Raw genomic sequence first — 47,527 nt, forward strand, 5'->3', positions numbered from 1 at the left:
GAACTGGACCCGGTAGCGCAAAAGAATATCCTTCTTTCCACTGAAGACTTTGAAAAGAATAAAAAATACCCCGCCTCGTTTGTGGCCGACCTATCGAAAGCTACCAACGAGAGCTATCACGCCTGGATCAAGGCGCGCAAAGCGAACGACTATTCCCTCTTCGCCCCTGCGCTTGCCCGTATGGTTGAACTGAAAAAACAGGAAACAGGTATTCTCGGTTATGAAGGACATCCCTACAACGCCCTGCTCAATGAGTATGAAAAAGGCGCACATACCGGTATGCTGGATACCATTTTCAACGAGGTAAAAACAGCGCTTTCGCCGCTGCTCAGCCAGATAGAACAGCAACCCGCTATTAACAAGGACTTCCTTCACCTGCATTATAACCGCGATGCGCAATGGAAATTCGGCATCTCTCTTCTTGAAAATATGGGATATGACCTGAAAGCAGGCAGGCAGGATGTTTCAGAACACCCCTTCACCACCAGCTTCAACCCGCTTGATGTAAGGGTAACTACCCGCATCGATGAAAACGATTTTGGTAATATGACATGGAGCTGTATCCATGAAGGCGGCCATGCCCTTTATGAACAGGGCCTACCCACAGAACAATATGGTCTTCCCTGCGGTGAAGCCACCAGCCTGGGTATACATGAGTCGCAGTCGAGGCTGTGGGAAAACAATGTAGGCCGCAGCCTGCTCTTCTGGCAATACCATTACCCCCGCCTTCAGCAACTCTTCCCTGAAAATCTCGGGAATGTGCCCCTGGACGCATTTTATAAAGCCATTAATAAAGTACAGCCCTCTCTTATCCGCACAGAAGCCGATGAGCTCACCTATCATTTCCATATCATGATCCGGTATGAAATTGAAAAAGGGCTGATCGATGGCAGCATTGATGTAAAAGACCTGAAACATACCTGGAATGAATACTACCGTCAATACCTGCACGTAACCGTACCGGATGATGTACACGGCGTATTGCAGGACATCCACTGGTCGCACGGCAGCTTTGGCTATTTCCCTACTTATTCACTGGGTAGTTTTTACGCTGCACAGTTCTTTGCCGCGGCGCAAAAACAGGTACCCGGCCTGGATGCAGGCATTGCCGCTGGTAATTATGAGCCTTTGCTGACCTGGTTGCGTACCAATGTTCATCCATTCGGACGATTGTATACATCAAACGAGTTATGTGAGAAAGTAACGGGAAAACAACTGGCATTCGGGGAATTCCTGGAATACGCGAAAACGAAGTATAGTGGGATATATGGATTGGGATAATAGACTAGTAAACTATACATCAGTTATAATTCGCTCTGCAAAGAGGGATTATAGCTGATGTAGAATATCAATCTCCATTTTATCCTGATTAAAATTTTACATTTTTTCATCACTGCAAAATAACCGCAGTTCTTCTTCTTATTTTGAAGCCACGGGCATGCTAATATTATGTGTATGTTAATCTAGAGAAATCCCTATTAATAATCTCTTAAAAATTGTCAACCTATTAATAGTAGCATTTATTTTTCACCAATAATTAATTTATATGAACATCCCTTTTACTTGCCGTGTACACACTGCAACCGGCTTCATCTGCCTATTCACTTTTTCCGTGTTTACAAGTTGCTCCAAATCTGATAACTTCAAGGAACAAAATGGTATTGAAGAATTATCTGGGAAGCAATCCAGTATGATTGGTACCACCCCTTCTTTCCCAGGCATTGAAAACCTGACGGGGCAAGAATTATTTAGTGCGATCTATTTCATGGATGGAGCACTTGCCGACAATATTCCCTCCTTGAGTACCTATAAAGCGGACCTAAATGATATGGCTGCCACAACACCACAAATAAACACATTAAGGCATGAAATAAGCATAGAAGTATGTAATACAATTCAGACACAACAACCTACTTTCTTTAGTACCTTTAAAACAAAGATTTCATCTCCCAATCTTTATACGGTAAAAGAAGCTCTGATAGAAGGAGCCAACCTAGTACAAAACGCCGGATTAGCATCTGTTAAATACAGGAATCTGTTTAAGTTAGGTGCTACTGTTCTAAATAACCCTACTGCTACCGCGGAAATAGCAAATATTATTGCAAATGATTCCTTGTTAAATCAAACTGGAGCGGTAGCAACATTCAATGCAGCTACTCCACTAGTTAATGGAAGTATCGATGATCCCTCGCTTCCACCTATGCTCGGTACTAGTTTTTCTATTAATCTTCCCAAAATACAGTTATCGACCACCAGCAAAATTCAGTTGGATAACGTGGTCACACAATACCAACCTCAGTCTGCAGAACTATTTGTGTGTACTCCTATGGCGGCTGTATGCGTATACTATGCCTTGGCTGTAGCCCATTCCATGGCAGCCGTATCTTATAATGCAATCGGTGCAGTAAATCTAGTCGGGTATTTCACCGTGTTACTGAAAACCAAAGCCTGGTTTCTCAAAGATGCAAGTATTCCACAAATTGATCTACGACTTGAAATTCTTGCACTTGATTTAAAACGCCTTCATGATAACCAGACTATATAATAATGAGCAAAGTACTTATCAGAATGATCATCAATTCTTTCTGGGTGGTTTGCGGTACGATAGTAGTGTTAAGTTCTTTTAACACTACTATATACCTCAATGACACCTTAGTAAGAAATACCAGATATCTCTTCCCTGAAGGATGGGGATTCTTTACAAAAGATCCCAAGGAATCATTAGTGGATATTTATTGTATTAATGAGCAAGACAGCACCTTAAATGAACTTGATCTCTCAAACACGAGTCGAAGGAACTGTCTTGGATTATCCAGAGAGGCCAGAATGAGAGGATATGAAATGTCGATGTTAGTCAGCCAACTTTCACAACAATGCTGGACAAAGGATACCACATTAGATATTAGGACTCACCTAATGGACTCGGGATATGTATTGAAAACACCTAACAGGTTTCAATATATGACAAGCGGGCTGTTTCTTCTAAAAATGCGTCCCCCTGTTCCCTGGGCCTGGTCCTCAATGGACCAAGAAAAATATACCCCTTTTAAAACATTAAAAATTGTAGTGCATGAATAAATACAACATTCATACTAATACATTGGGGCTTGGAAGATCTGTTTTGGCGATGGGAAATCTTCTTACATTAGTATTCAGCTCATATTATGTATTATTCCCAGAATACCATTTTGATAAAATTAAATCAGGTATTCGAGGGATTGAAAAAATAAATCTTTTCCTCCTGTTCGACTATGCTTATATTAGTATACCGTATTATATTTCAGTGGCTACTCTTTTACTAGTCATTATTGGATTATATCCACGAATCACCTGCATATTACATGCCTGGGTGGCATATAGCATCTATAATACGCTACTGATCATTGAGGGTGGTGACCAAATTACTGCTATATTGACATTACTACTAATTCCCATTTGCCTGATTGATAGCAGGGTCAATCACTGGAAAAATAACGCGACTCATAATGCACCTTACTTTTTCAAGTACTTTGCATATGTTGCTTTGATCTTTATTCATTTTCAAATGGCCCTTTTATATCTTGATGCCGGAATAGAAAAATTGAAAGTACCGGAATGGACGGAGGGTACTGCCGTATACTACTGGTTCAACCATAATATATTTGGCGCTCCCCATTGGATAAGAAGTATGGTAAAAAATCTATTTGCCCAACCATTACCAATGATCATCATCAACTGGGGAGTTATCGTGTTGGAAATACTACTGTTTATTGCGAATTTTGTAAAGATGCGGTATAAATATCTACTGTTTATCGCTGGCTTTTTGTTTCACTTCCTGATTTGTGTTGTACACGGCTTACCCACATTCTGGCTTGCTATGACAGGAGGACTAATATTATACTTGTGGAGAGTAGATTTTACTATCCGGGAGAATATTCGGTCTATGAGACGATTACTAATGCCCAGAGGATCGAATTTAAAAACACTCTACTTGTTATTTTACAGCAACTATAAAAAAGATAATCAATCGACTGAAGGTAAAATAGCTTGATCAGTAATAACAATAATATTCCATGACTCAAACCAGCAATAATATGCCAGATATCTTTAAAGAGCAATCCTCTGTATTCAGACCCATTTTTCTTCTTACTTTTATACCAGTGCTGGCTATTTTGATTGCCCTGCTAATAAAAGGTATTAAACATAACGACCTTTCAGATATTATTCCCGCCTCTCTATTTATTCTGATCAATCTGCTTGTTATACTGATATTAGGCATGAGCAAACTAACATTGCTCATAACAGAAACAGGCATCAGCTTCAGTTACCGACCTTATGTCGTAAAAAACACGACTTACAACTGGGAACAGATTGCGTCTGTACAACTATTGCAGATTGATCTTCTCAAAGAATTTAAAGGATGGGGGAAAAAATACAGTAAACAATATGGTTGGGGTTACCTAACCAAGGGAGACTATATCATCCACCTGATTTTAAAAAATGGTAATAAAGTAACGCTCAGCATCTTAAATCCACAAAAGGCGGCATTACTTATTCCATCGTACTTACATTTACCGGTTTCCCGGATACTATAAATATCTGGCGGGGGACTAAAAAATGCCTTACCATTACTTTTTAGTCCCCCACTTCACTGGAGATTTTATAGCGACATCAGCTTCTCCAATTCCGCCAATTCCATTACCCCCTCCTTTCTCGCTATTTCCTTTCCATCTTTATAAAAAATAAATGTGGGCAGTTTAGCTGCATTTACAGACTTCATCACATCCTGGTCATTTCCACCATCCACAAAAACTTTTTTTACCTGCGGATGTTTCCGGAAGAATTTTTCCAGCACCGGCTCCATTTGTTTACAGGGAGGGCACCATGCAGCGCCTACATCCGTCAGCACATATCCCTTTGCCTGCACCGCCTTATTATAATCAGCTATACTGAGCTGCGGTTTTTTCTCTGCCACACCATCCAAGGGTTTTCCAGCCTGCTTCCAGGCGTTGATACCGCCTTCCAGTTCTACAACATCCGTAAAACCGTTCTCCCTCATCCATTTAGCAGCAGCGCTGCTGCGGCCACCGCTCAGGCAATAAATATATACCGGCTTCTTCTTGTCGAGATACTGTACCCGTTCTTTGAACTCTGCTTTCTTCGTATAATCGGCCTGTAATGCATGTGGCAGATGACCGGTACTGAATTCTCCTGCAGTACGCACATCAAATACCTGTACATCCGGCTGACGGATATCCTTATCAAATTCAACGGCGTCTACCACCTTTTCCTGTTGTGCCATCGCAGTAATGCCGGTAAGCATCATCATAACGGCTAATAGAACTCGTCCCATATCGTTTTTATTTTCGGCATAAAATTAATAAACAACTCTGCTCCCTGCCTGGCCGGATGAGAATTATAACAGGGCTGCAATGTTTTAATATCAAATAAGTGCGAAAACAGTTTCCTGTACTCTTCCTCCGTGCCTCCGAAAGGCGGGCCTTCCTGCGGAAAGCTTCGGTTAAACAAAACTCCTGCCAGATGACCACCGGGTTTGATCAGCGAATACATATGTTCCACGTAATCCGCTCTGAGAAAAGGAGGCAGCGCGCAGAAAAAAGTTTGTTCCAATACCAGGTCATAACTGCCCTTATGATCAAAAAAATCTTCCTGCAGCACCTTCACACGGGTACGGGCAAACGTTTTTTGCAACTTCTCTACCAATACCGGTGCAATATCCAGCACAGTTACATCGCCAAAAGCCAGCCCGGCCAGGTAAGCTGCTTCGTAGCTGTTGCCCCCACCGGGAATGAGTATACGAATATCCCTGTCCACCAGCTGATCAATATACTCCTTTAATGGTGGCGATACCATTCCCATATCCCAGCCGGTATCTCCTTTAAGATAGCGGTCATTCCAATACTGACTATCCATATCCCGAACTCTTTTTATGCTAAGTTACGGCCATTCAGCCACATACATAAATGCATCGCTTTTCCAAACATTATTGTTATTTTTATGCCTTGAATGTACCTGTGAAACGGCCTTAACGCCAACCTATGCCATGAAAAGCCTACACAATTATTTGCGGATTGTCATAAGACACATTTTGCTTTGGCTGTTGCCGACAATGACTGTTGGCGCACAATCGGTTACCATCAATGCGGATAAAAAAGCAGGCTGTCCTCCTTTCCTCGTAAACTTCACCGCTACAGCAGATGCAGGCTACCAGCAGATAGAATGGGACTTTGGACTTGGCGCCAATGTTACCAACGACCTCACCCCTTCCAAAACGTTCCAGGATCCGGGGATCTACCATGTTAAGTTAACAGCCACCTACGGCGGCACTGTCATCGTAAAACAACTTGATATCCAGGTGTACAATAAGCCAGTGGTCAATTTCACCATACCCAATACTACCGGGTGCGCGCCCTTTATGGCCACATTCAGGGACCTTTCAACGCCCGGGGATGGCAGCATTGCGGACATTACCTGGGATTTCGGCGATGGAGGCGGCGCCGTTGGCGCCAATGTAACGCACACCTACACACAGGCAGGTACCTATAATGTGCTCAGCGCAGTTACTAACAGTTACGGATGTACGGCATTTAAAGGCCCTGAACCGGTGAAAATACAAAGCGCGCCTACGCCTGCTTTTTCGGCAGATAAAACCCAAAGCTGCACTACGCCATTTGCTGTTACCTTCTTTAATAATACCATCAACAACTCCCCCGATCCGGTAACATATACCTGGGACTATGGCGATGGTACCACCGGAACCACTAACCAGCATACCTATACAAGGGAAGGACGGTTTACCGTAAAGCTAACCGCCACCACTTCAGGCGGATGCGCGACCCCGCTCACCAAAACAGATTATATCGTTATAGAAAAAGTAAAACCGGCGTTTACGTTTTCTGCGCCCTGTGCAGACCAACCGGTTAACTTCACTAATACTACACAACCGGTTCCCGACCAGGTTACCTGGGCATTCCCGGACGGCACCACGCAAACGGCTGTCGATGCGATAAAACAATTTACCACGCCGGGCGACTATACCGTGAAAATGCAGGCTACCCTGGGCAGCTGCATGGAAGAAGTACAGCAAACCATTCACATCAATCCCTCTCCGCAGATCAACCCGGTGGCTATGCCTCTCAGCGCCTGCAATACGCCTTTTACCACGCAATTCAGCGCACAGTCGGTTAATGCTACTTCCTGGAACTGGAACTTCGGAGACGGCACTACTTCTACCCTCGAAAATCCCGTTCATACTTATACCCGCGAAGGGAGTTTTACAGTTAATCTTACTGCATCCAACGCTGCCGGCTGTAGTAAAACCATCACCCTGCCGGGATATATCAACATAGCAAAACCTAACCTCAGTATCTACCGCAGTATTACCGAAGGCTGCATTCCTTTACCTGTGGATTTCTACGCAGAACTGGATGTTACAGATCCCATTGTGGGCTACCAGTGGAATTTTGGAGATGGCGCCACTTCCACCGCGGCAAGGCCGAATCATATTTTCACTACCCAGGGAACTTTTTCTGTTACCGTTACGGTAACAACAGCCAGCGGATGCACTGCCAGCGGCGCCACCATCATTATGGCAGGTACCAGGCCGGTAGTGGATTTTTCTGCCACCCCTTTGAAATCATGCGCGAAAGATCCCGTGCAGTTCACTAACCTCTCTGTTCCCCGCGGTACTTCCTGGATATGGACATTTGTACAGGATAACAGCAACAGCACGGAAGAAAATCCTAATCATACATTCAATGAAATCGGTAACCACGATGTTATCCTCGTGGTAAACAACAACGGATGTATTGAACAGTTAATAAAAAGAAACTACATACAGATCATTCCACCTATCGCGAGGTTTGAAACAGCGCCGGATTGCGTGGATCCCTATCACCGGAAATTTACGGATAACTCTACCTTCGGCCCGATTCCCACACCGGTAAAAACATGGTTGTGGGAGTTCGGGGAGAACGGCGCCACTTCTACGGATCAGCACCCGGATTTCAGGTACCAGACAACAGGTATGAAGCAGGTACGCCTTACCATCGATAATGGGATCTGTACTTCCACTACTACCCAATCGGTTAACATTATCGATGAAAAACCACTCATCACTCCTGATAAACCAAGAATATGCAGGGGTGAAAGCATTCACATATCATTAGGAATCCTTAACAACGCAAATATCAATGAATACAGTTGGGATTGGGGAGATGGCAGCCCTATCCAAAATATACCAGCCTACAATTTTGATCCCGCCAACGGTATCACCCATACTTATAACCAAACAGGTACCTTCACCATTAAGCTCACCATTACCGATAAAAACAGCTGTACCCGAAATGCACCACCGGTTAGCATCGATGTAAACGGCGCCACACCTGATTTTGATTATACAGGTAAAAGATGTAAGGATGAGATCTTCAGCTTTACTGATAAATCCACTGTAAACAGCGGCAACAGCATCCTTAACTGGGAATGGGACTTTGGGGATCAGAGTAGTAAAGAAAATTATACCACGCAGCCAATTGATATAAAGCATACCTATACTAACGCGAACGATTATACGGTTTCGTTAACGGTAACTGATCAGTTCAGCTGTGTAGTGAAAGCGCAGAAGGTGATCCGTTTCGACAGGGTGAAGGCCGGTTTCATGGTGCCCTCCAATATTGCGTGCCTTGATAAATCTTTCACGTTTGTGGATCAGTCGCAAGGCGCTGTTCAAAGCTATGCATGGGATTTCGGCGACAATACCACCGGCTCCGGCAGCAGGCCGGTAAAAGTATACAGCGTACCGGGCAAATACAATGTAACCCTGAAGGTGACCACTCCTGCCGGCTGTACCGATGAAATCACCAAAACAAATGTGATCACCGTTCCGGATCCAAAAGCTTCTTTTACTATACCGGACGACCTGGACCTGTGCCCACCGGTGAAAGTATTGTTCACCAATACCTCAAATGATTTTGTGAGCTCCAGCTGGAATTTCGGGGACAATGGCACTTCTTCCAAAAACGATCCGGACGTACATATTTATGCACGTGCCCGTACCTATGATGTTGTACTGACGGTATACTCAGAAGGAGGTTGCTCAGGCACCGCCACCCTTCCCATCACCATCAAAGGACCTGACGGCACTATGAAAACCACGCCAACACAGGGTTGTGTGCCTTTAGGTGTAAGCATCAGCGCCACTTCTGTTAAAACGGATAGCTATATGTGGGACTTTGACGATGGTACCGTGCTTACTTCCACTACGCCGGTATCTCCCGCCCACACCTATACGAAAGCAGGTATCTATTATCCACGCGTGTCATTACTCGACAACCAGGGCTGTGTAGTAAAAGCACAAGGAAATGATAAGATCATCGTGGATCAGGCAATCGCAGATTTTGTTACCAACGACTTCCAGGTATGTGGCGGTGGTGAAGTAACATTTACCAATAAAAGTAAAACGTTAACGAAAGATTCGCTGGGACTGGATTTCACCAATAGCTGGGATTTTGGCGTACCAGGCAATCCTGGTAATAATGCTACCGGTGTAAATGGGTTGTTTAATTATCCCCAACCCGGCACCACGAATGTGAAGCTGATAGTAACCAGCGCATATGGTTGTATAAACGAGAAGATATTACCGGTAGTGATTCCCCCTCAGCCAGTGGCAGTCATTGCGCCTATTGCACCACTTTGCGTATCAGGTAAGGTACAGTTATCCGGCAGCGACAGCAAAAACATTGCCGGCACCAAATGGCTGTGGAGCCTGGGTACCGGGCAAACATACGACGTGCCTGCTCCGCCGGAAATATTATTAAACAGCGCCGGCACCATACCGGTGGCATTGAGGATTACCAATGGGGATGGCTCCTGTCCGTCAGAAGCTACAGCGGAGATGATCGTGCATCCATCGCCCATATTGAACCCTTCTCCCGTTACCGCTACTATCTGCCGTGGTGCAGCATTACAGTTACAGGCAAATACCACCGGTAATGTAACGGTAAACTGGACGGATTATAATATCTCCGATGTAGGCAGCGTATCGCCGCAGGTTAAACCGGATATCGATACAGTATACCATGTTACAGCTACTAACGAATACGGATGTACGAATACAGGCGAAGTAGCTGTTACTGTTACACAGCCTTTCAGGATATATGCCCAGGATGCGGAAATATGCGCCGGCGAAAGTGTAAAAATGAATGCAGGCGGGGCCCTGCGCTACCAGTGGATTCCCGACAGGGGGCTGAACCGGGCCGATGTTGCCGACCCGGTGGCCAGTCCTGATGGCACTATCACCTACCAGGTAGTGGGTTATAATAACAGTAGTTGTTTTACAGATACAGCCCTCGCAAGAGTTTACGTACGTGCGTTGCCGGTAGTGAATGCCGGCCCTGACATGGTAATTGCCACAGGTTCTGTTATTCCGTTGCCTGTAACCGGAAGCGAAGACATTATCAGCACCGAATGGACGCCGGTAACAGGCCTGAGCTGTTACAACTGCCTCACGCCAACGGCTACCCCAACAGATGATATCACTTATCATGTAAAGGTTACCAACCGCTTTGGCTGCGAAAGCACCGATGATATAACCATCAAACTGGTGTGCAATGAAGGCAATATATTCATCCCCAACACTTTTTCACCCAATGGTGATGGTCAGAATGATATATTCTATGTGCGGGGCCAGGGTATGCAGTCCATCCGCGTTTTCAGGATCTTCAACCGCTGGGGACAGCTGGTATTTGAACGCAGCGGGGTGAACACCAATGACCCCTCTGCCGGATGGGACGGGCGTTATAAAGGCTCTCTCCTGAACCCGGATGTATTTGTATACTATGTGGAAGTGGTATGTGATAAAGGCGCGGTAAACCTGCTGAAAGGAAATATCACCCTGATCAGGTAAAAACACTGCCCAACGGATTTTTTGACGCCGATGTTGTTGATTTGCAGGCTTTCCACCGCATTTTCATCTCCCGGTACTGAAAATTCCGAAAATCAAAAAATTTATATATGTATTTTTTATTAATTTGTGTAGTTATTTAGTCTATGGAAAACCTGTGCACCCTATGAAATACCTACAGGCAAAGTGTTTTTGGACCTTACTGCTCATATCCCTTTTGCAGGCCAACTCCTTACTGGCACAGAAGGCGGACTTTACCTATACCGCTTCCCCGGGTAGCCTGTGTACACCCGTTACACTTACGCTGAGAAATACAAGTACCGGCACTCCCCTTACCTATAACTGGGATTTTGGTGATGGCAGAACATCACATGAAGAGCATCCGCAGGTAACCTATACCAGTGGCGGCCCGGTAAAAATTACCCTGGAAGCAGTGTATAAAGTAAGCGGAGGAACAACCACCAGCACTTATTGGAGAGAGCTTGTAGTGGGCGCTACTCCCCAGGTAGTTTTTTCGGCAGATGTAACAAAAAGCTGCAAAGTATTCACCGCCAATTTCACGGATGCTACAACAGGCGCGGCCAGCCGGACCTGGGATTTTGGCGACGGCACTGCTCCGGTTACCACCAGTAATGCCTATATACCTCATCAATACACCCGGGCCGGCAAATATGATGTAACCCTCACCGTTACTAACAGTAACGGCTGTACGGCCACATTGAAGAAAGCCGCCTACATCGATATTTCATTACCGCAAATCACTATGGCAACACCGCTCTCCGGGTGTGTGCCTTTTACGGCTGCATTTGCAGCCACTTCTACCAATGATATCAATGATCCGGTAGTATCATGGACCTGGAACTTCGGGGACGGCAATACGCAATCCACTACCAGCGGCAACGTAAATCATACCTACCCGCAAACCGGTACTTATAATATAGGCGTTACCGTTACTACGCAGGGACAATGTGTGGTAACCACCTCCTTCGATAAATTTGTACATACCGGCAATCCACCTTCCAATGTGAGCTTTACCGTATCGCCGGAAAGCACCTGCGTGGGCGACCCGGTAAGATTGCTGGCCAACGCCGGCTTCGCCGATACCTACAGCTGGGATTTCGGGGACGGACAAACAGCCTCCGGCAGCAGCAATGATATCCGGCATTCCTTTAATGCCAACGGTACACTTACCGTGCAAATGAAAGCCGGCAGCAATGGCTGTTTCACTAATGCAACGCCTGCCACTGTAAATGTAACCGGACCGGTGTCACAATTTTCCGTAGTGCGTGATTGTGCCGATAAAAGTAAATTCATCTTTACCAATAACTCCACCGGCACCAGCGCCAGCACTACCTACCAATGGGATTTCGGCGATAACTCTCCGCTGGTAAACACCCGAGATGCGGTGCATAATTATACAACACCGGGTAACTATACCGTTCGTCTTACTATAGGGGAGATAGGCAACAACTGTAACCACAGCAGTTTCCAGACGGTATATTATTTCCGGGCAGATTTTACGGCCGGCGTTAGCTCCATCTGCCGCGGCAGCAAAGCCACATATGGCGTACTGAATGTGCCACTGGGACTGGTATCCAGCTATACCTGGCAGTTTGGCGACGGCACCACGTTTACCTCCACGGATCAAACCTATGTAAAAACATGGGCCACTGCAGGCACCTTCGATAACCAGCTCACCATTCATTACAACGATCCGGCTTATTGCGATGATATAGTGTATAAACCGGACGATATTGCTATTCTTGCACCACAGGCCGGTTTTACCACCGGCCCGGTTACCTGTGCAGGGCAGCCGGTAAGCTTTATCAACCAAACGGTTACCTCACCCAATATTCCGATTGCCAACTGGTATTGGGACCTGGGCAACGGCCAGAGCTCCGCTGCACAAACGCCGCCAGCCAGTAAGTACAGCACTTCCGGCGGACAGGCAGTAAAGCTGGTAGTAACCGATGCCCGCAACTGCAGGGACTCTGTCACTAAAACCATCAATATTTATCCTACCCCGGTGGTAAAAGCATCTGCCAGTCAGCCAAAGATCTGCGAAGGCAACAGTGTTAACCTGAACGCTCTATCCGACGGCACTGTCCAATGGCTCACTACCAGCCAGCTCAGTTGCGTGTTCTGTACAGACCCCGTTGCCTCACCCCTGGTAAATACCCGTTATCATGTTCAGGCATCTAACGTATACGGATGTACGGTATATGATTCTACCGATATAATAGTGGTACCAAAAGTAAATCTTACCGTTAACAATGATACCATTGCCTGCTATGGCACCTCGGTACAACTGAAAGCAACAGGCGCCGCTATTTACAACTGGACGCCCGTTACCGGTTTAACCAACAACACCATCGCCAACCCGGTAACCACGCCGGTAGCAGACATCACTTACCAGGTAACCGGCACCAACGATGCCATTTGCCCCATGAGCGCGCCGCTGTCTGTAAAAGTGGCGGTAAAACCAGTGCCACAGGTAGATGCAGGTAAAGACCAGACAGTAATGGTGGGAGATGTGGTGCGGCTCATGGCCAGCGGCAGCCCGGATATTGTAAAATGGAAGTGGAGCCCTGACGATTACCTGGATAACACCAGTTCCCCCTATGTTACAGCCGCAGTGCGCAAACCCATTACCTACAGTATTACCGGCACTAACCAGTACGGTTGTACGAAAAGCGATATCATGAATGTAGACCTGGTTTGTAATACCGATGTGGTATTTATTCCCAATACTTTCAGCCCCAATGGCGATGGGCAAAATGATATATTCTACCCGCGCGGAAAGGGTATCAGCCTTATAAAATCGTTCCGGATTTTTAACCGCTGGGGACAGGAAGTTTATCACCGTGAAAGGATCAATATAGATGATATCAGCACCGGGTGGAACGGCTCCTTTAACGGCAAGCCGCAACCATCAGATGTATATATCTACTTCATTGAAGCATATTGTGATACCAATGAATTTTTTAAGATGAAAGGCAACGTAACATTACTCAGATAATTATTTAACCTGGCTAACATGAAAACCATATACCGCGTATTACTGGCGATTGTTTGCATCACGAATGCAACACCACTGTATGCCCAGGATATACATCTTTCGCAGTTCTATGAAACGCCTATTCTCCGCAATCCTGCACTGATAGGGATCTTCAACGGTGATGTACGTGTACAGGCCGTGTACCGCAACCAGTGGAACAGCGTTACCATTCCCTACCAGACCGGTACAGTGAGTGGCGAAATAAAGTTCCCGGTAGGCCGCAGCAACGATTATGTGACCACAGGCCTGCAGCTCACCTACGACCGGGCAGGCACCTCCAAATTGCAGTCTACACAAATCTTCCCCGCCATCAACTATCACAAATCCCTTAATGAGGATAAAAGCAGTTTTCTTTCCGTGGGGTTTATGGGCGGATTTGTACAGCGGCAGTTTGACCCTACCAACATGACGTTCAACAACCAGTACACCAACGGGCGTTTTGATCCGGCCAGCGCCACAGGAGAGGAAGGCAAACTGGCGCTGAAAGGCTACAGCTACCTGGATGCCGGTATGGGATTAAGTTACAACAGCGTAATAGGAGAAGATGTAAATTATTTTATCGGGGCCGGTTACTTCCATTTTAACCGCGCTAAAATATCTTTCTACAACGATCAGAATATTGAGCTGCAACCAAAGCTGACCTTCAATGCAGGCATTACAATACCGGTAGATGAAAGGGTGAAGGTGATTGCCCACTACAACCAGTTGCACCAGGGCACCTATTCGGAATATATTGGCGGTGCATTAATCGGGTATGGACTTATGGACCAGGGCCTGGAATCGACCCGCGCTATTTATGGCGGGCTCTTCCTCAGATGGAACGATGCCATTATCCCCACCATCAAAATTGATATGGATAAATACGAGGTAGGAATGAGTTACGACACCAATATTTCCAAATTGAGAACTGCCAGCCAGACATTTGGCGGCTTCGAAATTTCACTGGTTTTCAAGGGATTTCTGAACAGCCGGAACTCAACCTTAGAAAGCGTAAACTGTCCCAGATTTTAAATTATTATAAATCAATTATTTATAAAAATAAACTTCCAAGCGTTAAAAATTACATAAAATATGCGGAAATGTTAACAAAATGGCCTGTGGTTTGTTATTTTTATATACGGACATAGGTGCTCGGGCGAGCCAAATTTATCAAACAAAAAATTAGGAAATATTTGAAAAAAACTTTATTTTTATAATACTATGTGGAAAACCTCTACCCTGATTCTCATAATGGTTTTCAGCCTTTTTACCAGCATAGGTAAGGCTCAAAGCGATAAATCCCAACCAAATACGGATGGGGGTAGCAAAATTGTGAAACTCTATCCCAATCCAGCTACTACCGTCATAACATTTGAAGTTCAACAGCATAATAACGATCGCCTGTACGATCTTATTGTATATAATTTCCTCGGAAAAAAAATAGATCAGTTAAAAGGCATCAGTTCTAAAACAACGGTAAGCCTGGACAATTATTATAACGGTTTATATATTTTTCAGTTACGGGATCAGCGGGGCAACCTGGTGGAATCCGGGAAATTCAATGTAGTAAAGTAGATATATCTGGCATCAAAATAAAAAGGAAAAGTCACGATTTACATCGTGACTTTTCTTTTTTTAGTATCTGTTCTCATCAGGAAACTTCCACGATCAGGAATTTCAGATAAGTAGTGTTCTCAATATTTCTCAGGATAGGATGATCCTGCGCCTGCGTCTGGAAAGTTACCTGGCGCAGTCTTTTCTTCGCATCCTTTGCGGCGGCGTCAATGGTTTGCAGGAACAGGTCGGGCGATACCAGGTTGGTGCAGGAAGCCGTTACCAGGAAGCCTCCGGGCTTCAGCAGTTTCATCCCGCGAAGGTTGATTTCCTTATAACCCGTTACCGCCTTCGAGATATTTTCACGGCTTTTGGTAAAAGCCGGTGGATCCAGTATTACCACATCGAATTTCTTCTCTTCTTTTGTCCATTGCTTTAGCTGATCAAACGCGTTCACCGCCTGGAACTTACAGATATCCTGCAGGTTATTCAGTTCAGCATTCCGGCGGGCGGTATTCACAGCTGTTTCGGAAATATCGAGACCGAGCACGCTTTTGGCGCCGTAAAAACCTGCATGGCAGGAGAAAGTACCGGTATAACAAAAGGCTTCCATTACATCGGCGCCCTTTACAATATGACGGATCTCGCGGCGGTTATCCTGCTGGTCCAGGAAATAACCGGTTTTCTGGCCATTCACCACATCCACATGGAACTTCAAGCCATTTTCATTAATGATAAGGTTGGTGTCGAAAGGCGCACTGAGAAAGCCTTTCTGCTGGGTCATTCCTTCCAGTTCCCTTACAGGTACATCGTTTCTTTCGTAGATGCCTTTGGGTGAGAAAATGCGGTTGATGGCATCCACGATGGCATCTTTCCATTTCTCCATACCCAATGCGAGCGTTTGTATAACGAAGTAATCATTGAACTTATCGATCACCAGTGCCGGCAGATCATCGGCTTCGCCGTATACCAGGCGGCAGTTTTCCACATATCCCAGTTTCTGCCGGTATTCCCAGCATTTCAGGAGGCGGCGGTAAAAGAATTCAGGGTTGATCTCCTCATTCTTATCACGGGTGAGCAACCTTACGAGGATCTGCGATTGAGGGTTGATATAACCACGGCCCAGGAAGAAACCTTTATGCGTATATACGTCTACAATATCACCGGCATTTACATCTCCTTTTATTTCGGCTACTTCATTGCCGAAGATCCAGGGATGCCCTTGTAATACCCTGTTCTGTATCTGTTTCTTTAAAAAAACTTTAGTCATTTATTGTATTTCGAGGGGCAAAGGTAGCTATTTAGCGGTTAGCCTTTGGTTTTTCGCCCCAATTCTGCCTTTTTGTCGGCAAAACCGCTGTTGGCAAAGAAATTGACTGGATACCTGCGCAGACAATTATTACTTATTATGACAGAAAACGAAAAAGACATGCAGACAAACGGTCAGGCTAACGCTGGTAGCGAAAACGAGAGCATGCCAGAAGAAAATATAAGCAATAGTTCGAATACGAATACTGAGTCAGAGGAAGTGAGTGAACTGGAGAAGAAAGAAAAAGAAGTAAGTGAGATCCGTGACAAATATCTCCGGTTACAGGCGGAATTTGACAATTACCGTAAACGTACTGCCCGGGAACGTATAGAACTGATGCAAACAGCCAGTAAAGAGGTTATCATATCTTTGCTGGATGTATTGGATGATACCAACAGAGCCGTAAAGCAATTGGAAAATACTACCGACGTTGCTGCCGCTAAAGATGGCGTAATGCTGGTTTTCAATAAACTGAGAAGCACCCTACAGGCAAAGGGGCTGAAGCCAATGGAGAGTATACACACCCCATTTGATCCGGATCTGCATGAGGCTATTACCGAAATTCCCGCTCCTACGCCGGAGCTGGTTGGCCAGGTAGTAGACGAACTGCAACCGGGTTATTACCTGAATGACAAATTGATCCGTCATGCTAAGGTAATTGTGGGCAAATAAAATGACGATGTGGCATAATAACCTGTGCCAGCGCTGACGTAAAACAATATTTTTTACCGAAACAAAGGCCGGTGCTTGCACCGGCATTAAGTGATTTTTATAATGTCTACCAAGAGAGATTATTACGAAATTCTGGCTGTTGCCAAATCTGCTTCCCAGGATGAAATTAAAAAAGCTTACCGTAAGGTGGCGATGCAGTTTCACCCTGACCGCAACCCAAATAACAAAGAAGCAGAAGAAAAATTCAAAGAAGCAGCTGAAGCTTATGAAGTATTGAGCGATCCTGATAAAAGGGCGCAATACGACCGCTTTGGCCATGCCGGCATGAATGGCAACCGTGGTGGCGGATATGGCGGTGGTGGAATGAACATGGACGACATTTTCTCCAACTTCGGTGACATTTTTGGTAACGATGATATTTTCGGCAGCTTCTTTGGAGGCGGTGGCGCGCGTGGTGGCGGAAACCGCCGTGGCCGCGGTACCCGGGGCTCCAACCTCCGGGTGAAGATCCGTCTTACCTACGAGGAAATCGCCAAAGGCGCCAACAAGAAAATCAAAGTAAAGAAATATGTACCCTGCCAGCATTGCGGTGGCCTGGGCGCAAAAGACAAAAACGCATTCCAGTCCTGTAATACCTGCGGCGGTTCCGGCCAGGTAAGAAAAGTTACCCAGACTTTTCTCGGACAAATGCAAACCGTGACCACCTGCCCTACCTGTCATGGCGAAGGACAGATCATCACCAGCAAATGCGGCCACTGTAAAGGTGAAGGCCGTATGTACGGTGAGGAAATGGTGAGCATCGATATCCCGGCTGGGGTTCAGGAAGGTATGCAGCTGAGCATGAGCGGTAAAGGTAATGCCGGCGAAAGAGGCGGTGCACCCGGCGATCTGCTCATCCTGATCGAAGAAGAACCACACCCGGAACTGCAACGCGATGGGCTCAATGTGGCTTACGACCTGCACATCTCTTTCCCTGATGCTGTATATGGCACCTCCCTGGAAGTACCGACCATCGATGGGAAAGCCAAAATTAAAATTCCCGCCGGTACACAAAGCGGTAAAATATTCCGCCTGAAAGGCAAAGGATTCCCTTCGGTTAACTCATATGAAAAAGGCGATCAGCTGATCCACGTGAACGTATGGACGCCACAACATGTAAGCGCTGAAGAGAAGGAAATGCTGGACAAACTACAATCATCCGATAACTTTAAACCCAACCCTGAAAAATCTGAAAAAGGATTCTTCGAAAAGGTGCGGGACATATTTAGCTAATGCAGCGAAGGGGATCGCCTTCGGCGATTGTCCTGGAGCAGGATTACGCTGATTATACTGATTAGCTTGATTTTTACTTTTGGATTTTATAAATGATTAAGGGAGATATAAGCGGATACTCGCTCCTATCTCCCTTAATCATTAAAATCGGTACATAATCCAATCAAACAAATCAGTATAATCAGCGTAATCCTGCTCCAGGACAAATTTCCCGCGCCGAAGGCGCACTCCGCTCTAAACTCCACGCACGATGGAACAAAAAATGCAGATGTTCGAAAACCGGCTGACGAAAGTTTTCCGGCATACCTCCAAACTGGCCAGGCGGCAAAACATCACCTGTTACCGGGTGTATGATGATGATATTCCTGAATTTCCTTTCAGCATAGAAATATATGAAGATCATGTTTACATCGCAGAATACCACCGAAAACACGGTATGGAAGAAGATGCCCATGAAGAATGGCTGGATACATGCCTGGAGCTGATCAGCAAAGTGCTGGATGTAGCCCCCAATAAGATTTGGGTAAAACAACGACAGCGTAAAGAAAACAGGAAAAGCCAATACGAAAAACTAAGCCTGGAAAGCCACATCCTGACGGCCCATGAAGCAGGTCTTCAGTTTAAAGTAAACCTTTCGGATTATCTCGACACGGGCCTGTTCCTCGATCACCGCATTACCCGTGGTATGGTAAGGGAAGAAGCCAAAGATAAAAAGGTGCTGAACCTGTTCTGCTATACGGGTTCCTTCTCTGTATATGCTGCTGCCGGCGGCGCTGCTGAGGTAACATCCGTAGATCTTTCCAAAACCTACCTGGCCTGGGCGGAAGAAAATATGAAACTGAACGGGTTCGATAACCCTAAACATACTTTTGTACATGCGGATGTATTGCAATACCTGGATACCCTCAAACTCAACACCTACGACCTCGTGATCATAGATCCTCCCACCTTTTCCAACAGCAAGCGGATGAAGGATTTCCTCGACATACAACGGGATCATGCAGACATGCTCAATAAAGTATTGCTGGCTACCAAAAAAGACGGGGTTGTTTACTTCAGCAACAACTATCGCAGGTTTGTACTGGAAGCCGATAAGATCAATGCCTCCGGTATCAGGGATATTACTAATCAGACTTTACCTTTTGATTTTCAGCAGAAGATGATCAGGAAATGCTACCGCTTAATAAAATAAGGGGATCAATGCTTTCCCTTACGCAGCATTTTTACCATCTTCAAAAACTCCTGGCGGTAATTGCCTTTGTCGGCTCCCAGTGCATGACGTGCAATATCGTTCACCATTTCAGCATTGCCTTTACCGCAATAGGACGATTTGCGCAACACCATCCCAAATAAAGCAACGGCTGCTGCAAAGCGGCAATCATCGGATGTCTTGTCAAAACTTTCCAGGGCAGCGGGGATAACGCCGGTCAGATGCTGTATCACAGTATCCTGCGGATCACGCCAGGAAATTTTCACCTTAGCCAGTACCGTATCATCTGCAATGGCTTGCGGCACAGGAACAATTTCATACAATGCCACGGAGCAATGCCCGCTGCCAATGATTCCCCCGCTGAATTCCCCTTTCACCGAAGTGTCGGCCGGGAGCACCTTGTTCTCATAACCAATAAGCCTATACGATTTTACGAGCGCTGGATTAAACCATACTTCTGACTGCACATCGCGGGCAATGGTGAACAGGGTGCTGCCGAATTCACGGGCAAATATCTTATTGGCTTCTTCCAGGTCATCTATATAAGCAAAATTACCATTCCCTTTACTGGACAACGACTGCAGCTTTGAATCCTTGTAATTGCCCATGCCAAAACCCAGGCAGGTAAGCAATACGCCACTTTCCTTCTGCTCAATGATCAGCTGCTCCATTTCATCGTCGCTGCTGAGGCCTACGTTGAAATCGCCGTCGGTGGCCAGTATCACGCGGTTGTTGCCACCGGGAATATATTGCTCTGATGCGATCCGGTAAGCCAGTTTTATGGCGGCTTCCCCTGCGGTGGCGCCGCCGGCGCTGAGATTATCTATTGCATTGAGGATCTTTTCTTTCTGATCGCCGGGAGTAGCAGGCAAAATAACCCCTGGCTCGCCGGCATAGGCTACTATCGCCACTTTATCTACCGGGCGCAGATTATTGACCAGGATACGGAAAGCTGCCTGTAACAAGGGCAGCTTATTGGGCGTCCCCATGGAGCCGGATACATCCAGCAGGAAAACGAGATTGCTGGCGGGGAAGCTGTCTGTTTCCAGCGCCCTCGCCCTGATGGCCACCTGCAGCAACCGGTGTGCGCTTTCCCAGGGGCAGGTAGTATAATTGCTGTACAGCGCCATAGTTTCGCCGGCTAACGGTAACGGATAATCGTAGTGAAAGTAATTGATCATTTCTTCGATGCGAACGGCATCTACAGGCACGGATTCTTTCAGTCGCAGGAAGCGGCGGATATTGCTGTAGGCTGCCCGGTCCACATCCAGCGCAAAAGCCGATACAGGATGGGTGGCAACAGGCACAAATTTATTCTCGTAGGTAGCGCCGTAAGTTTCATTGTAAAAAGCACGGGTACCCATACCGGTATTGCCGTAATTGGGGTTACTGTTATGCTGCAGTTTTGAACGGGCTTTGGCAAGCGCCACGGGGTCCGCATCTTTTCGTAGAGGCGACAGCGTTATTAACAGCCTGTCGTATTTGCGCACCGTTACCTGTTTCGGCTGGTAACCGTTTTGTGCAAGCAATAACGTGGCAGATGCCGTGGGGATAGCAATTTTAAAAAGACCGAAAGCGTTTGTGACTACATGGACTGTGTCATCCATCACCTTCACCTGTACTCCTGCAATGGGGCGGTGGGATAAACTGTCTTCTACCGCTCCCGACACCCAGATTGTTTGCGCCTGCAGCCCTCCACCCCAGAAAAGAAAGAGTAAAAGGTACTTGAGCATGTATTAAGTTAAGATTTTTTCCGGGCAAGCGCCCGGAAAAAATAATTACAGCCCTGCTTCTACCAGCTGGTAAATGGCTGGCAGGTTCCGGCCCAGGCCATCATAATCGAGGCCATATCCCAGGAGGAACTTATTGGGAACGGAAAAGCCCAGGTAATCAATTTTGATGGGATGCACCATTGCCTCCGGTTTTGTGAGCAGGGAAGCCACCAGTAATTTTTTGGGTTGCTGATGCTCCAGCTGGGGCAGGAACTGGCTCAGTGTTTTGCCGGTGTCCACGATATCTTCCAGGATCACCACGGTGCGGCCGAAAAGATCTTCATCCAGCCCGATGGCCTGCACCACGTTACCGGTAGATTTGGTGCCTTTATAAGACGCCAGTTTAATAAAAGAGATCTCCGCCTCAATAGTGAGGTATTTAAACACATCTGCGGCAAACATAAACGAGCCGTTGAGGATGGCTATAAACAGGGGACGCTCTCCCTTCAAGTCTTTGTTGAGCTGTTCCGCTATTTCCTTTATCCGCTGCTGCAATGCCACTTCATCAATATAGGGTTGGAACTCCTTGTCATGCACTTTAATCACTGACATAATATTGCTGCATTTCTTTATTTAACAATCATCAGCAAAAAAAGATCGCTGCTTATTTATTTACCAGCAAACGCTGGCCGATTTTAATATCTGATCCCTGCAGGTTATTCCATTCCTGCAGCTGGCTTACCGACCTGTTATACATTTTGGCAATGCCATACAATGTTTCTTTCGGCTGCACATCGTGGTACTGTGTACCGGATTTCTGCACCGGCGCCGGTGTAGCCGGGCGTGGAGCAGGTTGCGGCATGGGTGTTTTTGGTGCAACGGGGCTTCCTGAAGTGGTTACCTGACCGGCTTTCTTCAGATCTTCTATCATAGCTACCGGCACGCCACCCTGTTGGGCAGGTTTGGTTTCCGGTACAGCAGCTCCGCCGGCTGTATTTTTAGCCACTTCTTCTTTAATATCATCCAGCGCTTTGCGGGGAGAAAAATCTTCCGGCGGCTCCTGGTCCTCTTCTTTCAATACACGGGTGTTTTTGGCCAGTCGCGGTGCAGCTGAAGCAAAGCCATCCAGCGTTAACCGCTGACCAGCTGCCGGTTCTTCCCCTTCATTCATTTTATTACGGCGGCGCAACCATCTCAACTGTACCCCTTCTGCCTGGGCTACATCGTGCATGGTTTCGCCGTTTACAACATTATGAAACTCCTTGTTTCCCCTTTTGCTTTTCTTTTGCAGGAAGATGATCATATCCTTTGCAGGCGGATTATCATTTTCCAGGTCGTTGTAACGCACCAGTTTACGGAGGCGCATATTACGCTGGTCGGCCAACTGGATCAGGGAGCTACCTGCCTTTATATACACTGCTTTACGGCCGTTGATTTCAAAGATCCCTTTGGGATAACTGCGGGTTTGACCGGCAGTGGAGGTGTTGTTATGATTTTTTCTTCCGGGAGATGTCCTGGTTTCCTTTTCGGTTACTTCCGCGTACATGGTACCATCAGTCGCAGCACCGCCATCAGACGGGTCTTTCCCCATGGCAATCAGCGTGTATTGTTGAAGGTTATAGTCTTCAATTATTTTGATCAGCTGTTGCGGATAAGTTTTATTAGTGGCATACCCGGCCTGTTTCAAACCATAGGCCCAGGATTTATAGTCTTCCCCATCAAACTGGAAAAGAAATGCATAGCGGGGATTGGCATGCAGGAAATCAGAATGGTCGCGGTAAGAATCTTTGGCGGATTCATATACACGGAAGCATTCCTGGGCGGCATCGTCATCGTATTTGATGGTTTTGCCGGTCCAGGTATTTTTACATTTAATACCGAAGTGGTTGTTTGATTGCAAACACAGGGTACCGTTGCCGGACTGTGTTTCTACAATCCCCTGTGCCAGTTTGATGGCGGCAGGCACGCCTGAACGGCGCATTTCCTCGATAGCTAAGTTTTTATAGGTGGCGATATACTGCTGCGTTGTGATATTCTGTGCCTGCAGTACAGTAACGAAGCCAATAAGAAAACTGACTACCAATAAGAATTTTCTTACTTGCATGTATGTTCGGATTTAATGGGCGTTTTATTTCTTCCTGATCAGCAATACACCATCCCGGATGGTAATTAATACCTGTTCCGCACGATCATCTGCCAGCACTTTTTCACAAAAGCTCACCATGGCCTTTGCCTGGCGGCCCTGTTCATTTTCAGGCGCCAGTACCTGGCCGTGATACAGCACGTTATCTGCCAGGATAAATCCGCCAGGGCGCAGTTTATCCCAAACCAGGTCGTAATACTGTTCATATCCGGATTTGTCGGCATCAATAAACACCAGGTCAAATACTTCGTCCAGTTGTTCAATGACATCAGCCGCTTTACCGATATGCATTTTTATGTTGTCTGCATTCCCGCTTGCCGAAAAATACTGATGACAGAGGGTTTCCAGTTCTTCGTTGATATCTACGGTATGTAATATTCCCCCGGGTACAAGGCCCGCTGCGAGACAAATAGCCGAATAACCGGTATAAGTGCCAAGCTCCAGGATGCGGCGGGGACGGATCATATGGCTTACCATACTGAGAAATTGTCCCTGTACCTGTCCGCTTAACATATGTGGCTGTTCTACCTTCAGATGTGTTTCCCGGTTCAACTGATACATCAATTCACTTTCCCTGCTGGTGTATTTTTCTGCGTAGGCTTCCACTGCTGCCGGTATAAGCTCCATATATTAAAATTTCTGCAAAGCTAAGGAAAAGCGGCTAACTGTGAACCTGTTGCCCTGAAACAGAAAAAGCGGATATATCCATAAACGTTATTCTGCCGGGTTTTATTCTATCCGGGCCTGCGTTCATGTATATCCGCTTTTCTTTCCGGAAACGGAAATTATCAGAAATTCGGTCTTAGTTTATTGGTGGTATAGAAAACACGGAAGTATTCCACCACTTCGTCTGCCGTATCAAACAGCTGCAACAGGTCGAGGTCTTCCGGGTTAATATTACTCTCTTTCTCCATCATTACATTGCGGATCCAGTCGAGCAAGCCGCTCCAATACTCTCTTCCCACCAGCACCATAGGGGTTTCATCCATCTTCCTGGTTTGAATGAGCGTGGCCACTTCAAAGAATTCGTCCATGGTACCAAAGCCGCCGGGCATCATTATGAAACCCTGGGAATACTTGGTGAACATTACTTTGCGGACAAAGAAGTAGTCGAAATTGAGACTATTTTCCGGATCTATATAAATATTGGGATGCTGTTCGTGAGGCAGGGTAATATTGGCGCCTACTGATTTTCCGTGCGCTGCCTGGGCGCCCCTGTTGGCAGCTTCCATTACACCGGGGCCGCCGCCCGTGATAATACCAAAGCCTTCTTCTGCCAGCCTGGTGGATATTTCCTGGGCCAGGTCGTAATAACGGTTTCCCGGCTTTGTACGGGCCGATCCGAATATGGAGATACAGGGTCCTATTTTTGCCAGCTTCTCAAATCCTTCAACAAACTCCGCCATAATCTTGAATATCTGCCAGCTGGAATGCGCTCTTGTTTCCGTCCAGTCTCTTTCTTTAAGATTCTTTATACTACTGTTCATGCGACTGCTTTTTTGTTATGCTAAAACATGTTCCCGTGAGGGCACGGGGGATGATGTAATTTATATAATAATTGGCTTACAGTAATGACAGTACGCATAAAAAAAGCAGGTAACTATATAGAAACCTGCTTTACATTTAACACGTTATGAACGTGCAGCGTTGTTAAATAAACATCGCTGCAGAAACGTTGCTAATGCTGGCAATCAAAAAAATAAATAATGTTGAAATTTATTCAGATAGTACTATCGTTTTAATCAACAGATGTTCTCATAACGCTTAATCTGCATTAATTTATTAATTATTTAAGCAATAACCTAATTTAAATTTATCGAGGTTACGCAAAGGTATGCATACCCGCCACCACTTCTTCTGCGAGGCCGAATGATAAGGTCATACCGGCTCCGCCAAGACCGTTTACAATGGTGACATTTTTTTCGGGAGAGAACACCAGGTCTGTTTTTCCGTTGGTTAGTTTTGGATAGATGCCATGCCATTGTTCCTGGATGGTATACTCCGGCGCCTGCAGGAAAGTATGCATATACTGCAGGATGAGGTCATTGATAAATGCCTTGTCGAATGGTTCGAAGTCCGGACCATATTCATGTGAATCGCCAATGGTAAGCTCACCTGCTCCATTTTGTGAAATCAGCAGGTGGATACCCCATTTCACATACTCCGGCATTTCCGCTGCGAAGCGTTGTTTCAGTGGTTCCAGGGTTTTACAGCTTTCAAAGGCGGCATAATGCCCCAGTGTTAAACCGGCGCAGAGCGCAGGCCCCAGCTGCCAGTTGCCCGGTTGCGGAACAGTGCGCATCATCTGCAGTTTACATTTCTTCAGGGGAGCGGCTGCAAACTGTGCAGGATACAGCGTTTCAAAATCCGCACCGCTGCATACAAATACTTCATCCACTTTCCAGCGCTCGTCTTTTGTTTCAATATAAGGCATGCTGATACCATTTACGGCGGTACCAAAACGCACCGTTACCTGCAGGCGCCCTTCCAGGTACTTTGCAATAGCGGCGCTGGCCTGGCGCGGGTTTACCGTCATTTCGGAGGCACTCCACAATGCGCCTTTCAATCCATTTGTTTTAACAGCGGTCGTATATTTTCCTATTTGCGAAGGAGATACCAGTTCACAGCTGTAACCATTACCGGGAGCGGCCTGTACAAATTCCTCCAGCACGGCCAATTCATCGTTTTCGTATGCCAGGTGAAGCGACCCTGTTTCCTGGCACTGCAGGCCGGTTGCTGCGGCCAGCTCTTTCCAGGTACGGCGGCTGCGCATAGCGCGGTCGTGCATTTTACCGGCGGTTTGCCCTATAGGCCATACCAGCCCGAAATTACGTATGGAAGCACTGATCGCTTTGCTGTTACGCTCAAACAGCACTACTTTTTTTCCCTTTGATGCCAGGTGATACGACATGGCCAATCCCACTATACCTGCGCCTATTACCGCTACATCTGCCTGTTGTTGTTGCATGATATAAAAATGATAGATAGTATGATTAAAATATAGATAAGAGCTCATCCAGCGAGGCCACCAGGTGAGTATGCGGCCCTTTGGCCAGCTCCTCGCGGGTGTATGCACCGGTGGTAACGCCTATTACATAACGGCAACCTGCATTGGTGCCTTCTTCCAGGTCGGAAATAGTATCGCCGGTTTTAGCGACCGATTGTATACTGCGGATTTCCAGTTCTTCCATGATCCGGTAGATCATATAAGGATAAGGGCGGCCAAAAGGCACTTCATCACTGGTAGCCACGGCATCAATAAGCCCTTTCTGCTGCCAGCCTACCCTTTCCAGGATCACGTTGGTGATGGCCCTGTCGAAACCCGTATCCAGCGCCACTTTTATCCCTTTAGCCTTCAATGCGGCAAACACGTCCGATACCCCGTCTTTTTCCCGTACTGCCGGATGTGTGGCATAATGCGTTTTCATATCGGCCACGAAACGGCTGTGCAGATCGCCAATAAAGGTTTCATCACTGTAACGGCTGTCTTTCTGCTGTTGCAGCAGGTAGCGGATAGCATAGGGTTTGGCGTATCCCATCACTTCATTTACCTGGTCGATCGTTACCGTAACTCCCGCCAGTCCGATTGTTTGCTGCAATACCTTTGCTACATTGGATTCATCATGCAGGGTAGTACCTGCAATATCAAAAACTACTAATTGTATTCCCATCGTTCCTGAAATTTAATACGCCGCAAAGATAACCACTTACTAAAAATAAGTTTAGCATTTATAAACATTTAACATGCGGTTAATATGCGGAGGGGATCGCCTTCGGCGATTGTCTTGGAACGCTGATTTTGATGATTTCGCTGATTACGCTGATTTTAATTTTGGATTTTAATTTTTTGGATTTTTATAAATAGTTAAGGGAGATATATGCGAATAGAATCGCATGTATCTCCCTTCTATTTATAAGTCCAAAATTAAATCAGCGTAATCAGCGAAATCATCAAAATCAGCGTTCCAAGACAATTTCCATCGCCGAAGGCGATCAAAAGCCCAGTCCTGCTCCTACCCTGTATACAAGGTTGTTGTTATAAGGGGAACGGCGGTCCTGGATCACATCGTATAAAATGGAAATACCGATACCTACCCTGCCGCCTACGCTTTGAGTGTAACCCGCGCCCACCAGCAGGCTGGGAACGCCATAGTTGGTCTTATAGGTTTGCTTCTCCGCGTTTTGCGGGTAATAAGTAGTGTTCTGTGTGATGAAATTATACTCAGGCTGGATATGTATGAACACCATTGGGAGCGGATATACACGGCCCCAGATACCACCGCCGAAAATGGTATACTTATCGCGCTGTGTTACACGATCGTATTCCCACCATTTATTCTGCCCGTATTGCGCGTTAATATTCACACCGGCGGCAATGTAGTCTGAAAAACGGTACCCCACCAGCGGGGAAATATCTACATTGGTATAATCGCCAAACACCATTCCCAGCGAACCTCCCAGTACCAAACGGGAGGGGTCGAAGCCTTTACGGGTTGCGGTGTCTGTTTTATAATACTGGGCCTGGGCCAGCTGCACGCCAGCCAGGAAGAAAAAACATATGAGCAAACGTTTCATGAGCGCATTTATTAATTTAACTATTTACCGGCAGAAAGGTTTAACAATCGAAAATTTTACCCCGGTTTAATATATTCTTCGGATCAAAGATCTGTTTTATTTGCTTCATCAGCTGCATGGAAGTCTGATCAAAAATAATATTCATATAGCTTTTCTGCACCAGGCCAATACCATGCTCGCCTGAGATGGTGCCACCCAATGTTTTCACCAGCTGAAAAATTTCCCGTATACCTTCCGTGAGGGTGCCATTCCACTGTTCTTCCGTGAGCGTGCCACGGATAATATTCACGTGCAGGTTGCCATCACCGGCGTGGCCATAGCATACCGAATGGAATCCGTACCTTTTACCGATCTCTTTTACCCCTTTCAATAACACCGGCAGTTCTGCACGGGGCACTACCGTATCTTCTTCCTTGTAAACAGAATTGGCCTTTACTGCTTCTGCCACCCGGCGGCGCAACTTCCAAAGCTCTTCTTTCTGCTGGGAATCTTCCGCAAACAATATCTCCCCGATATCAAAACCTTCCACTACACCGGCAATACCTTCCATTTCCTGCATCAGCACTTCAGGATAGTTACCATCCACTTCAATGAGCAGGTGCGCCTGTATATCGTCTTCAATTTTTACTGCACTGCTTTGCACATATTTAGTAACCCATTCAAGCGCGTCACGTTCCATAAACTCCATGGCAGAAGGTGTATAACCCGCGCGGAAAATAGCGCTCACCGCTGCACAGGCGCTTTCAGCAGAGCGGAAAGGTACCAGCATCAGCAAATCTGATTTGGGTAATGGAATTAAGCGTAGTACAATTTTAGTAACGATGCCCAGGGTGCCTTCACTACCCACTACCAACTGGGTAAGATTATAGCCGGTAGCATTTTTCAATACATTGGCGCCAGTCCAGATCACTTCTCCACCGGGCAGCACCATTTCCAGGTTCAGCACATAATCCTTTACTACACCGTATTTTACGGCTTTGGGGCCGCCAGAGTTTTCTGCAATATTGCCTCCAATAAAGCAGGTACCGCGACTACTCGGATCGGGCGGGTAAAATAATCCCTTCTCTTTTACAGCATTCTGTAACTCTTCCGTGATCACGCCCGGCTCTGTAACGACCTGCAGGTTCCTTTCATCAATAAGCGTGATCCTGTTAAACCGTTCCATTGAAATAAGCACGCCCCCAAACTGTGCCAGCGCACCGCCACTAAGACCAGTGCCGCCCCCACGGGGCGTTACAGGCAACAGCGCATCACTGCACAATTTCATGATCCGGCTTACCTGTTCAGTAGTATCAGGCTTTACCACCACTTCGGGAAGATAATGCAGGTCTTCAGTTTCATCCTGTGCATAACGGCTCATACTTTCCTCATCGGCCAGCACATACTGGTCGCCTGCTATTTCACGTAATGCCGCTACATGAGCGGCAGTTACTTTATTAAACGTTGTCATGGAACAAAAATAATCATATTGCCGGTCAGGTGATAATATCCCGGCAGTTAAAAAGAAGGGCAGATCGTAGATCTCCTCGCATTGTTAAAAGTGCGGTTACTGTAAAGACCTGTATACACAATACCTATTTCATAAGCGCCCCGGCGGTTATTGGCGGCCGACAGGCTGGAAGTAGTGATATCGTAGTTAAACATCAGCTTTATAGCATTGATCTGGTAGCCCACCAGGAAAATAGCCGCATCATTGGCGCGGTAGTAAACGCCGCCATAGAGCTGCTGTACGCCATCGCCGGAAAGATTGTAAGCGGCGTTGGCTCCCAGCATCAGTTCCCGTGCGCCGGCCTGCGTGGCATAATAAGCAGCGGGGTTCAGGATCACCTTATCACTCATTTTCAGGCTGGCATTTAAGAACCCGATATAACGGCGGGGCACCACGTTGTTGCCATCGAAAAAGGTTTCCCTGGGAGTGTTGATATGTTGTACAGAGAAGCCTGCATTTACATAAATATTATCTGTAGGGAAATAAGCATAATTCAATCCTGCCTGCAGATCGAAATAATTGACACTGCTTTGGGTGATAGGCTCGCCGGTAGGGATCTGTGAATCAAAGAACTTACCATTCCACTGATCAGCAAAAGTGAGCTTGGTGATATCCACCCTTTTGCCTGCGGAACCTACATTAAAGCCGGCAGACAATAAGCTGCTGAACCCCAGCAGCTGGTGATAAGCGATAGAAGCATATCCTTTGGTAGAAGTCAGGTTCCCTGCGCCGGCCACATCGCGGAGCAATACGCCGCCAATGCCCACCCAGCCATATTCCAGCTGGTCGCGGAATAACTGGAAATCGCCATATGCCGACATCGTTCTGTATGGGATCGGAACGCTGGTCCACTGATCCCGGTAGTTAATGCCAATACGGTAATTGCCGTCGGGAATAAACCCGGTATTGGCTGGGTTAGTTGTCAATGGCGAATTAAAGAATTGTGAGAAATGGAGGTCCTGCGCATACGCCCCACCCATTGAAACAATTAGCAAAATTGCCAGACATGTTGATAATTTAACGATCTGATTCATGGCTCATCATCTTAACAAGGTTACACTTCCTGATCTGCTGCCTTTTGTGCCATCCGTAAACTCAAGGTTTACGATATATGCATAAACATCCATGGGTTGCAGGTTTCCCTTAAACCGGCCATCCCAACCGATTTGAGGGTCTGAACTTTCAAAAACCAATTGTCCCCAACGGTTAAATATTTTAAGATTGAATTTAGTCGCTCCAAATGCTTTCACGTAAAATACATTGTTCTTGCCGGTTGGTGCAAATGCATTCGGCACATCAAACAATGGTACCACAATGGCACTTACTTCCTCACATTTTGTATCCGTACATCCTTCAGCGTTAGTAACCGTGAGGCACACATTATACGTACCTGTTCTCAGGTATTGATGGCTGGGATTGGCCAGGGAAGAAGTATCCCCGTCTCCGAAATTCCACAGGTAATGTATCGCATTCGCGGAAGAACCGTTCAGGAATTGTATCGGTGTATTTTCTATGGCTTTGGTGGGTGAAAAATCGAAGTCTGCTGTAGGCGGCGCCGCTACATTTACTTCTTTCGTAATCACATCCCGTTTATTACAGGTGTTAGGATCGTCCACTTCCAGCGTTATTTTCCAGCGGCCGGCTTTATTGAATTTATGTACCGGGTAAGGATCGTGTGAAACGGAACCATCATCCTCAAAGGTCCAGGTAAATGTTTCACCGCCTTCGGTAGTATTATCCATCTGTAATTCCGTGCCCACACAAATAGTTCCGGGATCAGTAAACTGAGCTACCACGTTCTGGGCTACACGAAGTGTGTAGGTAATTGTTTGCGGTGCATTACAGAAATTGGTGTCCACCAGCGTAAGGGTAGCGTTGTAAATGCCTGCGTTTTTGTAATAATGGATCAGCGGGAAGGTATCTATCCCGGTATAGAATGGCGGCGTGCCATCGCCATAGTCGAGGATAAATGAACTATCCCTGAAATCGGCCGCCGGTGTTGATTCGTTGGTGAACATATACTTCAGGCTGTCGCAGGGATCCTGGCGTTTCGCTTCAAACTGCAGTACTGCCCTGTTGTTGCCCAGTTTCACGGTTACATAAGCAGTATCTGAGCCGTTACAACTTGAGGGATCATACTTTACCATCCTTACACGGAAAGTGCCCACCTTGTTGAAGGTATGCTGTACGGTATCTCCTTCAGGGCCCAGGTTCAGGGTGGTGTTATCGTCGGGGAAGAACCACTGGTAAGATTTACCCGGCAGGCGGGTAGTATCCACAAAGGTGATTGTTTCCGGTACGCAATAGTTGGTGCGACGGTCCAGCGTTTTGGCGCCTGCTTTCACCCCATCGAGGTTAAACGCAATTTTCAGTGCGCCGAAGTTACAGGCAGCCGGCGGCGTGCTGGAGTAAGCGCCCGGTGTAGTAGGGTACCGTGGTTTGAAGCCGCTTTGGCTCACATTACACCAGGCGCAGATACCCTGGTAAATAATACCATTACGATCAAAGCGGCTGGTACCGCCATCCACGTGCTCGTACAGGCCGGAGCCACCGAAGTAGCTGGCATACAGCGGTCCCTGGGTAGGACTAAACCTCACCGCATCGCGCTGCAATACATAGAAATAAAAATCCATCCCGTCGGTACTGCGTTGCAATCCATCGCTGGTAGTGGTTAGACCGCTAGTTCCGGAGTTTGGATAATGCAGGGAAGTATTGATACCTCCGCCCCATCCGGACACATACACATTTTCGCAGCGGTCTACCAGGAAAGCGGTGGGAGAAATATTGGGGGAAGAAACCATGTTTCTTTTCCGGCCGAAGGTGGTGGAATACACGAAGGCGGACAGGTTAGGTTGTAATTTGGCAATAAACTGCAGACCGTCTTCATTGTACCCGTCGGCGCTGACTTGTTTGATAGGCCATGCCCCTTCCGTGGTGCCCATTACATACACAAATCCTTTTTTATCCAGTTGGATACCATATACCTGGTCGGCAGCAGGGTTATCTGAACCCAGGAAAGTGCCTTGCGTGATGCTTCTTCCATCGCCGGAAATATGCACCACGAAGCCATCGCATACGCCGCCGCGGTATTGCGGGTACAAGGTACCGGCCGTTGCGGGAAAGTCGTCGCTGGCGGTGCCGCCGGCTACATACAGGCTATTGAGGCCGTTCAATGCAATTACATAGGCTGCATCTTCTTTGGAGCCACCCAGGTAACTGGCCCATACCAGGTCCTGGCAGAGCGGGTTTATTTTCATGATCACCGCATCCTGTGAACCTTTGTTAGTACCCTGGAATACGCCGGGAGTTACCGGGAAATCATTAGAGCGGGTGCAACTGGCTACATAGATATAACCTGCATCATCCACTACCACTTCGCTGCGGGCATCGTCGCCATAGTTACGCAGCAATACCCAATCGCCTCCCTGGCGGTCGGCCCGCATGTTCACGCCATCGTCTCCGGTGCCGGCGATGATCAGTGACCCGATGATGGCGCTGCCTGCTGCATTTATTTTAGTAATGGCGATGTCCCAGCCTCCGCGTGTTCCTTTTACAGCTGTATTGGGATAATCGCTGGAAGTGGTTCTGCCGGAGATCACCAGGTTGCCCTGCTGATCTACAAATAAGCTATGTGGTTGTTCTACACCGCTGCCACCCATGTAGGTAGCGTATACCAGACGGGTGCCGTTGGGGTTGAATTTTGAGATGGCGATATCAAACTGCCCGCCTCCATATACGCTTTGCACTGCCCCGGTTGTTACGGGATACCCCGGATTAAACACGATACCGCCGCCGTACAAATTACCCGCATCATCGTAAGTAGCCGTAAAGCCCCAGTTATCAGAACGTGCGCCGGATACGGTAGAGAACACATAGATCGGGTCTATCACCAAAGGATAAGCAGGGTTGTATTCCCCGGATATTCTGAAACCCAGTTTATTACCATTCAACTTATAAGACACCTTAACGGTTACACGTTGATTATCGATGTACTGGTATGCAAAGGGCAGTTGCTCAATCACGTCTCCCACGGAAGTATGCACATACAGTTGTCCTTTCTTCAGTTCCATACCGGTAGCGCCTTCGTATACCATCTGGATATTATCGGGATTGGCGCCGGGATGCACAATCAGGTCGTACTTCAGCTGGGAGCCTTCTGAATAAACATGCGCATCGATGCCGGAATAGAGCGAGTTATAGTTAATCCCCTGGAAGGAACCTACGCCGGTGGCCCATTTGGTGCGGTCATTACCAATGAAGTAGTTGCTTTTGGCTTCCTGTTCTTTTTCGGGAGCTATTTGTACATCGGGATTGGCGTTCACGAAGGTAACACTGTAAGCATGCCCGCGAACATCAGGGATTTTGCCGGGCCGGGGAGGCGGCTGGCCATTGCCTGGCTGGGGCTGTACCGGTTTAACGCTGCTTTTGGGAACGAACACAGTATCAGCGCGGTGGGAGTGACCATGAACATAATCGTTGAGATTCCACAGGTCTTCCTGGTTCATCATCAGGAAAGTGAATCCTGTTTTTTTGAGAAAGATAGCGGCGCCATCCAGTTCTGTCCGGTAGATGATATCTCTATCCCACTGGCCTTTGTTCTCAATAAAATTCAGAGGCGTGAAGTTTGCACGTTGCTGCTGCGCCTGGGCGGATCGTCCGGTGAACAAAAAGCAAATCATCCATCCAATAAGGCCGGTCGGGAAGGTAAATTTCAACGGGATCAGATTTATTTTATTCTTAAAAACTAATATAATACTATTAAACGCAGAAGCCACTCAAATTGTTACGGTCGGGACAAGCACAAAAAACTTCTGAATTGAGGTACGATAGGCTAAATGGGAAACAAGGTGAATCTCAGCTTCAGTAGCTTTCATACTTTTTTAATTCATCCATCAGTTAATAAACGTAAAAACCATCAGGAAATTTTACTCCAGATAGATTTACTTCTCTGGGCGGCCAAAAATTCTTTTAATGCCTGATTCTCAGGCAAAAGCAGATCAGTGTCTTCTTCCAGGATCTTTTCAGCGCTGGCGCGGGCAGCATCCAGGATCGGTTTATCTGCCACGATGTCGGCCAGTTTAAAGTCCAGCACCCCGCTCTGGCGGGTGCCTTCAATATCGCCAGGGCCTCTGAGCTCCATGTCTTTCTCTGAAATAATGAAGCCGTCGTTGGTTTGCACCATTACGTTGATCCGTTCCCGGGAATCCTGGCTTAATTTGTTACCAGTCATGAGTATACAAAACGACTGTTCCGCTCCGCGCCCAACCCTTCCGCGCAGCTGATGCAGCTGCGACAGTCCGAAACGTTCTGTGCTTTCTATTACCATTACTGAAGCGTTGGGCACATTCACCCCTACTTCTATTACCGTGGTGGCTACCATGATATTGGTATCGCCGGTAACAAAGCGATGCATATTGGCCTGCCGCTGTTCTGCCGGCTGGCGGCCATGCACCATACTGATATAAAACTGCGGTTCCGGGAAGAAAGCCTTCACTTCTTCATATCCTTTCATCAGGTTTTCATAATCCAGCTTCTCGGAATCTTCGATGAGCGGGTATACAATATAGGCCTGTCTTCCTTTCCTCACTTCTTCCTTTATAAAATCCATCACCTGCGGGCGCTGGTATTCTGTACGGTGAACGGTGGTAATAGGTTTACGCCCCGGGGGCATTTCATCGATCACCGACACGTCAAGATCTCCGTAGATGGTCATAGCCAGCGTTCTTGGTATAGGCGTTGCCGTCATCACCAGGATATGCGGCGGGATGGTATTTTTTTCCCATAGGCGTGCCCGTTGTGCCACTCCAAACCGGTGCTGTTCATCCACGATGGCCATTCCCAGGTTCTTGAACTCCACTTCTTTTTCCAGGAGGGCATGCGTACCTACGAGGATATCTATGCTGCCATCGAGAGCGCCGGCCAGTATCTGCTTCCGGGCTTTGCCTTTGATGCTGCCGGTAAGCAGGGCTACTTTTACATCCATCCGTTCCAGCAATTCAGAGATCCCTTTAAAGTGCTGCTGCGACAGGATTTCAGTAGGCGCCATCAAACATGCCTGGAAGCCATTATCTTTTGCCAGCAGCATGGTGAGCAGGGCCACCATTGTTTTACCACTGCCTACATCTCCCTGCAGGAGACGGTTCATCTGCCGGCCGTGCATGGTATCTGTACGTATTTCTTTCAATACCCTTTTTTGTGCGCCTGTTAAGGAAAAGGGAAGATGATTGTTGTAGAATTCATTAAAAGATTCGCCCACTGCGCCGAACACAAATCCATGCGACTGCTTGTGTCTTTTGAGTTTCAGTCTGCATATACGGATTTGTGCAATAAACAGTTCTTCAAATTTCAGGCGTCGCTGAGCCAGTCGCGCGTCGTCTTCACTGGCAGGCATATGTATCCTGAAATAAGCCATGGCTCTGGGCATGAGCCGGTACTGTTGTAATACATCCAGCGGGATATTTTCCCTGATTTCCAGGGGAGATAATTGTTCCAGCAGGTTCTTGGTCAGTTTTCCTATAGCCTTGGCCGTTAGTCCGCGGGCTTTGAGTTTTTCTGTAGTATAATAAACCGGTTCCAGGAATTGTTTGCCGGTAGCGGTTTCTTCGGTGAGAAGATCCAGCTCCGGGTGTGCCAGTTGGGTAACACCGTTGAACACCGAGATCCTGCCGAACACGAGGTAAGCTACATTTTCGCGGAGCGATTTCTGCATCCATTGCCAGCCCTGGAACCATACCAGGTCAATGGTGCCTGTTTCATCTTTAAACGTAGCCACTAATCTTTTGGACCTGTTCTCGCCCATTACCACCATATTCACGATCTTTCCCCGGATCTGCACAAAATCTTCATAGCCGCTGAGGGAGGCTATTTTATCGATCCTGGTACGATCCACATAACGGAAAGGAAAATATTGCAGCAGGTCGCCGAAGGTATACACTTTAATTTCCTTACGCAGCAGTTCTCCTTTCTGCGGGCCTACTCCTTTCAGGTATTCTATCGGGTTTGATAATATGGCGGTAAAAGTAGAAATGGCTATTCCGTTTTTGGTGAACAACAAAAATAAAAAAGGCAAATGGTAAAAATTCACCACTTGCCTCTTTTACTAAAAAAACAATTATTAAAACTATTCGGCTATTGCATCTACTTTTCCTTCCACGAACTGTTTCATCCACTCGGTGGTAACAGATTTTGGTCTTTCCAGGGAAAGCCCGAGCGCCCTGTCCCAACAGAGGGAAGCCAGTACGCCTAATGCGCGAGATACGCCAAACAATACGGTGTAGAATTCATATTCAACAAGACCGTAGTGTACCAGCAATGCGCCGGAGTGCGCATCTACGTTAGGCCATGGGTTTTTCACTTTACCCAGGTCCTGCAGGATAGGTGGAACGGTTTCATACACCTGCCATACAATTTTCACCAGTTCATCATCGGGCAGGTGTTTTTTAGCGAACTCCATTTGTGCGGTAAAGCGGGGATCTGTTTTACGCAGTACAGCGTGGCCATAGCCTGGTACTACTTTACCTTCGGCTAAAGTTTTGCGTACATACGCTTCTATTTGTTCGTTGGTTGGAACGCCGCCGCCCAGTTCTTCACGCATCTGGAGGATCCATTTGATCACTTCCTGGTTAGCGAGGCCGTGTAAAGGACCTGCCAGGCCGTTCATACCGGCTGCGAAAGAGAGATAAGCGTCGCTGAGTGCAGATCCTACCAGGTGCGTCGTGTGTGCGCTCACGTTACCACCTTCGTGGTCGGCGTGGATCACCATGTAAAGACGCATCAGTTCCTTGAATCCTTCATCGGAGTAACCGAGCATATGCGCAAAGTTACCGGCCCAGTCGAGCATGCCATTCGGCTGGATATGCTGGCCACCTTTGTATTTGCGGCGATAAACATATGCAGCAATACGTGGCAGGCGGGCTATGAGGTTCATGGTATCCTCGTACATGTAGCTCCAGTAATCTTTTTTATTTATTCCTTCAGCGTAAGCGTGTGCGAAAGAGGATTCTGTTTGCAGCGCCATGATACCCACGTTGAACATAGTCATAGGATGCGCGGTGATGGGGAGCGCTTCAATAGCATCAAAAACGTGGTTGGGTACATGAGAACGGCGGCCCCACATACTGGACAGATATTGTACATCTGCTTCTGTAGGCAATTCTCCGATCAGCATCAGGTAAAATAAGCCTTCAGGTAATGGCTCTGCGCCACCTGGCGCTTTAGGTAAATGCTCCCTTAATTCCGGGATGGAATATCCGCGAAAACGGATTCCTTCATTGGCATCCAGCAGGGAAGTTTCTGTTACCAGACCGGTAATGCCGCGCATACCCTGATAAACCTGTGCCAGTGTTACGTCCTCAATTTTCTTGGTGCCGTGATTCTTTACCAGGTCTTTTACTTCAATGTTAAGTTCATCTGCTTTAACCTTGAACTTCTCTTTTATGTACCCCATTTTACTGCTATTGTTATGTAATGAAAACAAAATCGATCAATAGTCAAAAGTAATGATTTGTTAACGAAGTTACCACCATTTAGTGGTATTTAATGCCAAATTAACAACGATCCGCGAGTGAAAAGTCAAAGCAATATTGACGTAGTAAGACTCTTTAATAATATAGCTACAAGTATCTTACGAATATAAAATAATATACACTTATACAGACGTTAAAGAAATGTAAAATTTTCAGAATGAATTGAAAATTTTGAAAGAAAAAATCTTTGAAAAAATTATTTCCGGGGAGATTTCTCCGGAGAAAACTTTTTGGGAAAGGCCGGGAGAGGCTAATAAAAGAGAGGAAAGGAAAAAATGGACAACAAGCAAATTCGCAAACCGGCTAAAGATATATGTCAGGTACCTGTCCCATACTTCTCAGTAACTTAGGACTCGTCTATGTGTCGTACTCCTCATACACTCTCCATACACTTCCCATACACTCGGCATACACTTTCAATACACTCCCCATACACTATCTCATCACTTCGGCGCCTTGCGGTACAGGTAAAACGCCAGCCCGCCAAACAGTATATTCGGGATCCACACCGCCAGGAGCGGGTTCAGATCGGCCTTAACAGAAAACACTGTGGCGAATTGCAGGAATATAATATAGCTCGCACTGATAACGATCCCTACTGCCAGATGCAATCCACTTCCTCCCCTCACCTTTTTCGCAGCAATAATCCCCCCGATCAGGGTGAGGATCACCACGGCAAAGGCAGCTGAAGTTCTCCTGTAGTACTCTACCCAATACGTATTAAGCCCTTCCGCCCCGCGGATGCTTTCCCTTTGGATATACCGCCGGAGATCAGGAGTGGTCATGGCCTCCTGGAGATTTTTCTCTTCTACGAGGTCCTTAGGCACCAATGGTATTTTAAGCAGGGTGTCCTGTTTGCTCACCCAGGTTTCCTTCAACCCGTTCATGGTGCGCATGGACACATAATCCAGTTTCCATTTCTTCGAAGTGGAGTCCCAGCTGATACGGTCGGCTTTCAGCTTGAAGGTCATGTTTTGTTTATCCACTACAGACAGCACGAAGTTGCTGCCGCTTTTATAGTTGGGATCGTAGGTACCAAAGGTAACGTAGGTGAAGCTATCGATACGGGTGGTACGATCGTATTGCGACTTTTCGTCGTCGTGACTATGAAGGTATTTGTTTTCAAAGCTGGTACGGATGCGGTTGGCGTTGGGCACAACCCAGTAGTTGGCCAGCCAGAGCACCCCGCCGAAAAGGAATGCCCCCACCCAGTAAGGGCGCAGGAAGCGCCGGAAGCTTACGCCGGCAGCCAGGATGGCAATAATTTCCGAACGGTAGGCCATCTTGGAAGTAAAAAAAATCACCGACAGGAATATAAACAGCGGGAACAGTAAAGCCAGGATGTGGGGAATAAAACCAAAATAGTAATCCACTATGATTTCATGCAGCGACAGGTGGTGCTTCATGAAGTCGTCCACCTTTTCCGTAGTGTCTATCACTACAGAAATCAATAGGAATATCATCAGGGAGTAAATGAAAGTACCTATGAGCTTGCGTAAAATGTACCAGTCAATTTTAGTCATGACCCCAAAGATATTAGTTTATTTTATAGTCCGGACTTTTACAATCGTGTTTTCAGCTGTTCGATCATCCCGGTTTTCCAGGTGGAAAAAGTGCCGGCCAGTATTTGTTTACGGGCTTCCTTCACCAGCTCCAGGTAAAATGCCAGGTTGTGGATACTGGCTAATGTCATGCCTAAAATTTCGCCGGCTACAAACAGGTGACGCAGGTACGCCTTAGAGTAGGCATTGGTGGCAAAACAGGGACTGTTGGCATCGATCGGGCTGAAATCAGTAGCCCATTTCTTATTACGGATATTCACTACGCCGTTCCAGGTGAACAACATCCCGTTACGGCCGTTGCGGGTGGGCATCACACAATCGAACATATCGATACCGAGGGAAATGTTCTCCAGGATATTCCAGGGAGTTCCTACGCCCATCAGGTAACGGGGCTTATCTGCCGGCAGGGATTCACATACCAGTCCGCACATTTCGTACATTTCATTTTCCGGTTCTCCCACGCTAAGGCCACCAATGGCATTACCGGCGCAGTTGCGGGAAGCGATATATTCAGCGGAGGCTTTACGGAGGTCTTTATAAGTGCTGCCCTGTACAATGGGGAACAGGGTTTGTTCATGACCATAGGCAGGTTCGGTATCATTGAGGCGTTTGATGCAGCGGTCGAGCCAGCGGTGCGTGAGCTCCATCGACTTACGCGCATAGCGGTATTCCGACGGATAGGGCGGACATTCATCAAAGGCCATGATAATATCGGCGCCAATGGTGCGCTGGATATCCATCACATTTTCAGGAGTGAAAAGATGGCGGGAGCCATCGATGTGCGACTGGAACACCACGCCTTCTTCCTTGATCTTACGGTTGGCGGCCAGGGAAAACACCTGGTAACCGCCGCTGTCTGTAAGGATAGGCCGGTTCCAGCCATTGAATTTATGGAGGCCCCCGGCGAGTGATAATACTTCCAGGCCGGGTCTCAGGTACAGGTGATAGGTATTGCCAAGAATGATCTGGGCCTGCACATCTGCACGCAGTTGTTCCTGTGTAACAGCTTTTACACTGCCCACAGTGCCTACCGGCATAAAAATGGGCGTTTCTATTTCCCCGTGGGCAGTGGTGATTTTCCCGGCCCTGGCATTACTGCCACTGTCTGTAGTAATCAGTTCAAAATTCACTCGTCGATATTTCAGGCCGCAAAGATATTGAAATGAAGTGAAGAACAGCGCGGGGGAAGAAGCTCCCGGCTTCGTTACCGGGATGCCCCTGTCCAATGTTCATAATTAATTCTTTTACAGATAATAAAAATATTATATTTTTGCCAGCATTATGGACCATCTGGGTGAAATTGCCTTATACTTTTTTGCTGCCGTAGCAGGGATACAAATCATTTATTTTCTCTTTGTGTTCTCCCGGGTAGCTTTCTATAGACGTAAATTTGACCTGGACCACACACCGGACGGGCCTTTTTCAGTAATCATCTGTGCCAAGGATGAAGAATTGAACCTGCAAAAGAATTTGCCGGGGGTATTGCAGCAGCGGTATCACCAGCATATGAAACCGGAGTACGAGGTGATTGTGGTAAACGATAACTCTGAAGACGATACCAAGTATTACCTGCGCTCCATTGAGCCGGGTTATCCGCATTACCGGCATATCGAGATCAAACAGCCCGCGAAATTTATTCCCGGCAAGAAATACCCCCTGTCTATCGGTTTGAAAGGCGCGCGATTTGAAAATGTATTGCTTACAGACGCCGATTGCAAGCCGGGCAGCACTTACTGGCTTTCCCTGATGAGCCAGGGATTTACAGACAAGAAGGAAATTGTACTGGGATACGGCGCCTATCATAAGAAGCCGGGGTTCCTGAATAAGATCATCCGCTATGAAACTTTCTTCAGCGCCCTGCAGCACCTTTCCTTTGCCATGAGCGGCATGCCCTATATGGGCGTAGGCCGCAACCTGGCCTATAAAAGAGAGCTTTTCTTTAAACATAAAGGTTTTACAAGTCACCAGCACCTGGCCAGCGGCGATGATGACCTGTTTGTAAACACCGCAGCCAACCGGAAAAATGTGGGCGTGGTGATCGACAAACAGGCTTTTACTTACTCTGAGCCTAAGCAAAGCTGGAAGAGCTGGTTCCGGCAAAAAACCAGGCATATGTCTACCGGCAAGCATTACCGCTTTAGCCACAAGTTTGTGCTGGGGTTGTTTTCACTCACGCATTTCCTTTTTTACCCCGCTTTTATTTTTGCGCTGTTTTTCCCACCACCCATCCTCTGGTATGTGCTGGGTATTTTCGGAGGCAAGGTATTGATACAGTCCATTATTACTTATGCCGCCATGCGCAGACTGGATGAAAGCGACCTGTTTAAATTCAGCTGGCTGATGGATATTTTTATGGTATTGTACTACATCATCTTTACCCCTGCGTTGTTCTTCCGGTCCAAAAACAAATGGTAACCCTGCTTATTTGCTTTTGCTTTACTTTTGCCGCATGGAAATTATTTTAAAGTATTTCAGCGACTTTACACCGGAACAGCTGTCGCAATTTGAGGCGCTACAGGGATTATACCAGGAGTGGAATGAAAAGATCAATGTGATATCCCGTAAAGATATAGATGCCTTGTATGAAAAACATGTATTACATTCTCTCAGTATAGCTGCTATTGCAGATTTCCAGCCCGGCACCCAGATACTGGACCTGGGCACCGGCGGCGGGTTTCCCGGTATTCCCCTGGCCATCTTTTTTCCCGAAGTACAATTTCACCTGGTAGATTCCATTGGTAAAAAAATCAAGGTGGTGGAAGGCGTGGCGGAAGCGCTGCAGCTGAAAAACGTCACTGCAGCACATAGCCGGGTGGAGGAGATCAAAAACCGGAAATTTGACATCGTGGTATCCCGCGCGGTGGCCCCCCTGGGTGACCTGTGGCGCTGGAGCAAGCATTTAATGAAGAAATCTACTGTTCCGGGCAAGCAATTTGAAAAAGGGCTTATTTGTCTGAAAGGTGGGGATCTGGCCCAGGAAATTTCAGACAGCGGATTAAAACCACGCCTGGTAAAGGTGTATGATATTTTCCCTGAAGAAAGTTTTAAGGAGAAGTTCGTGGTATTGGCTAAGAGCTAAACCAGGTTCCGACGCGGCGGATGCCTGAGTATTTGGGCATTTACTAAATGCTAAGCCCATGGCGGATGCCTGAGTGTTTAGGCATTTACTTAGCGCCAAAACCTGTTTCCAATGTAGAGTGACGGATGCCGAGGTGCTCCAGTTCATGGCGCAGTGCTTTTTTCAGGGCTTCCGTGCCGGCGGCATCCAGCTGCGGATCTATGGTTACCTGGGCTGTTAGAGCGTTTTCAGTAGTGCTGAGCGCCCACACGTGGATATGATAAATATCCTTTACCCCTTCCAGGGCCAGGGCCTTTTTCCGGATCTCCTGGAGGTCAATATCTTTCGGCACTCCATCCATCGACAGCCGCAGGCTGTCGCGCAGCAGGCCCCAGGTGCCAAATACAATGACTACCATTACAATAATACTTAGTAAAGGATCCAGCCAATACCATTTTGTATAGATGATCATAATGCCGGCCACCACCGTTCCAAGCGATACCAGGGCATCGGCCGCCAGGTGAAGGTAGGCTCCTTTAATATTCAGGTCTTTTTCTTTGTCTTTGAAGAACAGCCAGGCGGTAAATGCGTTGATAAGGATACCGATACCTGCTACCACGGCAATAGGTGTTCCCGGCACTTCATAGGGCCGGCTGAAACGGCGGATGGCCTCATACCCGATCACCCCAACCACAATAAGCAAGAGCATGGCGTTAAACAGGGAGATAAGAATTGTACTTTTGCGGTAGCCGTAAGTATAGCCGGGGTTGGAGGTTATTTTGGCCAGGCGGAAACCCAGCAGCGACAGGGCCAGGCTGGCCACATCACTGAGGTTATGCCCTGCATCGGCCATGAGGGCCAGGGAGTGGGTAAGGAAACCGGCAATAAACTCCGCTGCTACAAAGGCCAGGTTGAGAGAAATTCCCCATATAAAAGCCCTGTTAACCTGGGCATTATTTAAAGGAGGGGTATGAGCGTGGGCATGATCATGCATAAACAACAGATTTCCTTGTCGTAATTTAAGAAGATTTTTTTTCGTCCTTATAAAATATCCGTTCTGTTGTTTCGTCATCCTTATTAAGATGAAACAACTGGTCCTTACAAATAGCATTATGGCCATAGAGCAAAACGAACGCATACAGGCAACCGTGAAGCAGGAGCGTAAGCGATTGCTGCACTTTATCCGGCAACGGGTAAGCAATGCGTCGGATGCTGAGGATATTTTACAGGATGTTTTCTACCAGTTTACCGAATACCTGCGCCTGGGCAGCCAGGTAGATTCTATTACCGGTTGGCTGTTTGCCGTAACCCGGAACAAGATTACCGATTGGTTCCGTAAGAAGAAAGAAACTCCTTTTTCTGATTTCACGCGCGAGATAGAAGGCGAAGAAGTGCTATTTCTTCCCGAACTGCTTTCCGACAGGAATATGGAAGCAGACACCCCTATGGCGAAAAAGATCATGTCGGAAGCCATTATGGAAGCCATCGACGAGCTACCGGCCGATCAGCGGCAGGTATTCCTGCAGCACGAACTGGAAGGGAAATCCTTTAAAGAAATGAGTGAAGAAACCGGCATCGGGGTAAACACCCTCCTGTCACGCAAACGTTATGCAGTACTATTCCTCCGGGAGCGCCTGGCGGAGCTGTATAATGAATTACTTAACGACTGATTTAATTATTAAGATATGAGAAACAATTTTGGCAGAAGAAGAGGTGGTCTGCAGGTACTCAAATTTGTAGTACTCGGCGCACTGTTCATTACAGCGGTAGGATTTGCTACCATGTTGTTATGGAACTGCCTGATCCCCGAACTGTTCCACGGCCCTGTGATCACTTTCTGGCAGGCATTGGGACTATTATTACTGGGCAAGCTGCTTTTCGGGTGGCACCACAACCATCACGATAAATTTGGCCGGGGCCGGGAATGGAAAGCCCGCCTGAAAGAACGGATGGCCAATATGACACCGGAAGAACAGGAAAGGATGCGGGAACAACTGCGCAACCGCTGCAGAACAGGCTTTGAAGGCTGGAGACGCGACGATTGGTACCGTGAACCTGACCGCGGCTACCGTGACCAGGAACGCAGTGACCGCGACCGCGAAGCCCCCCGGAACGACGAAAAAGAATCACGCTAAAAACATTGTGCGATGATAGGAATATTCAAAACCAATATAGGCAGCCCGGAAGAGCGTCAGCTGATGATCCGGGCCATTGCTTCCAGTTTTCCGGTAGGCGCCTGCCATGTGGACCTTGATGATTGCGACAAAGTATTACGCATTGCCGATCTGCAGGTGGAAGAGAATATTATTATAGAATTCGTCCAAAAACAAGGCTTTGAATGCGCTGTGCTGGAATAAATTAAGTTTTTCTTCATAGTTGATCAATATTCCCGGGCTACATGACCATTTTATTATACATAAATTTATTTTATATATAATTTGCTATTGGCCGGCTCGCAAATCTGACGTAACTTCAAAAGAGAATGCAGTGGCCCGGGTATATTGATACAAAGCCAGGTATTGTGTATTTGAAATCCTCTAAATTTTGTTTCCTATGTACCTGAACCATCACGAGATCAGATCTCTGTTAAATACCAGTTTCGACAACTTCGTGGATTTTGTGAATACGTTGCCGGATATACGTTTTACCGCCTCCCCTTACGGTAAGTGGTCTGCCGGCCAGCAACTGGACCATCTCATAAAATCTATCCGGCCGGTAAGCAGCGCATTGGGATTTCCCAAAGTGACATTGCTCTATTTTGGCACCAGTGCTATTCCGTCGAGAACGTATGATCAACTGGCAACGGATTATCAGCGGGTATTGGACTCCGGCGCAAAATCGGCCAGGGCTTACCTGCCGGGCGTGATCTACCCCGCGCAGCGGCCTGCATTGATACAAGGTTTTCTTCTCCAGAAAGATAAATTAATCAACAAACTGGCCGGCTGGTCGGAAAGTGACCTTGACAGGTACCGGCTCCCCCATCCCCTGCTTGGTAAACTTACCATCCGGGAGATGATGTACTTTATTGCTCATCACAATGAGCACCACCTGGGAAAATTAAAAGACCAGGAATTACAGGGCCATACCTGGGAAAACCAATTACAGCAGCTGATATTTTGATTTTTTAGTAAATTGTCGCTACCTAAAAAATCCTCATGGCTACAACTGCGTTAGTCATCAGTGGCGGCGGCTCCAGGGCAGCTTTTGCTGTTGGCGCTCTGAAACACTTATATTCACGACAACCAGCCATTGATTTCGACTTTTTCTGCGGCACCGGCATCAGCTCATTAATTGCGCCCCTGGCAGCTTTGGGCGAAATAACATTACTGGAAAAATTATTCACCAGCAACACCACCGCCGACCTGGTAAACACCAGCACCATGCTGCAACGCTTCCCCCAAAACAATTCCCTTTACAACGCCACCGCCCTTACACATAAGATCACCAATATTTTTACAGATACCCGTTTCCGTGCATTGCAACAACTGAACAAGGAAATATTTGTTGGCGCCCGTTGTCTTCAAACCAACCGCATCACCTATTTTTCTCCTTCAGGCACAGATACAGTAATGAAAGATTACGATGTAATATCCCTGCACGATAATTACACTTTCCGCGAAGCGATGCAGGCATCCTGCAGTATGCCCGTGTTTATGCCACCGGTGGAAGTAGCCTCCCTTCCTGACCAGGTACAGCAGTTCACCAACGCCGGAGGCGCTCACTACCACCCCGTAAAACTGGCTATAGAAAAAGGCGCCAGGGAGATCTTCGTAATCCTTCTCACCCCGGAAATACCCGGTGAAGATGATATCTTATTTAAAAACCTGCTTGATATCCTGGAACAACATGTGGATAACAACACCAACGAAATAGCTGCTACAGATATCCGGGTAACACAGCTGATCAACAACGCACTCACCTATCTTGAGACAGTAAAGAATAACCTGAAAAAAGCAGGCATCAGCGCCGCGGATATAACACGGTGTTTTGATGCACCCGCTGCCAATCCTTTCAAGGGAAAAAGAAAGGTGAAGTTACATATCATCCGCCCGGAAAAGGCGCTGGATGTGCATATGGGGGGACTGGAATTTATACCGCAGGTAATGAAGGAAATGATGAAGGAAGGAGAACGGAGAGCTGCAGATTTACTGCCATAGCTATAAAAAAAATACCGGGACACTGCTTTTTAAACAATATCCCGGAGTATCACTTTTAAGACACCGCTTTATTATTACTTCTGTCTACATCCGCCATACGCTGGCTGGGATCTATTTCCAGCTCTTTGATCTCTGAGAGGGGCGTATCCAGTTCCACTTCATAAACGGGGTTAGTCCAGTACCAAACGGGATCGACTATACGTTTTACGTCCGGGTACTCATTAGGTTTTTCCCCATACATGATTGACAGCGGGATATAATGCAGCACTTTGTTACCGCTTTTATCAGTTACCATAAAATCAATGGGCATAGGCATATATCCTATCCTGCGTAAACGCACCATTGTTTTATT

38 protein-coding genes and 1 pseudogene are annotated in these 47,527 nt (G+C 47.0%); 19 read left to right on the forward strand and 20 right to left on the reverse strand.

All coding sequences use genetic code 11. From position 1 onward, the window contains the following. The 5 genes from VIM72_RS25070 to VIM72_RS25085 all read left to right on the forward strand — a co-directional run. On the forward strand, positions 1-1,281 hold a 1,281-nt coding region (locus VIM72_RS25070), incomplete at its 5' end, for a carboxypeptidase M32 (RefSeq protein WP_332005568.1). A gap of 265 nt (positions 1,282-1,546) precedes the next feature. Further along, a complete protein-coding gene (locus VIM72_RS25075) occupies positions 1,547-2,545 on the forward strand; it encodes a hypothetical protein (protein WP_332005569.1) in 999 nt (332 codons plus the stop codon). A gap of 23 nt (positions 2,546-2,568) precedes the next feature. Continuing rightward, complete coding sequence (locus VIM72_RS32445) at positions 2,569-3,078, forward strand: SdpA family antimicrobial peptide system protein (RefSeq protein ID WP_414649023.1); 510 nt, start codon at positions 2,569-2,571, stop codon at positions 3,076-3,078. Further along, positions 3,071-4,030, forward strand: a complete 960-nt coding sequence (locus VIM72_RS25080) for a sporulation-delaying protein SdpB family protein (RefSeq protein ID WP_332005570.1) — start codon at positions 3,071-3,073, stop codon at positions 4,028-4,030. Before VIM72_RS32445 ends, VIM72_RS25080 begins: the two co-directional genes overlap by 8 nt. A gap of 22 nt (positions 4,031-4,052) precedes the next feature. Then, positions 4,053-4,574 carry a hypothetical protein gene (locus VIM72_RS25085; RefSeq protein WP_332005571.1) on the forward strand — a complete coding sequence of 174 codons (522 nt, stop codon included), beginning with the start codon at positions 4,053-4,055 and terminating at the stop codon, positions 4,572-4,574. Between the two features lie 65 nt (positions 4,575-4,639). On the opposite strand, the gene VIM72_RS25090 is transcribed toward VIM72_RS25085, so the two are convergent. Continuing rightward, entirely contained in the window at positions 4,640-5,332 is a 693-nt protein-coding gene (locus tag VIM72_RS25090; RefSeq protein ID WP_332005572.1) for a rhodanese-like domain-containing protein, read from the reverse strand. Then, positions 5,314-5,913: a methyltransferase gene (locus VIM72_RS25095; protein WP_332005573.1), complete on the reverse strand. Its 600-nt coding sequence runs from the start codon at positions 5,911-5,913 to the stop codon at positions 5,314-5,316. The genes VIM72_RS25090 and VIM72_RS25095 overlap by 19 nt, the downstream gene beginning before the upstream one ends. A 175-nt stretch (positions 5,914-6,088) precedes the next feature. Here VIM72_RS25095 and VIM72_RS25100 point away from each other — a divergent pair, with 175 nt between their 5' ends. The 4 genes from VIM72_RS25100 to VIM72_RS25115 all read left to right on the forward strand — a co-directional run bounded on the left by VIM72_RS25100 (position 6,089) and on the right by VIM72_RS25115 (position 15,512). Continuing rightward, complete coding sequence (locus VIM72_RS25100) at positions 6,089-10,903, forward strand: PKD domain-containing protein (RefSeq protein WP_332005574.1); 4,815 nt, start codon at positions 6,089-6,091, stop codon at positions 10,901-10,903. A 163-nt stretch (positions 10,904-11,066) separates the two neighbouring features. Further along, entirely contained in the window at positions 11,067-13,919 is a 2,853-nt protein-coding gene (locus VIM72_RS25105) for a PKD domain-containing protein (RefSeq protein ID WP_332005575.1), read from the forward strand. Between the two features lie 18 nt (positions 13,920-13,937). Further along, the gene (locus VIM72_RS25110; protein WP_332005576.1) at positions 13,938-14,969 is read left to right on the forward strand and encodes a PorP/SprF family type IX secretion system membrane protein; all 1,032 of its coding nucleotides are present in this window, start codon (positions 13,938-13,940) and stop codon (positions 14,967-14,969) included. Positions 14,970-15,269: 300 nt separating this feature from the next. Then, positions 15,270-15,512, forward strand: coding sequence for a T9SS type A sorting domain-containing protein (locus tag VIM72_RS25115; RefSeq protein WP_159454263.1), 243 nt, complete (start codon positions 15,270-15,272; stop codon positions 15,510-15,512). 76 nt (positions 15,513-15,588) lie between these two features. Here VIM72_RS25115 and VIM72_RS25120 read toward each other — a convergent pair whose 3' ends face one another. After that, the gene (locus VIM72_RS25120) at positions 15,589-16,761 is read right to left on the reverse strand and encodes a class I SAM-dependent rRNA methyltransferase (protein ID WP_332005577.1); all 1,173 of its coding nucleotides are present in this window, start codon (positions 16,759-16,761) and stop codon (positions 15,589-15,591) included. A gap of 138 nt (positions 16,762-16,899) precedes the next feature. Here VIM72_RS25120 and VIM72_RS25125 point away from each other — a divergent pair, with 138 nt between their 5' ends. From VIM72_RS25125 to VIM72_RS25135, 3 genes are all read left to right on the forward strand, one after another. Beyond that, positions 16,900-17,472: a nucleotide exchange factor GrpE gene (locus VIM72_RS25125; RefSeq protein WP_332005578.1), complete on the forward strand. Its 573-nt coding sequence runs from the start codon at positions 16,900-16,902 to the stop codon at positions 17,470-17,472. 102 nt (positions 17,473-17,574) lie between these two features. Then, positions 17,575-18,744, forward strand: coding sequence for a molecular chaperone DnaJ (dnaJ, locus tag VIM72_RS25130; protein WP_209866979.1), 1,170 nt, complete (start codon positions 17,575-17,577; stop codon positions 18,742-18,744). Positions 18,745-18,994: 250 nt separating this feature from the next. Next, complete coding sequence (locus tag VIM72_RS25135; protein ID WP_332005579.1) at positions 18,995-19,936, forward strand: class I SAM-dependent methyltransferase; 942 nt, start codon at positions 18,995-18,997, stop codon at positions 19,934-19,936. Positions 19,937-19,941: 5 nt separating this feature from the next. On the opposite strand, the gene VIM72_RS25140 is transcribed toward VIM72_RS25135, so the two are convergent. From VIM72_RS25140 to tgt, 15 genes are all read right to left on the reverse strand, one after another. Next, positions 19,942-21,687, reverse strand: a complete 1,746-nt coding sequence (locus VIM72_RS25140) for a YfbK domain-containing protein (protein WP_332005580.1) — start codon at positions 21,685-21,687, stop codon at positions 19,942-19,944. 45 nt (positions 21,688-21,732) lie between these two features. After that, positions 21,733-22,278 (reverse strand): hypoxanthine phosphoribosyltransferase, encoded by a 546-nt coding sequence (gene hpt / locus VIM72_RS25145; protein ID WP_332005581.1) that lies wholly within the window; start codon positions 22,276-22,278, stop codon positions 21,733-21,735. 52 nt (positions 22,279-22,330) lie between these two features. Further along, positions 22,331-23,770: a glucosaminidase domain-containing protein gene (locus tag VIM72_RS25150; protein WP_332005582.1), complete on the reverse strand. Its 1,440-nt coding sequence runs from the start codon at positions 23,768-23,770 to the stop codon at positions 22,331-22,333. A gap of 24 nt (positions 23,771-23,794) precedes the next feature. Then, on the reverse strand, positions 23,795-24,436 hold the full coding sequence (locus VIM72_RS25155; RefSeq protein ID WP_332005583.1) for an O-methyltransferase: 642 nt from the start codon (positions 24,434-24,436) through the stop codon (positions 23,795-23,797). A gap of 161 nt (positions 24,437-24,597) precedes the next feature. Further along, positions 24,598-25,296: a TIGR00730 family Rossman fold protein gene (locus VIM72_RS25160; RefSeq protein ID WP_332005584.1), complete on the reverse strand. Its 699-nt coding sequence runs from the start codon at positions 25,294-25,296 to the stop codon at positions 24,598-24,600. 335 nt (positions 25,297-25,631) lie between these two features. Next, positions 25,632-26,777: a TIGR03364 family FAD-dependent oxidoreductase gene (locus tag VIM72_RS25165; protein ID WP_332005585.1), complete on the reverse strand. Its 1,146-nt coding sequence runs from the start codon at positions 26,775-26,777 to the stop codon at positions 25,632-25,634. 25 nt (positions 26,778-26,802) lie between these two features. Further along, positions 26,803-27,480, reverse strand: a complete 678-nt coding sequence (locus VIM72_RS25170; protein ID WP_332005586.1) for a phosphonatase-like hydrolase — start codon at positions 27,478-27,480, stop codon at positions 26,803-26,805. 322 nt (positions 27,481-27,802) lie between these two features. Next, entirely contained in the window at positions 27,803-28,384 is a 582-nt protein-coding gene (locus tag VIM72_RS25175) for a hypothetical protein (protein ID WP_142683686.1), read from the reverse strand. Positions 28,385-28,424: 40 nt separating this feature from the next. Beyond that, on the reverse strand, positions 28,425-29,834 hold the full coding sequence (locus tag VIM72_RS25180; RefSeq protein ID WP_332005587.1) for an FAD-binding oxidoreductase: 1,410 nt from the start codon (positions 29,832-29,834) through the stop codon (positions 28,425-28,427). 47 nt (positions 29,835-29,881) lie between these two features. Then, on the reverse strand, positions 29,882-30,907 hold the full coding sequence (locus VIM72_RS25185) for a PorP/SprF family type IX secretion system membrane protein (protein ID WP_332005588.1): 1,026 nt from the start codon (positions 30,905-30,907) through the stop codon (positions 29,882-29,884). Between the two features lie 6 nt (positions 30,908-30,913). Continuing rightward, positions 30,914-34,588, reverse strand: a complete 3,675-nt coding sequence (locus VIM72_RS25190) for a PKD domain-containing protein (RefSeq protein ID WP_332005589.1) — start codon at positions 34,586-34,588, stop codon at positions 30,914-30,916. A gap of 200 nt (positions 34,589-34,788) precedes the next feature. Then, complete coding sequence (gene recG, locus VIM72_RS25195) at positions 34,789-36,942, reverse strand: ATP-dependent DNA helicase RecG (RefSeq protein WP_332005590.1); 2,154 nt, start codon at positions 36,940-36,942, stop codon at positions 34,789-34,791. A gap of 51 nt (positions 36,943-36,993) precedes the next feature. Beyond that, on the reverse strand, positions 36,994-38,319 hold the full coding sequence (locus VIM72_RS25200; protein ID WP_332005591.1) for a citrate (Si)-synthase, eukaryotic: 1,326 nt from the start codon (positions 38,317-38,319) through the stop codon (positions 36,994-36,996). Between the two features lie 522 nt (positions 38,320-38,841). Beyond that, positions 38,842-39,921, reverse strand: coding sequence for an LptF/LptG family permease (locus VIM72_RS25205; protein WP_332005592.1), 1,080 nt, complete (start codon positions 39,919-39,921; stop codon positions 38,842-38,844). 38 nt (positions 39,922-39,959) lie between these two features. After that, positions 39,960-41,105: a tRNA guanosine(34) transglycosylase Tgt gene (gene tgt, locus VIM72_RS25210; protein ID WP_414649024.1), complete on the reverse strand. Its 1,146-nt coding sequence runs from the start codon at positions 41,103-41,105 to the stop codon at positions 39,960-39,962. A 136-nt stretch (positions 41,106-41,241) separates the two neighbouring features. Between tgt and VIM72_RS25215 the strand changes: the two genes are divergently transcribed. Together VIM72_RS25215 and rsmG are read left to right on the forward strand one after the other, a co-directional pair. Beyond that, complete coding sequence (locus VIM72_RS25215; protein WP_332005594.1) at positions 41,242-42,375, forward strand: glycosyltransferase; 1,134 nt, start codon at positions 41,242-41,244, stop codon at positions 42,373-42,375. Positions 42,376-42,409: 34 nt separating this feature from the next. After that, entirely contained in the window at positions 42,410-43,039 is a 630-nt protein-coding gene (rsmG, locus tag VIM72_RS25220) for a 16S rRNA (guanine(527)-N(7))-methyltransferase RsmG (protein ID WP_332005595.1), read from the forward strand. Between the two features lie 85 nt (positions 43,040-43,124). On the opposite strand, the gene VIM72_RS25225 is transcribed toward rsmG, so the two are convergent. Beyond that, a complete protein-coding gene (locus VIM72_RS25225) occupies positions 43,125-44,012 on the reverse strand; it encodes a cation diffusion facilitator family transporter (protein ID WP_332005596.1) in 888 nt (295 codons plus the stop codon). 88 nt (positions 44,013-44,100) lie between these two features. Between VIM72_RS25225 and VIM72_RS25230 the strand changes: the two genes are divergently transcribed. From VIM72_RS25230 to VIM72_RS25250, 5 genes are all read left to right on the forward strand, one after another. After that, a complete protein-coding gene (locus tag VIM72_RS25230; protein ID WP_325638814.1) occupies positions 44,101-44,688 on the forward strand; it encodes an RNA polymerase sigma factor in 588 nt (195 codons plus the stop codon). 15 nt (positions 44,689-44,703) lie between these two features. Next, complete coding sequence (locus VIM72_RS25235; RefSeq protein ID WP_332005597.1) at positions 44,704-45,153, forward strand: hypothetical protein; 450 nt, start codon at positions 44,704-44,706, stop codon at positions 45,151-45,153. A 12-nt stretch (positions 45,154-45,165) separates the two neighbouring features. Beyond that, complete coding sequence (locus tag VIM72_RS25240; protein WP_332005598.1) at positions 45,166-45,375, forward strand: hypothetical protein; 210 nt, start codon at positions 45,166-45,168, stop codon at positions 45,373-45,375. Between the two features lie 196 nt (positions 45,376-45,571). After that, the gene (locus VIM72_RS25245; RefSeq protein WP_332005599.1) at positions 45,572-46,138 is read left to right on the forward strand and encodes a DinB family protein; all 567 of its coding nucleotides are present in this window, start codon (positions 45,572-45,574) and stop codon (positions 46,136-46,138) included. 35 nt (positions 46,139-46,173) lie between these two features. Further along, positions 46,174-47,175, forward strand: a complete 1,002-nt coding sequence (locus tag VIM72_RS25250) for a patatin-like phospholipase family protein (protein ID WP_332005600.1) — start codon at positions 46,174-46,176, stop codon at positions 47,173-47,175. A 55-nt stretch (positions 47,176-47,230) separates the two neighbouring features. Here the strand turns inward: VIM72_RS25250 and VIM72_RS25255 are convergent. Continuing rightward, positions 47,231-47,527, reverse strand: a pseudogene (locus tag VIM72_RS25255) (M1 family peptidase); the annotation flags it as partial.

This window comes from Chitinophaga sp. (assembly GCF_036569185.1).
Taxonomy (GTDB): Bacteria; Bacteroidota; Bacteroidia; order Chitinophagales; family Chitinophagaceae; genus Chitinophaga.

What these genes read in the sequence shown, in the direction of transcription:
- VIM72_RS25205 (WP_332005592.1), bottom strand. Translation starts at nt 39,921, where the DNA reads ATGACTAAAATTGACTGGTACATTTTACGCAAGCTCATAGGTACTTTC.
- VIM72_RS25215 (WP_332005594.1), top strand. Translation starts at nt 41,242, where the DNA reads ATGGACCATCTGGGTGAAATTGCCTTATACTTTTTTGCTGCCGTAGCA.
- VIM72_RS25110 (WP_332005576.1), top strand. Translation starts at nt 13,938, where the DNA reads ATGAAAACCATATACCGCGTATTACTGGCGATTGTTTGCATCACGAAT.
- VIM72_RS25160 (WP_332005584.1), bottom strand. Translation starts at nt 25,296, where the DNA reads ATGAACAGTAGTATAAAGAATCTTAAAGAAAGAGACTGGACGGAAACA.
- VIM72_RS25235 (WP_332005597.1), top strand. Translation starts at nt 44,704, where the DNA reads ATGAGAAACAATTTTGGCAGAAGAAGAGGTGGTCTGCAGGTACTCAAA.
- VIM72_RS25140 (WP_332005580.1), bottom strand. Translation starts at nt 21,687, where the DNA reads ATGCTCAAGTACCTTTTACTCTTTCTTTTCTGGGGTGGAGGGCTGCAG.
- VIM72_RS25185 (WP_332005588.1), bottom strand. Translation starts at nt 30,907, where the DNA reads ATGAATCAGATCGTTAAATTATCAACATGTCTGGCAATTTTGCTAATT.
- VIM72_RS25155 (WP_332005583.1), bottom strand. Translation starts at nt 24,436, where the DNA reads ATGGAGCTTATACCGGCAGCAGTGGAAGCCTACGCAGAAAAATACACC.
- VIM72_RS25135 (WP_332005579.1), top strand. Translation starts at nt 18,995, where the DNA reads ATGGAACAAAAAATGCAGATGTTCGAAAACCGGCTGACGAAAGTTTTC.
- VIM72_RS25095 (WP_332005573.1), bottom strand. Translation starts at nt 5,913, where the DNA reads ATGGATAGTCAGTATTGGAATGACCGCTATCTTAAAGGAGATACCGGC.
- VIM72_RS32445 (WP_414649023.1), top strand. Translation starts at nt 2,569, where the DNA reads ATGATCATCAATTCTTTCTGGGTGGTTTGCGGTACGATAGTAGTGTTA.
- VIM72_RS25125 (WP_332005578.1), top strand. Translation starts at nt 16,900, where the DNA reads ATGACAGAAAACGAAAAAGACATGCAGACAAACGGTCAGGCTAACGCT.
- VIM72_RS25150 (WP_332005582.1), bottom strand. Translation starts at nt 23,770, where the DNA reads ATGCAAGTAAGAAAATTCTTATTGGTAGTCAGTTTTCTTATTGGCTTC.
- VIM72_RS25240 (WP_332005598.1), top strand. Translation starts at nt 45,166, where the DNA reads ATGATAGGAATATTCAAAACCAATATAGGCAGCCCGGAAGAGCGTCAG.
- VIM72_RS25120 (WP_332005577.1), bottom strand. Translation starts at nt 16,761, where the DNA reads ATGACTAAAGTTTTTTTAAAGAAACAGATACAGAACAGGGTATTACAA.
- VIM72_RS25080 (WP_332005570.1), top strand. Translation starts at nt 3,071, where the DNA reads ATGAATAAATACAACATTCATACTAATACATTGGGGCTTGGAAGATCT.
- VIM72_RS25175 (WP_142683686.1), bottom strand. Translation starts at nt 28,384, where the DNA reads ATGAAACGTTTGCTCATATGTTTTTTCTTCCTGGCTGGCGTGCAGCTG.
- hpt (WP_332005581.1), bottom strand. Translation starts at nt 22,278, where the DNA reads ATGTCAGTGATTAAAGTGCATGACAAGGAGTTCCAACCCTATATTGAT.
- VIM72_RS25180 (WP_332005587.1), bottom strand. Translation starts at nt 29,834, where the DNA reads ATGACAACGTTTAATAAAGTAACTGCCGCTCATGTAGCGGCATTACGT.
- VIM72_RS25170 (WP_332005586.1), bottom strand. Translation starts at nt 27,480, where the DNA reads ATGGGAATACAATTAGTAGTTTTTGATATTGCAGGTACTACCCTGCAT.
- rsmG (WP_332005595.1), top strand. Translation starts at nt 42,410, where the DNA reads ATGGAAATTATTTTAAAGTATTTCAGCGACTTTACACCGGAACAGCTG.
- VIM72_RS25105 (WP_332005575.1), top strand. Translation starts at nt 11,067, where the DNA reads ATGAAATACCTACAGGCAAAGTGTTTTTGGACCTTACTGCTCATATCC.
- VIM72_RS25075 (WP_332005569.1), top strand. Translation starts at nt 1,547, where the DNA reads ATGAACATCCCTTTTACTTGCCGTGTACACACTGCAACCGGCTTCATC.
- VIM72_RS25090 (WP_332005572.1), bottom strand. Translation starts at nt 5,332, where the DNA reads ATGGGACGAGTTCTATTAGCCGTTATGATGATGCTTACCGGCATTACT.
- dnaJ (WP_209866979.1), top strand. Translation starts at nt 17,575, where the DNA reads ATGTCTACCAAGAGAGATTATTACGAAATTCTGGCTGTTGCCAAATCT.
- VIM72_RS25250 (WP_332005600.1), top strand. Translation starts at nt 46,174, where the DNA reads ATGGCTACAACTGCGTTAGTCATCAGTGGCGGCGGCTCCAGGGCAGCT.
- VIM72_RS25165 (WP_332005585.1), bottom strand. Translation starts at nt 26,777, where the DNA reads ATGCAACAACAACAGGCAGATGTAGCGGTAATAGGCGCAGGTATAGTG.
- VIM72_RS25200 (WP_332005591.1), bottom strand. Translation starts at nt 38,319, where the DNA reads ATGGGGTACATAAAAGAGAAGTTCAAGGTTAAAGCAGATGAACTTAAC.
- VIM72_RS25245 (WP_332005599.1), top strand. Translation starts at nt 45,572, where the DNA reads ATGTACCTGAACCATCACGAGATCAGATCTCTGTTAAATACCAGTTTC.
- VIM72_RS25230 (WP_325638814.1), top strand. Translation starts at nt 44,101, where the DNA reads ATGAAACAACTGGTCCTTACAAATAGCATTATGGCCATAGAGCAAAAC.
- VIM72_RS25085 (WP_332005571.1), top strand. Translation starts at nt 4,053, where the DNA reads ATGACTCAAACCAGCAATAATATGCCAGATATCTTTAAAGAGCAATCC.
- VIM72_RS25225 (WP_332005596.1), bottom strand. Translation starts at nt 44,012, where the DNA reads ATGCATGATCATGCCCACGCTCATACCCCTCCTTTAAATAATGCCCAG.